Consider the following 53,136-nt stretch of genomic DNA (forward strand, 5'->3'; position numbering starts at 1 on the left):
TCGAGAGGCGAGACTGTCGCATCTCTAACTGGCCCAACTGTCGCATTACTAAATAGCCCTTACAAACAAAAATCGCATAAGACAGATTATGGAACCAAAGATTTTTCCAGCCGCGCCAAAGACTTGCTTGATGGTTTCAGGAAATGGTGAGGCTGACACGCCTCGCCCAATTCCTCTGCGGTATTCAATCATCAGGAGCCCAGCAAGGCGGTGATCTCGGCGCGAGAAGGCATGGCGGGAGCCGTGCCCGGCCGTGTTACCGCGATTGCGGCGGTCGCGCAGCCGAAGCGGACGGCCTCGGTTGGCGCCCGGCCTTCCGAAATCGCCGTCGCGAACCCGCCGACGAAGGCGTCGCCGGCCCCGGTTGTGTCAATGACATTTCCCGCCGAAAATGCGGGCACGAATTCGCTCTGACCGGCGGTGTGATAGAACGCACCGCGGGCGCCGAGCGTGATGACCGCTGCTTTCGCGCCCCGATCGACCAGCGTGTGTGCCGCTGCACGTGCCTGCTCATCGGTTTCGATCGCATGGCCCACCAATTCCGCCGCTTCGACTTCGTTGGGAACGATGAAATCGCACAAGCCGTAGATGCTGTCCGGGATGGCGCCGGCAGGCGCCGGGTTGAAGATCGTAATGCCCCCCGCCCTTTTCGCGATCGACAAGGCATGCAAGGCCGCTTCCAGCGGCTGTTCGAGCTGTGTCATGAAAATAGCGGCGCTTTCGATCGCCGCCCGGTTCGCTTCGACATCTTCGACGCCGATCAGCCCCGCGGCGCCCGGCACCACGATAATGGCGTTGTCGCCGCTCACCTCGTCGACGAAGATGAAGGCGGCGCCCGTGGAAACGCCTTCCATCTTCATCACATTGGCTTTGACGCCCGCCTCCGCATAGGCCGCAAGGGCCATCGCGCCGAACGCGTCGTTGCCCACCCGTGAAATGAAAGTCACCTTGCCGCCTGCCTTTGCCGCGGCAATCGCCTGGTTGGAGCCCTTGCCTCCCGGCCCGAGCGTGAAACCCGACCCCATCAGCGTCTCGGCGATATGGGGCAGGCGCTTTGCCTTGTAGGCGGTGTCGGCGGCAAAAATGCCTAAAATGACGATCCCGCTTTTCTCGCTCATCTGACGGCCTCTTCCGCTGGAATGACGCCCTTGGTCAAAAGGAAGCATCCATAGAACCGCAATTCCCCGGTCGCGATCACGCAATAAGCCTTTTTGGCGATGTCGTAGAACGCCATGCGTTCGACGGGATACATCGGCGACGGCTTGCCTTCGGCCCGGTCGACAATCGACTGTACTTCCTGTTGGATCGGCGGGATTTCATCTGGTTTGCCGATCACTTCCATGCGGCCAACCGACGGCTGAATCGGCGTGTCCAGAGGCAGGACCGAAAGGACCGCGTCGATCGCCTGCGGCGCGGGAATGTTTTCCATGGTCAGCAGTTTACCCAGACGCGTCTGGCGGGCTATCGAATCCGATGGAAAATTCATGTCGGAGATGACGAGATAGTCGCCATGTCCCATGTTGCTAAGTGCCTGAAGAATGTCGCCATTGAGTTCGGCCCGAATTCCCTTGAGCATTGATCTTCCATCCTTTCTCTAGCCGGTACGCCCGGCCGTGCTTCAATTTCTGTGTCCGGCGACATCCGCCCTGGAGTGCCGCGCGCCCTTTCGGACGCACAAAGGACGCTCCCACTGTTTGGATCTACGCATCGGGCTTTCCGAGAATCGATTCCGGTTTTCGGGCCGGTGCGCCGGGTTGCGGGCACGGGCCGCTCGAACCACGCACGATCAGCGATCCGTCCACCATTTCGTCCCCCTTGCCCGGCGGTTCCTCCAGGAGAAGGCTGACCGCGCGCCGCGCCAGCATGTCGGCCGGCTGGCGGATGGTTGTCAGCCGCGGCACCACCAGATTGGCAAGCGAAATGTCGTCGAAACCTGTGACGGACAGTTTTCGCGGCACGTCGATCTTGAGGTCACGGGCGGCGCGTAATGCACCGATCGCCTGCTGGTCGCTGGCGGCAGCGATCGCCGTCGGCCGGCTTTGTGGCGGGCGCGAAAGCAGCTCACGGGCAATTCTTTCGCCGGATTCGTAGTCGAATCTGCCATAGGCGATTTCCAGTTCGACAGGCTCGCCGGTCTTGCCGAAGCCGTCCATGCGGCTGACAAAGGCCTCTTTGCGGATGCGCCCCGCTTCGGTGTCGGTCGGCCCGGCAATATAGGCGATGCGCCGGTGCCCCAGCCCATAGAGATGATCGGCAATCAGTGTGGCCGCCTGCGCATGGTTGGTCGACACCAGGGGAAAGATGCCGAAACGCCGGTCCAGCGATATGACCGGCACCGAGGCTGGCAGATCGAGACCAGAACCGTCGCTCGAAGCCACCACGATGATGCCGCGCACCGATCGGTCGAGAAAAGCCGAAACATGGCTCTGCTCCGCCTCGCTGTCGTTATGCGAGCTTGCCAGCATCAGGCTGTGACCGCATTCGAGCGCCGCGCGCTCGATGCTTGCCGCAAGCTGCGCAAAAAAAGGATTGGTGATGTCGGGAACGACGAGGCCGATGACGTCGGTTCTGCTGGTGCGCAAGGCTCGTGCAGTCACGTTCGGTCGGTAACCGAGCGCCGAAATGGCGTCGTTGACCCTTTCACGCAACATGGGTTTGACCGCGGCTTCGCCCGACAGAACACGCGAAACGGTGCCCACGGAGACGCCCGCATATTCGGCGACATCCTTGACTGTGGGCATCTTTGCCATGTTCAAACGTCCCGCGGCTATTTCACCGCTCCTGCGGTCATCCCGGCGATGATGTGCTTTTCCAACACGACGCCGACGATGACCAGCGGAAGGATACCGGCGGTAGAAAGGGCGGCCATCGACCACCAGTTGATGCCCTGACTGCCTGTCTGGCTGGCAATCATCACCGGCAGGGTGTTGGTGTTGGTGGAGGTCAGCAGCGCGGCGAAGAAATATTCGTTCCAGCACAGGATCAGCGCCAAAAGGAAGGCGGCAACCATGCCCGGCAGAACGAGCGGCACGATGATGCGGGCAAATGCGCCCCAGATCGACAGGCCGTCGACCAGCGCGGCCTCCTCGAGCTCGACCGGTATGGTGGCGAACTGGTCGCGCATGATCCAGACGACGATCGGCAGAACCATCAGCGTATAAACGGCGATCATGCCAGCATAGGTGTCGAGCAGCGCCAGTTCCTTGTAGAGAACCAGGAATGGCAGGGCGAGGACGACGGGCGGCATAATCAGCTGCGACAGGAAGAAGAAGGAAATGTCGGAATTGCGCATATGGCCGAACTTGTAGGAGAAGCGGCTGAGGCCGTAAGCGGCGAGCGATCCGAGCACAACCGCAAGCGCGGATGCCGTGACGGAAATGATGACGCTGTTCCAGAGCCTGCGCATGAACTCGTCACGCACCGTCGAGATCTGGGAAATCGTATCGGGAGAGATCCCGAGCGAACGCCAGCCGAGCCAGTTGGGCGCGAAATTGAACCATGGGATCAGATTGCCGCGCATGACATCTGCGGCTGTTTTGAACGAGGTCGAAACCGTCCAGAATAGCGGAAAGATGCAGACACAGGCCCAGATGACGAGCAGGCCGTAGACGGCCAAACGCATGGCCCACCAGCGAATGCGCTGGCCGCGTCCGTATTTTTCGAAATCGATGCGAACCATCAGAGCCTTCCTGTCATCCGCTTCACGATACGGTCGGAGATCTTCATCAGCACTGTCATGCCGAAGACGATGATCACCAGATAGACGAGCGCGAGCAGGGTCCCATATCCGACATTCGAGCGGTCTCGGTATTCGCGGTAGATGAAGCTGGTGACGGAGTCGGTCGCCCCGCCGGGGCCTCCCGATGTCACCGTGATGATGATGTCGGCGAGCTTGAGCTTGAAGATGATGCGGATCATCACTGCCGTGACCGACACAGGCAGCATCAGCGGGAAAATCACCTGCCAGAAGCGCTGCCATTTGGTGGCGCCGTCGACTTCTGCCGCCTCCAGCACCTCCCTCGACAAGGCCTGCAGTCCGGCGAGCAGCATGATCATCATGAAGGGAATGAAGGTCCAGGCGTCCATGATCATGATCCAAAGGCGCGCCGTCAGCGGATCGCCGAAAAAGGACGGGTTTTCCCAGCCGAGCCAGCGGGCCATGCGCGCGATCGGGCCGAAACGGGTTTCCAGCATCGACTTGCCCACCATCCAGCTCACCGCGACTGGCGACAACATCAAGGGCACGAGGAAAGTAACCCGCCAGAACTTCCGGGCAATGATTTCCTGGTTGAGGAGCAGCGCCAGGCCGAAGGCGATCGCATACTCGACGGCAATCGCAAGGCAATAAAGGATCATGTTGAGCAAGGCATTGGCATAGAACGGATCGGCGATCATCCGGCGCACATTATCAAGCCCGTTGAAGCGCCGCCCGGCCGAAGAGGCGAGGTTCCAGTCGGAGAAGCCGATCCAGAGCGCAAAGAGCAGCGGGAAGACCACCATCGATACGACGAAGAGTGCTGCCGGCAGAACAAATAGCGCCTTCTTGCCGGCCTCGCCGTATATGACGACGCGGGTGACGCAAAGAACCGCGGCCCAGATGAAATAGGCGTAGAGAACCGGCCGCCAATTGGCAAAGCCCCAATCGGTCCAGCCAAGTTCGTGGACAGCTTCCAATACAAAGGATGCGATGAACCATATGGCGCTCAGCCACAGAGCCGCGCGGCCCCAGAAACGGCGGCTCGCGGAAATGGAGCCGGCTTCGACCGTGTGGAGCAGGTCGCCTTCGACTGTCGACATTGATATTCCTCGCCCGGACAGGATGGGCGCCGGCGGAGCCTTTTCAGTCCGCCAGCGCGTTTATGCCAATCGATCAGAGCCCGAGGCTCGTCCGATAGAGCTTCAGCTGGCTATCACGGCCGATCTGGTCGGTGATCTTTTCCCAGGCGGCGGCGATTGCATCCGCCGTTTCCTGTGCCGACTTGTATTGTCCGGCAAAGCCCTTCGCCAATTCGTCCTCCGCAACGGAGTAGTATTGGAAGATGCCGGGGATGCGCGGCTCGATCGCAGCGTTCGGATGGTTGTAGCTGTCGGCGTTCGAACCCAGATAATCCTCGATGTAGGCGCGGTCGTAACCTGCCTTTTCCCATTCGTCGTAGTTGAAGTGCGACTGGCGATAGGGTTGGAAGCCGGACGGATAGGCCGACGTCCAAAGGGAAAGATCCTTGCCGCCGAGATGGGCTGCAGCAGACCAGGCCGCCTTGCGTTTTTTCTCGTCACTGGAGACTCGCTTGGTGACATAGATACCCCAGCCGAGGTAGGCCATGTTGGGCGCCTCGTTATACTTGTCTTCCCACTGCCCGGTCTTGCGGTTGTAGACGCGGTTGGAGCCGCGGTTGATGCCGAAGCCGACCACGTCGCCGACGACCGAGGTATCGGATGTGCGGGCGCCGGAGCCAACATCGCCCCACCACATCAGCATTGCACCGGTGCCTGCCAGAAACTGCGAGAAGGCCGTGGTGCCGGGGTCCGCATTGATCTGATCGGCCGGATAGGCCTTGGCTGCGATCAAATCCAGGACGTCCTGGATTGCCTGGACCCAGGCGGGGTTATTAACCAGCGGCTTCATATTTTCGGGGTCGAACAGCCAGGCCGGATCGCCGGGATATTTGGCATAGGCCGTCGCACGGTTTTCGATGAAATAGAAGCCAAAGCCGCCCCAGCCCTTGAGCGGGTCGAGATAGCCGTAGGCCGGCTGGCTGGTCAAGGGATCGGTCTTGCCGATCAGCGCCTTGGACGCTGCGTTGACCTCCTGCCAGGTCTTCGGCGGCTCGGCCATGCCGCTGATCGAGCCTTCGCCGAAGTAATCCTTGCGATAGGCGAAGGTGTGGCAGTCGCCGTCGATCGTGACACGATAGGTCTTGCCGTCCCAGGTGCCAACCGGTGGCTTCAGGTAGCTCACCAGGTCGTCGGCTTCGACCTGCTTTGCAGCCCAATCAGGCATCTCGTCGAGAAGCCCGCGTCCGGCGGTATCGCCTTCGAAAGGCGCGCCCATTTCAAGGATGTCGAAATCGACCGTGCCGGTTGCGATCGACTGCTGAAGGCGGGCGTTGTAATCGGCCTGAGCAAGGTCGATCCAGTTGATCTTGGCGCCGGTATAGGCTTCCCAAGGCTTCAGGAAGCCGCGGAACAGGAAGTTGTGCAGATTCTGGTTGTTGAGCCCCATAAAGGTCAGCTCGACGCCGGCGAATTCGCCCTGATTGACATTGGCCTTAGTCGGGCCGAGGCAGAGCTCGCCGACCTTCTGCCAGTCCGCGTCCGTCGGCGAACCCTTGCCCACGCCCGGGATCTGCAGGATCTGCGCGCGTAGGTCATCGGCGGCGAATGCGGTGCCGACAATTCCGCCCATCGCGCCGGACAGGCCGAGCAGAGCCGCCGCACTTGCCGTTCCCCGCAAAACGTCGCGGCGGCTTGCCTGACGGCGCATCAATGCATCGTAAATTTCGACTTTCATGTCTTCCTCCTCCACGTTTGGTGCGCTGCCGCCAGCCAGTGTTCCGGATAGGCTCCGGCCCGAATTTGGGACTGGTCTCGTGCAGAACTATCTGGTAAACAAGAAAATGAAACGTTTCATAATTCTTGTTTGAAACCGCTCCTCTCGGTCTCATCATTGAGCATTAGACGGGAAGCGGAAAAAGTCAATAAAAAATGAAACGTTTCATGGAGGAGGTTTTGAAGGTATTTCGGGTTGTGGCAGAGCGCGTTTTCGCTGTGCCTCATACGCTGGATACTGTCGAGAGATTCATCCCCTGGAGTGTGTGCCTGGGGTGACCGGAAAGCGAGTGGGAGGCATATGGCTGAGGTCAATATTTCAGAGGCGCGGAAGGCATACGGCGCCTTAAATATCCTGCATGGGGTCAATATAGACATTCGCGACGGCGAGTTCGTGGTGCTCGTCGGCCCCTCCGGCTGCGGCAAGTCGACCTTGCTGCGCATGGTCGCAGGGCTCGAGAGCATTACCGGCGGTACCATCTCGATCGGCGGAAAGATCGTCAACAATCTGCCGCCGAAGGACCGCGATATTGCGATGGTCTTCCAGAGCTATGCGCTTTATCCGCACAAGACCGTTGCCGAGAACATGGTCTTCGCGCTGCGCCTCCAGAAGCAGCCGGCCGATCTCATCAAGCAGCGCCTGCAGGCGGCGGCCGAAACACTCGACCTCGTGCCCTATCTTGACCGCTATCCGCGCCAGCTTTCGGGCGGCCAGCGGCAGCGCGTGGCGATGGGACGAGCCATTGTCCGATCGCCGCAGGTCTTCCTCTTCGACGAGCCCCTGTCGAATCTCGACGCCAAGCTGCGCGTGCAGATGCGCAAGGAGATCAAGGAACTCCACCAAAGACTGAGAACCACGACGATCTACGTCACCCATGACCAGGTCGAAGCGATGACCATGGCGGACAAGATCGTGGTCATGCAGGGCGGCAAGATCGAACAGACGGGAACGCCGCTGGAACTCTACGACCGTCCGCGCAATACCTTCGTGGCCACCTTCATCGGCTCGCCGTCGATGAACCTGCTGAAAGGTCATTACAAGGCCGATGGAGCCGTCTTCGTCACGGAGACAGGCGATGAGATCGCGCTCGGTTTCACGCCGGAGGCCTCCGATGGCCAGGCTGTGCTTCTGGGCGTGCGGCCCGAACACCTGTCGCTCGCTCCGAGCGGCCTGAAGACGACCGTCAACGTCACCGAGCCCACCGGCCACGAGACGATGGTATTTCTGCGCTACGGATCCGGCGAGCTTGTCGCCGTGCTGTCTGAACGTCACGATTTCGAGCCGGGGCAGGCCGTAACGATCGCTGCCCGGCCGGGCAAGCTTCATCTGTTCGATGCGGAATCCGGTAAGACGCTGCGACGGGATTGAGGAGCCGTCTCCCGATCAATGCAGCATTCCTCGGGGCTAAATACGAAAAGGCTGGCCGCCATGGCAGTCGATTCCTTGACCTCGTCAATGCGTGACCGATTTTCACCCTGTGGGCTGCTTGTTCGCTGACGGCAGCGGCCGCGGAGGGCATGCCGGAGAGCAACGGGACTCTATGGGCTTGGAGGCGATCAATGCTTTCGACAGACCGAGATTTGAAGCGGGGCGGCGAGCGGTTTCCCATTCCTTCGCAAGGTGAAGTCGAAGGCAGGCTTCTGATGTTTGAAGTGATTGCCGTCACCTGCCTGCAGGAGCTTCTCGCCAAGACGGAGTCCCGCCTGGTTTCCAAGCTTCGCCGGAGACTTATCCATAATCTGAAGGCGAGGTGTGCCCCATTGAAGTTATGCACGGATGACGAAAAGGCTGCAGAGGAATTCGCACTCCAACTTTTGAGCGCAGCTCTGGAAGAAGCCGAAGACGAGAGGCGAGCCGACTAGGCCGCGATCACCCCGGCAGGCGGGTCGCCTGCACGCCTTCACCATCCACCAAGGGTCGGCGGCAGAATTCGGATGCGCCCGTCGCGTTCGACGTCGCGGCGATCGAATTTCACGCAGGCGATCTCGCTGAATACGCCGTATTCCCGAAGCCGGCTTTCGTCGCAGCGCGGCGGCGCGGCAGTCTCAGCTTCTCAGCCAAGGCCGCTCAAGAACTCCTCGGTCTCCATGAGTTCGAGCTGCACGGAAAAGCGGTCGTGGAGAAGTTCCAGCGATGCGTCATAGGTGTCGTCGGCGCTGCTGAAGACGGCGTCCTTCAGCATGATGACACGATAGCCGAGATCGATGGCGCCGAGCGTCGCGGCGAGCACGCAGACGTCCGTTTCCCCGCCGGTAATCACAAGGGTGTCGACCCGTTCCGATTGAAGGATCGTATGAAGGCGGCCGTCGATCCAGGGGGAATAGGTGCGTTTGTCGAAATATCTTGCCGGCGGAACATGCGAGGCGAGCGAGGAAGTCAGCTCGACGAGGCCATGCGGAAGATGCTCACCCGTCATCATCCACCATTTCCGGTAATAATCGCGCCATTTTCCCGGCATCGCATCCGCATGCTGAGGCGGCACGAAACGGGTGAAGATCGTTCGGGACGGATAGCGGCCGGCGAGTTCCTCGATCTGAGGGGAGATCCGGGCCATCCATGGAACGTGCCATGGCGTGTCTTCGGCAAACATCCGCTGCATGTCGACGCAAAGATGCCGCCACTCGCCGATCTCGCCCATCACATCCTCCGTTCGTCCTGGGCGTCAACCGCTGCCCGGGACGAAAGTTCCTGATCGCCGAAGATCAAACGGTGCTCAGGCAATGGCTCCTGGAGCGATCGTCCGTGATGCGGCGCCGCTTTCGGATTTGCCGAAGCACTCGAGTTCGCGAAGCGGAACCGGTTTGGAGAAGAAGTAGCCCTGAAGGTCGGTGCAGCCGAGGGCGGCCAAAAAGTCCCTTTGATATTCGGTTTCGACCCCTTCGGCCGTCGTCGAAATGCCGAGGTTGCGGCTGAGAGTGACGATGGCGCCGATGATGGCAGCGCCGTTGGCTTTTGCGCCCAGCTGGGACACGAAGGAACGATCGATCTTAATGCGGTCTATGTCGAAACGGACCAGGTGGCTGAGGCACGAAAAGCCGGTTCCAAAATCATCCAGCGAAATCTGAACTCCGTGGCCACGCAGCGATTTCAGTACCGTGTAGACATCCGAGCTATCCTCGATCAGCGAAGACTCGGTGAGTTCGAGCTCCAGTCGCGACGGCGGCAAGCCGGTCTCTTCAAGCACGGCGAAGACCTCCTCGGCGAAGTTGGGCCTTCTCAACTGGGAGGGAGACACATTCACGGCCACAAAGGTGTCTTTAGGCCACTTGCAGGCAGCTCTGCAGGCTTCGCGCAGCACCCAGAGACCGAGGGCGTCGATGAGGCCGCCTTCCTCGGCCGCAGGGATGAAGCTGGCAGGCATCAACAGTCCGCGCTGACTATGACGCCAGCGCACGAGAGCCTCCGCGCCCGACGCCGAGTATCCGCCCTCGGCGCGATGCACGGTCTGATAGTAGACCTCAAGCGACCCGAAGTCCGGTCTGTGGCCGATCGGACCGGGTTGTGGAACGCCGGCCGACAAGGCCGTGCTCTTCGCCAGAACATCCCGCAATTCGTTCTTGAGGACGTCACGCGCATTCCTGCCACCGTCCATGGATGGCGAATAGACGCGCCACTGGCCTCTTCCGCCCATCTTGGCCTCGTAGAGCGCGACGTCGGCATAACGCATGAGATCGTCGGCATTGCGCCCGGCATCCGGCACGACGGTGACGCCGATCGAGCCGCCGACCCGGGCGACCGCTTCGCCCCTCAACAGCGGGAAGGGTTTGCCGAGTTCGGCAACGATCGCTTCGCAGATGGACGGCAGGATTTGATCATCTTTGACGTTCCGGAGAAGCACGGCAAATTCGTCCCCGCCAAGCCGGGCAAGCGTGTCGCCCGGACGAAGCAACGCGTGGATCCGCTCCGCAGCCATTCTGATGAGTTCGTCGCCGGCAGCATGCCCGAAAGTGTCGTTCACCGCCTTGAAGCGGTCGAGGTCAAGAAGCGCCACTGCCGACCGCTCGGCGGAATTGCGTGTATCGGTCAGGCACGCCTCGAACCGCATCGCGAACAAGGCGCGATTGGGAAGGCCAGTCAGCACATCATGCAAGGCGAGCTGCCTTGCGTGCAGCTCGCTTTTCTTCAGTTCGCCGAGACTGCTTCGCAGGCGCACCAGCAGAACCGAAAACAGGACCGCGATCACCAGGGCGGCAATCGAAAGCGCCGGCATCAAGCGGCCGATCACTCTCGAACCAGGAAGATCAGGCCGCCATACGATAAAGCCGATCGGTTCGCCGTTTGCCGTTGCGTCGATCTGGAACGCAACCTCGTTTTCATCAGCGTCGGCCGTTCGCGCGAAGCGGGCGCCGTTGAGGCCTTGCTGCCGGCTCAACTCGTCGAGCGCCGCGCCGTCGAGAAACCGCACGACGATCAGGAATTGCCGCATCGGCTGTGGTTGCCCTTCGGCGGTTTCGTTGACGGCAACGACGCCCACGATCGTCGGCCGGCCTTCGAGCCGCATCAGATTGGCGAGTGCATGGTTCGAGCGGGCGGTGTTGGCCGCTCGGCTCTCCAATGATGATGGGGTCCGTTCGCTGGAAGCGGTGCCGTGGTTCGCCATCAGGCGAGCGTCTTTCAGGAGAGGCAGAAAGAGCGGTCTCATCCAGCGATAGCGCCTTTCGGTTTCGGCATCGGTCAACATGGTCAGCTGCGCCTTGCTATCGACAACGAAGGCCTGGTCATAGCCGAAGGCCGACATCGCAGTGTGGCTGATCGCACTCCCGGCCGCCGCCGTCAGAACCGTGTCGAGGCTGGAGGAAACTCCGGCTGCCCGGGAGGCCGGATAAACGCCGGAGAGGTAGCCATTGCCGAATTGACCGATGACATGCGCGACTTGATCGACCTGTTCCCTGAGCCGCGCATTGACGAGCTGGCGTTGTCGATCGAGGGCTGCCGCATCGCTCTCGGTTCCCGCCCAGAGTGCGGAAAGCACGACCAGTCCGATTGCTCCGAGCCCGCTAACAGCGATCAGGAATAGAATTCTCCCCGAAGCGATCCAGGATTGCTGAAACGTATTGGAGCTGGAAGGAACAACGATGTGCAAGCCTAGACCCCTGAACCCATCACGACACGGGCGCATACGTGGACACTAACAAAGAAGCGTTCACGTAGAATTAAAGGCTGGAGCGCACTATTGGACGATATTTCGCCACAAGGAGTTTCCAACGATGTTGCGTCTATCCTTTCAGACTATATTGCGCGGAGCGTTGATGGTGGGCGGTTTGGGCCTCCTTCTTGCCGCCACCACGCCGCTGCAGCTGGCTGCGCAAGATCGCACGCCTCTGAGAGTTGCCGTCGAAGGTGCATTTCCGCCCTTCAACTACCTTGACGCAAATAACCAGCTGCAAGGCTTTGACATCGATATCGCCAACGCCCTTTGCGACGCGGGCAGGTTCGAATGTCAGTTCATCATCGAAAAGTGGGACGACATGATCCCCGATCTCGTCGCCGGCAAATACGATGCGATCATCTCGTCCATGTCGATGAGCCTGGAGCGCCGCCAGAAAGTTGCTTTTACCGAGAAATATTACACCAGCCCGTCGGTGTTCATTGCCCGCAAGGACTCGCCGATCAACGACGTCAGTCCGGCCGCCCTCAGCGGCAAAAAGCTGGGGGTGACATCGTCCACGGCGCAGGAATCCTATGCCAACCACCTCTATCCGGAGATGAAGAAGACGGTTTTCCGCTCTTCGCCGGAATTATACAAAGGTCTGTCGGACGGGCGCGTCGACATTATCCTCGAGGATAAGCTTGCCATTTATGACTGGATCGCCAACACGAAGGCGGGAACCTGCTGCGAGTTCAAGGGACCGGATCTGGTCGACGTCACCTATTTCGGCGAAGGTGCCGGCATCGCGTTGCGCCTGGATGACAAGGAGCGTCTTGCACGCCTGAACGAGGCCTTGAAGGCTATCAAGGCCGACGGGACCTACGACATGATCAACGCCAAGTATTTCCCGTTCAGCATCCAGTAGTTTTGCCGTAAACCTCTGGTGATCGATCGGTTCAAACTGTTACGGAGCCGCGCCTGCGAAAACAGGCGCGGCTCCGTAAATCTTGTCTTCAGTCCCTGGCGTCAGGCGGCTTTCGCGACCTCTCCGTGCGGATCGAGGACATATTTCGTTGCCGCGCCATGGTCGAAACTTTCATAGCCAGCGGCGGCATCGTCGAGCGGGATGACCTTGGCGTTGACGATATCGGCGATCGGCAACCGGTCGTGGAGGATCGCCTGCATGAGCTGGCGATTATATTTGAGCACCGGCGTTTGGCCGGTGTGGAAGGACTGTGCCTTTGCCCAGCCGAGACCGAAGCGAAGCGAGAGATTGCCGTGCTTGGCGGCATTGTCGACGGCGCCCGGATCCTCGGTCACGTAAAGGCCGGGGATGCCGATCGAGCCTGCGGCGCGGGTGATCTCCATCATCTGGTTGAGCACGATCGCCGGCTGTTCCCCGCCGGAATGGCCGCGCGCCTCGAAGCCGACTGCGTCGATGGCGCTGTCAACCTCGTTGCTGCCGACGACCTCGGCAATCATGTCGCCGAGACGATCGCTCTTGGAGAGATCGATGGGTTCGAAACCGACCTTCGCGGCATGCGCCAGGCGATCCTTGTTGAAATCGCCGATCATGACGACGGCGGCACCGAGGATGCGAGCCGAAGCCGCAGCCGCTAACCCGACAGGACCGGCGCCGGCGACATAGACGGTCGAGCCGACCCCGACGCCTGCGCGCACTGCACCGTGAAAGCCGGTGGGCAGAATGTCGGAAAGCATGGTGAGATCGCGGATCTTCGCCATCGCCTTATCCCGATCCGGAATTTTCAGCAGGTTGAAATCGGCATAGGGAATGGTGACGTAGCGTGCCTGCCCGCCGATCCAGCCGCCCATGTCGACATAGCCGTAAGCGCCGCCGGCGCGGGCCGGGTTTACCGTCAGGCAGACGCCGGTATCCTGAGATTTGCAGCAGCGGCAGCGGCCGCAGGCGACGTTGAAGGGTACCGAGACGATGTCGCCGATGTCGAGCATCTCGACGTCAACGCCTTTCTCGATGATCTCGCCGGTGATCTCATGACCGAGAACCAGGCCCGGCATCGCCGTCGTCCGGCCGCGGACCATGTGCTGGTCGGAGCCGCAGATATTGGTGGAGATAACCTTCAGGATCACTCCGTGCTCGATACGGCGGCCATCGGGCGCTTCCAGCTTCGGGTCGTCGATGTCGCGAACTTCGACCTTGCCCGGCCTCAAATAAACGACGCCTCTATTCTTGCTCATGGATTCCTCCCATGTGTTGAATGCCTCGAGCTGCAACCGATGCAGTCGACGACAACTATTCCTCCGGCCTACCTCCTCTGCAGTCCGGCATTCAGATCGCCGCACGGGCGATATTTCGAAATTTCGCAGATCGGCGGGGACAGGCTGAATCGAGGAGAGAGTGAACACGAAAGGTCTGGCCTGTCGTTCCGCTCGTCATCGCCCGCCGCAATCCGGAGATCTGCTGCGCACAGAGCTGGTTTCGGGCTCCAGAACCTCCTTTCGATCCGTCTCGAGGTCTCCGGATGTCAATCCGAGGACCGCTTTCAGGACTTCAGTTCTTCTACCGCTGCGGGGCAGCGCGCCGGCGGCGGCCGACTTCGCATCGTTCATGTCGCCAGCTTACGAGGCAGCGCCGTGAACATGACCAGCAAACCACGCCTGACCGAAAACGGCGCACAAAAAAACGACATAGGTGCACCTCCAGGCGACAGGGCGGCAAAGCCGTAATCACTTTCGGCGGGGGACGACAGATTGATCTCGCGAATGCGGCAGTTTTCCGGATCGCTCCGGATGATGTTATCGCAGCTGTCGGGCTTCCCCCCGTTAAACTCGTGGCACTTGCGATCACATCTATTGGCCAGCGGCAGATGTCGTTTTCAATCGTGATTGGACTTCGGCTGTGACCTGAGCGAGGCTGTTCTTGGGAGCGGACCATCTATTTTTCCGGGGATAGGAGGCCGAAATGGAACAGCATGCACTCGAGCAGTTGAAAACGATCGCGAAGGTCAGCACGACCTATAATCGCCTTGAAATGACGAGGCGCGAACGGCTTGAACGGTGGGCAGACAGTCTGGAACACAGTCCCAGGCCGTTTCTCAAGACGCTTCACGAAACCGAATATCAGCCGATTGCAGATCGGCTTGCCTTGCGGGATGACGACACGCCGATCTCTGTTGCGTTCGCTGATCCCATTCTGCGGGCGGCAGGAATGGAAAACGACAGCTATGGAGAAGCCAGGCGGTTCTTCGAACTCAGCGATGAGCAATTGCACGACCTGGTCTGCTTTTGTCATTTCGGGGAACGCGTCAGCGCTGCAACACTAGCTCGCCGCGTAAGAAAGATGGCGGCTCACAAACCAGGCGGGTTTTTCGCTCAGCTTCGTGCGTTCTTTGTCTGATCGAGGCTGAGGCCGCCATCTGGAGCTATCAAAGGGGTGGCCCGCGCCGCCGTGGGAAACGGCCGCCCGGCAATTGCTTGGTCGCTCATCGGCGCATGAGCGAACACGGCTGGATCCGTCGCGTCAGTGGACCGGAGGATAGGCGGCAGCCAGCCGGCCTACCGCCGGCCACGGTTGAAGTCGACCGCCGTATGCCAGAACACGGCGCCGATGATGATCGCGCCGCCGAAATAGGTGGCGATCGGCGGCTGCTCGGAAAACAACAGCCACACCCAGAAGGGCGTCAGCACGATTTCGATCGTGCCGATCAATGCTGCTTCGGCCGGCGGCATCCGCTTCGCGCCGGCGAGGAAGAGCACCAGCGCCAGCGAGAAATTCGTCGCCCCGAAGGCGGCAAGGACGATCCAATTGTGCAGATCGAGAGAGCCGACCGAACCGAAAGGCGCGAAGATGGCGAGCGTCAGAAAAGCGCTGACGACGGTCGGCGGCAGGCTCGGCACGCCGGGGTCGATGCGCGGAATGATGATGACGAGCGTGAAGGAGGCGGTCATGCCGAGCGCTAAGAGGTCGCCCCAGCCGGTGCCGCCGCCGATCGAGGAGGCGACGATGATGCCGACGCCGAAGAGGGAAACGGCGCCGGCAATCATCGTTCGCCCGGCCACTCTCTCCTTGAGGATGAGCCAGCCGAATAGCGCCGCAATGAAGGGCGTCGTCGCATAGATCATCGTCACATTGGCGACGGTGGTCATGTAAAGCGCCCCGATGAAGCAGCCCTGACTGAAGGTCTGGCATGCGATCATCGCAAGTCCCGATGGATGGAAGACGGAGCGCCATTGCCGCCGCGAGATGCCCCCTTCGAGGAAAAGGCAGGGGATCAGCAGAAACAGGCCTCCGAACAACGACCGCCAGGCGATCGCCGTCCACACGTCGGTGGTCAGGAGCCGCGAGTAAACACCGCTCGCGCTCCAGGCAAGGGTCGCGGCAATGATGAGAAGCACACCCTTCTCATGCTCGCTGCCTGCGAGGTCTCTGGCCGGATTTTCAATGGTCACGCGGATATTCTCAAAGAAGGAAGTCGAACGCCGCCCATTTCTGCGCCAGCAATTGACATTAGACAAACGAATAGTAGTGATGGCTATCATCGAATTTTTCTATGGCTTGCCAATGCACGAGGTTATCGAAAGCGACCTTCTCAGAACCTTTTTGGTCGTCGCCGAGACGTCGAATTTCTCCGCGGCCGCGCAGCGCATCGGGCGCACGCAATCGGCCGTCAGCACACAGATCAAGAGGCTCGAGGCGGCGATTGGCGAGCCCCTTTTCGAGCGCGGCGCCCGCGGCGTGCAACTCACGCGCCAGGGCATACAGCTCGTTCCCTATGCCCGTAGGGTCATCGATCTCCTGAACGAGGCCGCCGCGACGATCCGCAGCAAACCGCTGGATGGGCCGGTGCGCATCGGAATTCCCGAAGAATACAGTCAGACGGTGCTGCCGGCAGCGCTTGCGGCTTTCGCCGTGCGCCATCCGGCGGTCGAGGTCACCGTCTCCTGTGATTATACATCACGCAACCTTGCCGCCCTGGAGCGGGACGAACTCGATCTGGCCGTCGTTTTCGACTGGAGCGACCAGAGGAATGGCGAGGTCATCTGCATCGATCCCACAGTCTGGGTCACCTCGATGGTCCACCGGCTGCACGATCTCGACCCCCTCCCCGTTGCGACCTATCGCAACTCCACCTGGTCGCGTGATTTTGCGCTCCGGTCGCTGGAGCAGATCGGCCGCAACTATCGCATTGCTTTCATCGCCGATACGGGTTCGGGACTGAAGAATGCGCTGACCGCGGGCCTTGCCGTGACAACGCTTTCGCGCAGCAGCATCCCGCCCGGCTGCCGGGAGCTGACCGCCGAAGACGGTTTCCCGCCGGTCGATTCCTCGAAGGTCGTGCTCCGCTGCAGCACCTACCGTTCCACCGAAGCCATCCGCGAGCTCGCCGAGATGATACGGGACGCGTTCCAGCCTACGTCGCCGCCGCCAGTGGCGTGATGCGGCGGCGCAAGCGGCGCCGGGTCTCGGACGGGCTTTCGGAAAAACTCGCCCGGTAGCTTCTCGCAAAGGCCGAAGCCGAATTGAAGCCGGTCGCTGCCGCGATGTCGGCGAAAGAGGCATTCGTCTCGATCACCTTGCGGCGCGCCGCATTCAAGCGCAGCGCGAGATAATGCACATGCGGCGGTGCGCCGATGTTCTGCTGGAAGAGGTCCTGCAGATGCCGGGCGCTGATACCCACCCGGCGGGCGAGCCGCGCCAAAATGAGCGGCTGCTCGATATGTTCCTCCATCAGCCGCACCGCCTGCGCCACGCGGGGATCGTGCATTCTCAGCCCCGCCGAGGCGGCCGAAAGCGGCTCGTCGGCATGAAAGGAAGGCTGCTCGTAGCGGAACAGTCGGCTGACCTCGAGCGCCAGCGAATAACCCTGCCGCTGCCTGATGACCTCGAGCATCAGGTCGACGGTCGGAAGCGAGCCTGATGTCGTCAATCGCTTGCCGTCGATGACGAAGCGGTCCTTCACGGCCCGCACCTCTGGATAGGCGAGCGCAAAATCCTCGTAATCCTCCCAGTGGACAGTCGCCGGCTGTCCGTCGAGCAGGCTTGCCTCGGCGAGCAGCCATGTGCCGGACTCGATGCCGGCAATCATCGTGCGGTAGCGGGCGGCCTGGGAGAGCTGCATCTTCAGCGCCGGCGTGGCGCTTCGGCGCCAGTTGTAGCTCGCGAGCACGAACAGCGGATTATCCTCTGCCGTCGCCTGGAAGATTCCTTCAGCAGGCACCGCGATATGGCTGGTGGTCGGGACCGGCGCCCCGTCCGGCGTCAGCAGCCGCCAGCGATAGAGCTCGCTGCCGGAGATGCGATTGGCGCCGCGCAGCGGCTCGATGACCGACGCGATCAGGATCAGGTTCGTTTCCGGCAGGACGAGAAGGTCGATATCGAGCCGGTCCGTTGATCGCTGCAGCAAGCTCCCCTCCTTTTGTTCCGATAATGTATCAACGCGTTCCAAAAATGCAAAGCATCTCTGCCGATCCTGCCGCGTAATGCTTGGTAAGACGGGGAGAACAAAAACATGCCTCTAGCGATGAACCGCGATGTCTTCATCACCTGCGCCGTGACCGGCGCCGGCGATACGGTTTCCAGATCCAGCCACGTTCCCATCACTCCCAAGCAGATCGCGGAGTCCGCGATCGACGCCGCCAAGGCTGGGGCGGCCGTTGTTCACTGCCATGTCCGCGATCCGGAAACGGGGGCTGCCAGCCGCCGCAACGATCTCTACAGGGAGGTCACCGACCGCATCCGTTCGGCCGATATCGACGTCGTGCTCAATCTCACCGCCGGCATGGGCGGGGACCTGATCTTTGGCGATGTCGAAAGCCCACTGCCCCTCAATGCGAAGGGCACCGACATGGCGGGCGCCAGCGAGCGCGTCAGCCATGTCGCCGAGTGCCTGCCGGAGATCTGCACGCTCGACTGCGGCACGATGAACTTCAATCTTGGTGACTATGTGATGACCAATACGCCGGCCATGCTGCGGGCGATGGCGAGCAAGATGACGGCTCTCGGCGTGCGGCCGGAGATCGAGGCCTTCGACACCGGCCACCTCTGGTTTGCCAAGCAGCTCGCCGAGGAGGGCCTCATCGAAGACCCGGTGCTGATCCAGCTCTGCATGGGCATTCCATGGGGTGCGCCCGACGATCTCAACACCTTCATGGCGATGGTCAACAACGTGCCTGCGAGCTGGACCTTCTCGGCCTTTTCGATCGGCCGCAACGCCATGGCCTATCCGGCAGCGGCGGTTCTGGCCGGCGGCAATGTCCGTGTCGGCCTGGAGGACAACCTCTTTATCGGCAAGGGGCAGCTCGCCACCAATGCGCAGCTCGTCGAAAAGGCCGTGCAGGTGGTCGAAGGCATGGGCGGGCGCATCATCGGACCGGAAGACGTCCGCAAGAAACTCAAATTGACGAAGCGCTGAGGGCGGCATGACAGGGATCAGCAAGGCAGCTTGTATCGGCGGCGGCGTCATCGGCGGCGGATGGATCGCCCGTTTCCTGCTCGCCGGCATCGACGTCGATGTGTTCGACCCGCATCCGGAGGCAGGCCGGATCGTCGGCGAAGTGATCGCCAATGCCGAAAAAGCCTATGCCATGCTGACGGGCGCGCCGTTACCGCCGCGCGGCAGGCTAACCTTTTGCAGAACGCTCGAGGAAGCCGTTGCCGACGCCGACTGGATCCAGGAAAGCGTGCCGGAACGGCTCGACCTCAAGCGCGGCGTGCTGACGCAAATCGATGCCGCGGCCCGTCCCGATGCATTGATCGGCTCTTCTACCTCTGGACTGTTGCCGACCGATCTGCAGCACGACATGAAACATCCCGAGCGCCTCTTCGTCGCCCATCCCTACAATCCGGTCTATCTGCTGCCGCTGGTCGAAATCGTCGGCGGCGCAAAGACCTCGGCTGCGACCATCCAGGCGGCGATGGAAAGACTGCCGCCGATCGGCATGAAGGGCGTCCACATCGCCAAGGAGATCGAGGCCTTCGTCGGCGACCGGCTGCTCGAAGCGCTCTGGCGCGAGGCCTTGTGGCTCATCCACGACGACATCTGCACCGTCGAGACGCTCGACGACGTCATCCGCTATTCCTTCGGCCTGCGCTGGGCGCAGATGGGCCTGTTCCAGACTTACCGCATCGCCGGCGGCGAGGCCGGCATGCGCCATTTCCTCGCCCAGTTCGGGCCCTGTCTCGCCTGGCCCTGGACCAAGCTCACCGATGTCGTCGATCTCGACGATGCGCTGATCGAAAAGATCGGCCGGCAATCCGACGAGCAGGCGGCCGGCCTTTCGATCCGGGAGCTCGAACGCATCCGTGACGAAAATCTCGTCGGTATTCTCCAGGCGCTGAAGGGCGGCGATAGCGGCAAGGGCTGGGGTGCCGGCAAGCTGCTGAAAGATTTCGAACAATCGCTCTGGGGGCAGGGCGGCGAAGCGGCGGCTTCCGCCGATCCGTCGAAGCCGCTGAGGCTTGTCGAAACCAAGGTAAACCCTGCCTGGGTCGACTATAATGGCCACATGACCGAGCACCGCTACCTGCAGGTTTTCGGCGATACGTCAGACGCGCTGCTGCGCCTCGTCGGCGTCGATCTTGCCTATGTCGAGGCGGGCCACAGCTACTATACGGTCGAAAGCCATATCCGCCATCTCGGCGAAGCCAAGCTCGGGCAGGCGATCCATTCGACCTGCCAGGTGCTCGCCGCCGACGACAAGCGGCTGCATGTCTTCCACACTCTGCAGGATACGGCGACGGGCGAGACTCTCGCGACCGCCGAGCACATGCTGCTGCATGTCGACAGCAAGGCAGGCAAGTCCGTGCCGGCGCCGGCCGCTGTGCTCGACAAGATCAAGGCGATCGCCGCTGCTCATTCGGAATTGGCGCTGCCCGAAGGTGCCGGCCGTTCCGTCGGTCAGAGGCGGTAGGAGGAGCGACATGGATTTCGGTCTCAGCCAGGAACAGGAAATGATCGTTGAGACGGTTCGCGGCTTCGTCGAAACCGAAATCTATCCGTATGAGAACGAGGTCGAGCGCAGTGGCATCGTCCCGCCGGAGCTCGGCCGCGAGATCCAGCGCAAATGCATCGAGCTCGGCTTCTACGCCTGCAATTTTCCCGAGGAGATCGGCGGCGCCGGCCTCGATCAACTCACCTTCACGCTGGTCGAGCGGGAGCTCGGACGCGGTTCGCTGGGGCTGACGGTTTTCTTCGGTCGGCCCTCCGGCATCCTGATGGCCTGCGAGGGCGAGCAGCGTGAGCGTTATCTGCTGCCGGCGGTGCGCGGCGAGAAGATCGACGCGCTCGCCATTACCGAGCCCGACGCCGGTTCCGATATGCGCGGCATGAAATGTGCGGCCCGCCGCGATGGCGGTGATTTCGTGCTGAACGGCACGAAGCATTTCATCTCGCATGCCGACGTCGCCGATTTCGTCATCGTCTTTGCCGCGACCGGCGAGGAGGAAACGCCGAAAGGCATCAAGAAGAAGATCACTGCCTTCCTGGTGGATCGAGGCACGCCGGGGTTCGAGATCCTCAAAGGCTACGATTCCGTTTCGCATCGCGGCTATCACAACTCAACGCTGAGCTTCGAAGATTGCCGCATTCCTGAAGCCCAGGTGCTGGGCGAGGTGCATCGCGGCTTCGATATCGCCAATCAATGGCTTTACGGCACGCGGCTGACGGTTGCCGCCACCTGCGTCGGCCGGGCGCGCCGCGTCTTCGAAATGGCCCTGCCCTATGCCGCCGAGCGCAAGCAGTTCGGCAAGCCGATCGGTGCCAATCAGGGTGTGTCGTTCAAGCTTGCCGATATGATCACCGAGATTGACGCGGCCGACTGGCTGACGCTTGCCGCCGCCTGGCAGGTCGACGCCGGCCGTCCCGCTGACCGCCAGATCGCCTCGGCCAAGCTCTACGCCTCCGAGATGCTGGCTCGCGTCACCGACGAGGCGATTCAGATCTACGGCGGCATGGGTCTGATGGACGACCTGCCGCTTGCCCGCTTCTGGCGCGACGCACGCGTCGAGCGGATCTGGGACGGCACCTCCGAGATCCAGCGGCATATCATCAGCCGCGATCTGCTTCGGCCTTTGGGAGCGTGAACCGATGACCTCTCGCCCGCTCGACCGCCTGCTCAGACCGCAAACGATCGCCGTCTTTGGCGGCCGTGAGGCCCGCAGGGTGATCGAGCAGTGCGACCGCATGGGCTTTTCAGGCGAGATCTGGCCGGTTCATCCCAAACTCGACGAGGTGCTCGGTCGGCGGTGTTATCGCTCCGCATCCGATCTGCCATTGGCTCCGGACGCCGCCTTCGTCGGCGTCAACAGGACGCTCACCGTCGACATCGTGCGCAGCCTTTCTGCTGCCGGCGCCGGCGGAGCGGTCTGTTATGCCTCAGGCTTCAGCGAGGCGACGGCGGAACTCGGCGACGGCGCAGATCTGCAGCAGGCCCTGCTGGCGGCGGCGGGCGACATGCCGATCCTCGGCCCCAACTGTTACGGGCTGATCAATGGTCTCGACGGCGCACTGCTCTGGCCCGACCAGCACGGGATGAAGCGCATCGAATATGGTGTCGCGATCCTCACACAATCTTCCAATATCGCCATCAACCTGACCATGCAGGCACGCGGGTTGCCGATCGCCTATGTGGTGACGGCAGGCAACCAGGCGCAGACATCACTTGCCGATGTCGCCTGCGCATTGATCGACGATCCGCGCATCACGTCGGTCGGCCTTCATGTCGAAGGTTTCGGCGATCTCTCCGGCCTCGAACGCCTTGCCGCCACTGCCCGCCAGTTGAAGAAGCCGGTCGTCGTGCTGAAGGTCGGCAGGTCGGAACAGGCAAGACATGCGGCGGTGTCGCACACCGCCTCGCTCGCCGGCAGCGATGCGGTGGCCGATGCCGTGCTTGCCCGGCTCGGCATAGGCCGTGTCCAAAGCCTGCCGGCCTTGCTGGAAACCCTGAAGCTGCTGCATGTCGCCGGCCCTCTGCCAAGCCATTCGATCTCATCGATGAGTTGTTCCGGCGGCGAGGCTTCGCTGATGGCCGATGCCGCCGTCGGCCGCGATGTCGAATTCCCGGCGCTGGAGCCGCAACAATTGCCGCGTCTGCGGCGGGTCCTCGGCGAGATGGTGGCGCTTTCCAATCCGCTCGACTACCACACCTTCGTCTGGGGCGATTTCGAACGCCAGACCGAAGCCTTCAGCGCCATGTTCGAAGGCGGCTGTGCCCTCAATCTCGTCGTCCTCGATTTTCCGCGCGGGGATCGCTGCGATGCGGCCGAATGGGCGACGACGGCGGACGCGGTGATCGCCGCGGCCTCCGCCACCGGTGCGTTAGCCGGCCTTCTCTCAACCCTTCCGGAGAATATGCCGGAGCCGGTCGCCGATCGGCTGATGGCGAATGGCATCGTCGCCTTCTCGGGCATCGACGAAGCCATCATTGCGGCGGAAGTCGCCGCCCGTATTGCCAAGGTCTGGGATCGCCCGCCTCCCCTGCCGCTGCTCGACGTGCCGTCCGTGGACGGCGAAATCGAGACGCTGACGGAAGCCGACGCGAAAACGGAACTTGCTGCCTGCGGCCTCCCTGTTCCCTGGGGGCTGCAGGCTTTTTCTCCCGGTGAAGCCGCCGAGCAGGCCGAGCGGCTCGGTTTTCCCGTCGTGCTGAAGGGGCTCGGCATTGCGCACAAGACCGAGGCCGGCGCTGTCGCGCTCAACCTCAAGGATAGTGAGGCCGTGTTGAACGCGGCGGCGAAAATGCCGTCGAATGGCGGATACCTCGTCGAGAAGATGATCGATCCGCCGGTCGCCGAGCTCATTGTCGGCGCCAGCCGCGACCCGATCTTCGGATTGTCGCTGACATTGGGAGCGGGCGGAATCTTCGTCGAACTGATCGAAGATTCCGTCGTCCTGCCGCTTCCGGCGACGAAAGCCGATATTCGTGCGGCGATTTCGCGTCTCAAAATTGCGAAATTGATGCATGGCTATCGCGGGCGACCGAAAGGCGATTTCGAAGCCACTATAGACGCCGTCGCAGCTACGGCAGAATATGTCGTAAAGAATGCGGTGCGCCTGGAGGAACTGGACCTTAATCCCTTGATGGTTCTTCCCGAAGGGCGCGGTGTTGTTGCAGTCGATGCTCTCATACGGCGAAGGAGGTAGCATAGGTTTGAGCGACCACATTCGTACACGACGTGACGGCGGAGTACTGGAAGTCGTCATCGACCGGCCGAAGGCGAACGCCATCGACCTTGCGACCAGCCGCGTCATGGGATCGATCTTCCAAGATTTTCGCGACGACCCGGAATTGCGCGTCGCCATCGTCACGGGCGCGGGCGAAAAGTTTTTCTGTGCCGGCTGGGATCTGAAGGCTGCCGCCGCTGGCGATGCGGTCGACGGCGATTACGGCGTCGGCGGTTTCGGCGGTCTGCAGGAACTGCGCGACCTCAATAAGCCGGTCATCTCAGCGGTTAATGGCATCTGTTGCGGCGGCGGGCTGGAGATCGCGCTTTCGACCGATCTGATCATCGCCTCTGAGCATGCCACCTTCGCCCTGCCGGAAATCCGCTCGGGCACGGTCGCCGATGCCGCTTCGATCAAGCTGCCGAAGCGCATCCCCTACCACATTGCTATGGATATGCTTCTAACGGGCCGCTGGCTCGACGTTCATGAGGCGCATCGCTGGGGTTTCGTCAATGAGATCCTGCCGGCCGAGCGGGTGATGGAGAGGGCCTGGGAGCTTGCCCGGCTGCTCGAAAGCGGGCCGCCGCTCGTCTATGCGGCCATCAAGGAAATCGTGCGCGAAGCGGAGGGTTCGACGTTCCAGACTGCGATGAACAAGATCACCAAAAGGCAGTTTGCGACCGTCGATCGGCTCTATTCGAGCGAAGACCAATTGGAAGGCGCGCGGGCTTTCGCGGAGAAGCGAAGCCCCATTTGGAAAGGACGATAAGGAGGCGGCGGCAACCGCGCATTTTCCCGCATGATGCGGGCACCGGAGGTGGAGAGGAAACCGCCTGCGATCCTGCCCGGAAGTTCTGTCAACGCACCAAAGAAGGAACTGGGGAATGAACGACTATACGAAATATCTCGCAAGCCGCGTCACCGCCGGCGGGCTCAGCCGCCGCGAATTCATGGGACGCGCCATGGCGGCGGGCATCACACTTGCCGTTGCCGACAAACTCTTCACCGAAAGCGCGCAAGCCGCCGAACCGAAGCACGGTGGTCACCTGAAGCTCGGCCTCGAAGGCGGTGCCGCCACCGATTCCAAGGATCCGGCGAAATTTCTGTCGCAGTTCATGTTCTGCGTCGGCCGCTGCTGGGGCGATATGCTGGTCGAATCCGATCCGCTGACTGGGGCTGCCGTGCCGGCGCTCGCCGAATCCTGGGAGCCGTCAAAGGATGCGGTCACCTGGACCTTCAAGATCCGCAAGGGCGTCAAGTTCCACAACGGCAAGGAACTGACGATCGACGACGTCGTTGCAACGCTGAAGCGCCACACCGACAAAAGCTCGGAATCAGGCGCGCTGGGCGTTCTCGGCTCGATCAAGGAGATCAAGGCCGATGGCGGCAATCTCGTCCTGACGCTCAGTGAAGGCAATGCCGATATGCCGCTGCTGCTGTCGGATTACCATCTGGTGATCCAGCCGAATGGCGGCGTCGACGATCCGCTGGCCTCGATCGGTACCGGACCCTACAAGCTGACGAGCTTCGAGCCCGGTGTGCGCGCCACTTTCGAGAAGAACAAGGACGACTGGCGCAGCGACCGCGGCTACGTCGATTCGATCGAGATCATCGGCATGAACGACGCCACCGCCCGCATCGCGGCCCTGTCGTCGGGCCAGGTGCACTACATCAACCGTGTCGACCCGAAGACCGTCAGCCTGTTGAAGCGCGCACCCAACGTCGAGATTCTCTCGACAGCCGGCCGCGGCCATTATGTCTTCATCATGCATTGCGATAAGGCGCCGTTCGACAATAACGACCTGCGCCTGGCGCTCAAATACGCCATGGATCGCGAGACCATGGTGCAGAAGATCCTCGGCGGCTACGGCAAGGTCGGCAACGACTTCCCGATCAACAGCACCTATGCGCTCTTCCCCGAAGGCATCGAGCAGCGCACCTACGATCCCGACAAGGCTGCCTTCCACTATAAGAAATCGGGCCATAGCGGCTCGGTTCTCCTGCGCACCTCCGAAGTCGCCTTCCCCGGCGCCGTCGATGCGGCTGTCCTCTACCAGGAAAGCTGCAAAAAGGCCGGCATCGACATCGAGGTCAAACGCGAACCGGGTGATGGCTACTGGACCAACGTCTGGAACGTCCAGCCTTTCTCGACCTCCTATTGGGGCGGGCGGCCGACACAGGATCAGATGTATTCCACCGCCTATCTCTCGACGGCGGACTGGAACGACACCAAGTTCAAGCGCCCTGACTTCGACAAGCTGCTGCTGCAGGCGCGCGCCGAGCTTAATGAAGCCAAACGCAAGGATATGTATCGCACCATGGCGATGATGGTGCGCGACGAGGGCGGCGTGATCCTGCCGATGTTCAACGACTTCGTGAACGCCTCCACCAAACAGGTGAAGGGTTATGTCCATGACATCGGCAACGATATGTCGAACGGTTACGTCGCAACCCGTGTCTGGCTGGACGCCTAGCGGCGAAGGGCGCACGCCCTTCCGATCCCCAACGAAGCCGGGACCGTGGGACAAAACCCGCGGTCCTCCCGACGTTTCAGCGCTAGGTCTTCGCCATGACCAATCCTGCCCCAAGCAATGTCCTGCCCGGTCTCCGGTTCCGGCAGCGTTTTCCGCTGTTGGCCCTCATTCTCGAGCGCTTCGTGCTCAGCATTGTCCTGCTCTTTGCGGTGTCCATCCTGATCTTCGGCGGGCTGGAAGCCCTGCCCGGCGATTTTGCCACCACCTATCTTGGCCAGTCGGCGACGCCGCAGGCGGTCGCCAATATCCGTCGGGACCTTGGGCTCGATCGCCCGGTGACGACGCGTTATGTCGAATGGCTCGGCAGTGCCGTTCAGGGTGACTTCGGCACCTCCTGGGCCAGCAAGAACTCGGTGAGCGAGCAGATTGGCAAGCGACTCGGCAATTCGCTCTTCCTGGCGGGTTTCGCGGCTGTCATTTCAGTGCCGCTCGCCGTCGGCCTCGGCATGCTGTCGGTGCATTTTCGCAACCGCATGCCCGACAAGATCATCAACGTAATCTCGCTGGCGGCGATCTCGCTGCCGGAATTCTTCATCGGCTATCTGCTGATCCTGTTTTTCGCTGTGAAGTTCGGTATGGCGACCTTTCCGGCGACGGTCTATGACAGCATGGGCTTGGTCGAGCGCTTGAAGGCGATCGCCCTGCCGACGGCGACCCTGGTTCTCGTCGTGCTCGCGCACATGATGCGCATGACGCGGGCAGCGATCCTCTCCGTCATGTCCTCGGCCTATATGGAGACCGCCGAACTGAAGGGTTTGAGCGCCTTCCGCGCCATCGTCAAACACGCCGCCCCGAATGCGCTCGCGCCGATCATCAATGTCGTCGCGTTGAACCTTGCCTATCTCGTGGTCGGCGTCGTCGTCGTCGAGGTGGTCTTCGTTTATCCCGGCATGGGGCAATATATGGTCGATGCGGTCACCGTACGCGACATGCCAGTCGTGCAGGCCTGTGGCCTGATCTTCGCGGCCGTCTACATCTTCCTCAACATGACGGCCGATATTCTGGCGATCATCGCCAATCCCAGGCTGAGGCATCCGAGATGAGAGCAAGAGACATCCCCATCACCGCCTGGATCGGCATGGCCGGCATCGCCCTCGCCTTCATCTTTGCGCTCTTTGCGCCCTGGATTGCTCCCTATGGCGAAACGCAGGTCGTCGGCGACGTCTGGCAGCTGCCTGACGATAAGTATCTCTTCGGCCTCGACAATCTCGGTCGCGACATCCTCTCGCGGCTGATCTATGGCGCGCGCACGACGCTGCTGGTCGCCTCCGCCGCCACGATCATCTCCTTCTCGCTCGGTGTCATCCTGAGTTTTACGGCAGCGGTGTCGCGCGGGCTGATCGACACGGTCTTTTCGCGGTTCAACGACCTGATGATGTCGATCCCGACGCTGATCTTCGCGCTGGTGGTGCTGGCGGTCCTGCCGCAGAATATCGTCGTCCTGATCCTCGTCATGGCCGTTCTGGATTCCACCCGCGTCTATCGTCTCGGCCGCGCCGTGGCGCTCGATGTCGCGGTGATGGAATTCGTTGAGGCGGCGAAGCTGCGTGGCGAAGGCAAGCTCTGGATCATCTTCCGCGAGATCCTGCCGAACACGCTGTCGCCGCTTTTGGCCGAGTTCGGGCTGCGCTTCGCCTTCTCGATCCTGTTCCTCTCGACGCTTTCCTTCCTCGGCCTCGGCATTCAGCCGCCCGCCGCCGATTGGGGCGGCATGGTCAAGGACAATAAGGATGGCATCATCTTCGGCATATCTGCCGCCCTCGTACCGGGTACGGCGATCGCCGTGCTCGCCATCTGCGTCAATCTGGTCGTCGACTGGCTCCTGAAACGCACATCCAGCCTCAAGGGAGGGCGCGGCGATGCCTGAGCTTCTTTCCGTCCGCAATCTGAAGATCGAGGCGACCAGTTATCCGCCGGGCGAACCGCCGAAGCGCGTGACGATCGTCGACGGCGTTTCCTTCGATCTTCAGAAGGGCAAGGTTCTCGGCCTGATCGGAGAATCCGGCGCCGGCAAGTCGACCATCGGCCTCTCGGCACTGGCCTATGGCCGCGGCGGCGCCGAGATCACCGGCGGCGAGGTGCGGCTCGGCGGTACCGACATTCTGGCGCTCGGCAAGAACGGCATCCAGAAAATCCGCGGCGCCCGGGTCTGCTACGTCGCGCAATCGGCCGCGGCCGCCTTCAATCCGGCGCACAGGCTCGGCGATCAGGTGATCGAGGCGTCGGTCAAACATGGGCTGATGAGCAAGGACGAGGCGCGCAAGCGCGCGCTCTACCTGTTCCGCGTCCTCGGCCTGCCCAATCCGGAGACCTTCGGCGAGCGTTTTGCCCACCAGGTTTCCGGCGGTCAGCTGCAGCGGGCGATGACGGCGATGGCGCTCTGCCCTAACCCTGAACTTATCGTATTCGACGAACCGACCACGGCACTTGACGTCACGACGCAAATCGACGTGCTGGCGGCGATCAAACATGCGATCGAAGAAACCCATACGGCCGCCCTCTATATCACCCACGATCTTGCCGTCGTCGCTCAGATCTCCGACGACATCATGGTCCTGCGCCATGGCCAACAGGTGGAATACGGCAGTGTCCAGCAGATCATCGAGGCGCCGCGGGAAGATTATACGCGCGCCCTTGTCAATGTCAGGCAAGCCTATCGCGAGGAGGCGGCCGACCAGTCCGCGGCGCTTCTCAGGATAGAGAACGTCAGCGCCGAATATTCCAATGGCTTCAAGGTTCTCCACGATCTGTCGCTGCACGTGCCGAAGGGACAGACACTTGCGGTCGTCGGCGAATCCGGCTCGGGAAAATCGAGCCTGGCGCGCGTCATCACCGGACTTTTGCCGCCGAGCAGCGGCCGCATTGTCTTTGGCGGCACGGTGCTGATGCCGGCTCTCAAGAGCCGGACGAACGATGATCTCCGGCGCATTCAGCTGATCTATCAGATGGCCGATACGGCGATGAACCCGCGCCAGACGGTGCGCGACATCATTGGCCGGCCATTGACCTTCTACTACGGCCTGAGAGGTGCGGAAAAGACCGCCCGGGTGAAGGAATTGCTCGACCAGATCGAAATGGGCAAAGGCTTCGTCGATCGCTACCCGGCCGAACTCTCCGGCGGCCAGAAGCAGCGCGTGGCGATCGCCAGAGCCCTTGCAGCAAAGCCTGAGCTCATCCTTTGCGACGAGCCGACCTCTGCGCTCGATCCGCTGGTGGCGGAAGGTATTTTGAAGCTGCTGCTGCGCCTGCAGAAAGAGGAGCAACTATCCTATATCTTCATCACCCATGACATCGCGATCGTCCGGGCGATTGCCGACAGCGTGGCGGTCATGCATCGCGGCAAGCTCGTCCGCTTCGGTCCCAAATCCCAAGCGCTATCGCCGCCCTTCGACGATTACACCGACCTGTTGCTGAAATCCGTACCGGAGATGGAGATCGGCTGGCTGGAGCGGGTGCTGACGACGCGGAAGATGGCAAGCGCCGGGAATTGAAGGCTCGAAATCCTCCGGCACTCATCCGGATTTGATGGCTTGGTTGTCTTCAATACTCTGCCGGCACCGCATAGACTTCCGCGGATGGATCTGCGAGGAACGAGCGCACCGTCGGTGGCAGATGGCGTGAAGACAGCGGCAGAGGTCCGCAGCGCGACAGAAGCTCGCGCAGGTTGGGCTCGGCGCCGACATGCCGCCAGATCATCCGCGACGCATAGGGGAGATTTTCCCGTCGCCACGAAACTCCCATTGTCGTCCCGCGCAGATAGACGCGCTGGTACTCGTCGAATGGCAGGAGGATCGTCTGTGACAGTACCGGATTCGGGCCGACGACCCGCTCCGTAATGAAGATCCGGTTTCGATAGAAGGCCGCAAGACCGACATATTTCGAAAACTGCTGGATGCCGTTTCCAGCGTCCCGCAGACGCTCCATTGATTTGACATGCACAAGCCCACCCTTCTCCACAAAGCGGCTGCACGAACAGACAACCATTCCCGGCCAGGACGGGGAGCGATGATAGGTCTGGAAATAGCCGATATGGCGCCGGAGTGCGGTCAGATCGCCTGGGAACGCCTTTAACAGTTCGGAACTTTGATTGAGGTCTAGAGTCGGTTTGCGAAGCCGCTCGCGAAAGAGCCTGGGAGCGAGACCAAAGTCGGCTGCGTCGAGATCGAAATACTTGGCTATGCGCGCGAGATTATGGGCAGACGGCCTCGTCTGGCCGTTGATATATCGATTGAATTGCTGCCGGTTGATATCGATCGCGCGGCACAGATGCGAAATGGAACGCTGCGTGGCACAGGCGATCTTGAGGTTCTCGACCAGGTGAGGCATCGGCGATTCCGTTTTATTTATAGTAGCGTAAACTCGCTCAAAGATGCGTCAAGTCGCGAAATTGCGTGAAGCAGCCTGATCTCTACGTTCCCTTCTAATAAAGTTGAAAAAGGGAACTGCAATGACACGTGAAAAGGATCAATCTTCGCCTCTGAGTATCGGCCGCCGTCACTTCCTTGGCGGTGCCGTCGCGCTGAGCGCTTTGCCAGTCCTCACCTCCGGCCTGCCGATGCCGCGCGATGCCCGCGCGCAGGAAGCCAAGCGCGGTGGTCATCTGAAACTCGGTCTCAAGGGCGGCGCCACCAGTGATGCGCTCGACCCCGCGACCTATAGCGCCTCCGTGTTGTTCGTCATTGGCCGTCTCTGGGGTGACACACTTGTCGAATCCGACCCTAAGACCGGTACGCCCTTGCCGTCGCTGGCGACTTCCTGGACACCATCGGCGGATGCATCCGTCTGGACTTTCAAAATCAGGAACGACGTGCAGTTTCACGACGGCAGCAAGGTGACCGTCGCGGACATCGTCGCGACACTGAAGCGACATGCGGACAAGAATTCGCAGTCGGGTGCTCTGGGGCTCATGGCCTCGATCACGGGTATCGAAGAAAAAGCCGGCGACCTTGTCCTCACACTTTCGGAAGGCAATGCGGACCTGCCTTTGCTTTTGACCGACTATCACCTGATCATCCAGCCGAAGGGCGGCGTCGATAAGCCTGCGGCGGCCATCGGTACAGGTCCTTACATTCTGAAAAGCTTCGAACCGGGCGTTCGCGCAACCTTCGAGAAAAATCCGAAGGATTGGCGCTCCGACCGCGGTTTTGTTGACAGTGTCGAGATCCTCGTCATCAACGACAACACCGCCCGCGTTGCCGCACTTGCCTCCGGCCAAGTCCATTTCGTCAACAATGTCGACCCCAAGACAGTCCCGATGCTGCAGCGAGCACCGACCATCGAAATCCTCCGGAATGCAGGCAAGGGCTTCTATTGTTTCCTGATGCATTGCGACACGACTCCCTTCGACAACACCGATCTTCGGCTTGCGCTGAAATATGCCATCGATCGTCAGGCGATCCTCGACAAGGTTCTGGGCGGCTACGGAACAATCGGCAACGACTATCCGGTCAATTCCAACTACGCTCTCGCCCCGACCGATATCGAGCAGCGCCCTTATGATCCAGACAAGGCCGCCTTCCACTTCAAGAAATCGGGTCTCGACCGCTCCATTCAGCTGCTCACGTCAGACGCAGCCTTTCCTGGCGCCGTGGATGCGGCGATCCTGTTCCAGCAAAGCGCGCGCAAGGCCGGCATCACGATCGACGTCAAGCGCGAACCGGAAGACGGCTACTGGACCAATGTCTGGAACAAGCAGCCCTTCTGCGCCTCGTTCTGGGGCGGTCGTCCGACCCAGGATTCGCGCTATTCCGCCTCTTACCTGTCGACCGCAGAATGGAACGACACGCGTTTCAAGCGCCCTGACTTCGACAAATTGGTTCTGCAAGCAAGGTCAGAACTCGATGAGGCCAAGCGCAAAGTGCTTTATCGACAATTGGCCCTCATGGTGCGAGACGATGGCGGTCTAATCCTGCCCGTCTTCAACGACTACATCATGGCCTCTTCGAAAATGCTGAAGGGATATGTCGACGATATCGGCAACGATATGTCCAACGGCTACATCGGCAGCCGCGTGTGGCTTAATGCCTAACGCTCTTCTGGATATATGACCATGTCAGACCGCAGCTTCACAACCATCGAAAATCAGTGGATCACCTTGAAGGATGGGACGCGGCTGGCGGCACGCATCTGGATGCCCGATGGCGCGGAAGAAGATCCCGTGCCGGCGGTCTTCGAGTTCCTGCCCTATCGCAAGCGCGACGGTACGAGCCTCAGGGACGAATCGACCTATCCGGTCTTTGCGGCCGCCGGCATTGCCGGCGTGCGCGTCGATATCCGCGGATCCGGGGAATCGGACGGCGTCATCGACGGCGAATATACCGAGCGCGAGCTTGCCGATGCGTGTGAGCTGATCGCCTGGATTGCCGCGCAGCCGTGGTCGAACGGCTCGGTCGGCATGATGGGCATCTCCTGGGGCGGCTTCAACAGCCTGCAGGTCGCAGCACTACGCCCGCCAGCGCTCAAAGCCGTGATATCGATCGCTTCGACCGTCGACCGCTACAATGACGACATCCATTACAAGAACGGCTGCCATCTCTCCGCCCAGCTCTCCTGGGCTGCGACGATGCTCGGCTATCAGTCGCGCCCGCCAGATCCTGCCCTGGTCGGCGAGCGCTGGAAGGAGATGTGGCTGGAGCGCCTCGCAGGCGAGCCCTTCCTCATGGAGGAGTGGCTGAGCCACCAGCGGCGCGACCATTTCTGGCGTCACGGCTCGATCTCGGAGGATTTTTCCAGTGTGGAGATCCCGACGCTCATTATTGCCGGCTGGGCGGACGGCTATCGCAACACGCCACTGATGGCGGTCGAAGGCCTCGGTGAAAAAGCCAAGGCGCTGATCGGCCCCTGGGTCCACAAATATCCGCACTTCGCCTGGCCGAAACCGCGCGCGGATTTCCATGGCGAAGCGATCGCCTGGTGGAACAAATGGCTGCGCGGCGAGGACAACGGGATCGACGGGCTGCCGCAGACCCGCGCCTATATTCTCGATGCGATCCGTCCTGCCCCGCGGCGCGACAGCGATCCCGGCTTCTGGATCGCCAAGGACATGTGGACGCCGCCGCGCATGCAATGCTTCTATGTCGAGCAATTCGGGCGATTGACGGAAGGCATGCCGATCCCGCATGCGCCCGAGCATCCCGTCTATCTCCAATCTCCCCTCGACACCGGCACGGCGTCGGGAGAGTATTTTACGCTGAAGCCCGACGCCGAAATGGCGATCGATCAACGCTCGGACGATGCCGGCTCACTGGTCTTCGATACGATGCCGCTTGCAGAGGATCATGATTATCTCGGCCGACCCGTCGTAACGCTTGCGTTGCGCCCCCACGCGACAGGCGGCAATCTCTGCGCCCGGTTGGTCGACGTCCATCCGGACGGCACGGCCATGCGTGTCGCCTTCGGTGTCGTCAATCTCACCCATCGCGACGGCAATGCCGATCCGAAACCGCTGGTGCCGGGCGAGACGGTGTCGATCCGGCTGGTGCTCGACGCCTGCGGTTATCGCTTCCGCAAGGACCATCGCATCCGCCTTTCACTCTCCACCGCCTATTGGCCGATGATCCTGCCGCCGCCTGAAGACGAAGGGGTCGAGATCGATATCGCTTCGCTCGGCCTGGGTTTGCCGATGCTGGGCGAGCACCAGAGGATCGACATCGAGGAACCGGCCAATCCTGATCCCCTGCCGAAATATATCGAGCACGTGGCCGCAGCGACGAAGCGACAGGTCGTTCGCGACCTCTCGGCCAACCGGACAGACTATCATATCCACGAGGATACGGGGCTCACCGAACATCCTGAGACCGGCCTGTCGACCCGGCAACTGCGGGAGGAGGTGTGGTCGATTTCACCGGATGATCCGCTGTCGATGACCGGCACGTCGACCTGGACCTGCGACATGCACCGGCCCGGCTGGTTCGTGCGCACCGTCGCGACCGCGCGGATGGCGTGCACGCGGACCGATTGGGTCGTCAGCGCCGTCGTCACCGCTTTCGAGGACGATGTGCAGATCTTCGAGAAGATCTTTGCCGAAAAGCGGATCGTGCGTGACCTGACGTAACCGTCAGGCCAGCGCAAAATGTCTGACGGCCTCGCAAACCGCGCGGAAGCCGTCTTGCGCGCCATCGCTCATGTGGCGGGCGCGCAGCCATGCATGCACCATCTGCGGCTCCTCCCGGAACCAGACTTCGACGCCTTCCGCGGTGAGCCGGGCCGCATATTGCCGTCCGTCGTCCCGGAGCGGATCGAAATGGGCGACCGTGATGAAGGCCGGCGGGAGCCCGGCAAGCGAGGATGCGTGCAACGGCTCGGCGATCGTATTTCCCGCGGGTGCCTGCAGGATTTCGCGATAATAGGCGACATCCGCAGTCGTCAGTCCAGGGGCCTCGGCCATTTCGACGTAGGACCCCGCGGCAAGGTCGCCGCCGAGCACGGGATAGATCAGGACCTGGCCGACGATGCCGGACAGGTCCTCGTCGCGGGCACGCAAGGCAAGGCCCGCCGCAAGATTGCCGCCGGCGCTATCGCCGATCAGCACGACCTTGTTGTTGGCGGCAAGCAGATGTTTGAGCACGGCGAAACCGTCATCCGTCTGTGCCGGCCAGCGATATTCGGGCGCGAGGCGATAATCGACGGAAACCAGTTCCGCGCCGGCAAAATCGGCAATCTCAGCACAGATGGCGTGATGGCTTTCGAGCGAACCGACGACGAAGCCGCCGCCGTGAAGATAGAGCAGGATGGTGCGCGTGCTGATTTTCCGCGGACGATAGCGCCTGATCGGGATACGCTGGAACATGCCGTCCGCAAAGATCATATCCGGGGGAGCCGAGCGGTCGAAGCGTGCGCAAAGCGCGTCGTACCAATGCCGCTGCTGCTCGACCGATGCCTGGATGGCGTCCGGCGGATAGAAACTATCGCAAATATCGAGAAACTGCAGAATGCCCTTTTCGGTGGGGACAGGCGATGGAGCGGACATGCAGGGTCCTTTCGATTTGGGACATACAGATCATGTCCCTGGCCGACTCTGACCCCATCATGCGCCTTTGCCTCGAGGGTAATCTGTCTGGCCGCGACCCAAGGATGTCGCGATGCTTCCTTATTTTGCCCTGCGTTGCCACGCTTTGCCGCTTTTTTCAAAAAATCCGATAGTTTTTTATGGTCGACCCAAGGAAAGCCATTGGAGAAACGTCTCAATCCCGAAATAGCATCTTGGCTGATAGCTTGGGGGTAGGTGCGCATTGGATGCGGAGCTCATAGAACGAGCGCAGGGGGGCGACCGGGAGGCCTTCGGGCAACTGGTCTCGCGCCATTATGATTTCGTCCACGCGACGGCGTGGCGATGGTCGGGCAGTTCCACCGACGCCGACGACATCGCCCAGGAGGTCTGCGTCAAGCTCGGCGCGGCCATCCGCGGCTTTCGCGGCGCCAGCCGCTTCAGGACATGGCTCTATGCGCTGACGCTCAACGCTGCCCGCGACCACAGACGCAAGCTTGCGCGGGAAGAGCAGACATTCCGCGCTTATGCCGCCGAACCGCAGCCGGACGCGCCGGGCAGAAATGATGACGAGCTATCGAGCGAATTATGGGCGGCCGTGCGTGCTTTGCCGGAACGGCAATGCGACGCCGTGCTGCTCGTCTATGGCGAAGGCCTCAGCCATTCGGCTGCCGCCGATGTCATGGGCTGTTCGGAGGCAACCGTGTCCTGGCAGGTGCACGAGGCGCGCAAGAGGCTGAAGGCCATGCTCGGCAAGGAAGAGGTATGATGGACAAGGAACTCGAAAAGCTCTCCCGTCTCACAGCCCCGGCAGCCAATTCGGAAGCGCGCGCGCGCGCCCTTGCCGCGGCGATGCAGGCGTTCGACAGCGCGGAAAATAATGCGGCGGCGGCCCAAGGAAATACGAAAGGTTGGCGTCCAAGGTCCATCATCAACTGGATATGGAGCCCTGCCATGAACAAGAAATTCCTCGCCGGTTCAGCCCTCGCGACGCTGCTCGTCATTCCCGCCGCCGGTTACCTTACGATCGAGCTGAGCCGCGACGGATCGCCGATCGTCGACCAGACCGAGATCGCCGGTAACCTTGTGCAAAACAACGCGCCGAAACCGGCCGAACCCGTCACGGCCGCGCCTCAGCTTTCCGAAGCCCCGACCGAAGAAAGCCGGCCGGCTCAATCGTCTGCCGTCAGCGGCGTCCAAGCCTTGCAGGACAAGGAACTACAGACTGCAAAACCCGCTGCGGAGCGGCTCTCTGAATTCGATGCCGGCGACATTGCTGCTCTCAAGAATAAGTCGGAAGATTCCGCCGCGTCACTCGGGATGGCCAAACGTGTTGCGCCGGCGGCTCCTGGCATGGCCGCTCAGGGGCAGCTATTGGCCGAACCGATGGGCGCTGTTGCCCCCTCGCCTGCCCCACCGGCGGAAGGGCAGGCCCAGATCCAGCTCGACCCCAGCCGCGAACGGTTTGCCAATGCCGCGTCAAATCCGATCAAGAGCGTGGTGACCGATCCGGTCTCGACCTTCTCCGCCGATGTCGACAGCGCCTCTTATTCCTTCGTCCGCCGATCGTTGACGGGCGGGGCGATGCCCGATCCGCAATCGGTTCGCGTCGAGGAGATGATCAATTATTTCCCCTATGACTGGCCGAGTCCCGATCGCGCAGAGCAACCGTTCAAGGCGACCGTAACGGTGATGCCGACACCGTGGAACCACGACACGCAATTGATGCATGTGGCGATCAAGGGTTATGACATCGCGCCGGCGACCGCGCCGCACGCCAATCTTGTTTTCCTGATCGATGTCTCCGGCTCGATGGACGAGCCGGACAAGCTGCCGCTCCTGAAGAGCGCCTTCCGGCTGCTGGTCAACAGGCTGAAGGCTGACGACACCGTCTCGATCGTCACCTATGCCGGCAATGCCGGTACGGTGCTGGAACCGACACGGGTGGCGGAGAAATCGAAGATCCTCTCGGCGATCGACAGGCTGGAGGCTGGAGGCTCGACCGGCGGCGCCGAGGGCATCGAGGCGGCCTACGATCTTGCCAAGCAGGCTTTCGTCAAGGACGGCGTCAACCGGGTGATGCTGGCAACGGACGGCGATTTCAATGTCGGCCCGTCGAGCGACGAGGATCTGAAGCGCATCATCGAAGAAAAGCGCAAGGATGGCATCTTCCTCACCGTTCTCGGCTTCGGACGCGGCAATCTCAACGATTCCCTGATGCAGACGCTGGCGCAGAACGGCAATGGCAGCGCCGCCTATATCGACACTTTGGCGGAAGCGCAGAAGACGCTGGTCGAGGAAGCCGGCTCGACACTGTTTCCGATCGCCAAGGACGTCAAGTTCCAGGTCGAATTCAATCCGGAACGGATCGCCGAATATCGGCTGATCGGCTACGAGACGCGCGCCCTCAACCGCGAGGATTTCAACAATGACCGCGTCGATGCCGGCGATATCGGTTCCGGTCATAGCGTCACGGCGATCTACGAGATTACGCCCAAGGGAAGCCCCGCGGTCATGAACGACGACCTGCGGTATGGCGCAGCCGACAAGGCGCCGGCCGAGGCAGCGGGCAGCGGGCACGAGGGTGAGCTTGCCTTCGTCAAGATGCGTTACAAGCGCCCGGGCGAGGACAAGAGTGCGCTGATCACCACGCCTGTCGGCGCCGGCAACGCGGTCGCCACCATCGACGCGGCGCCGCAGGATGTCCGCTTCTCGGTGGCCGTCGCCGCCTTCGGCCAGAAACTGAGCCGCATCGCCGCTGTCGATGCCTATTCCTACCAGGCGATTGCCGACCTCGCTGCGGCGTCGCGGGGGACGGATCCCTTCGGCTACCGGTCGGATTTCCTCGGTCTCGTTCGTTTGGCGGACAGTCTCAGCCAACGATGAGAAAGGAAGCACCAAAAAGTAAGGCCGCTTGGTAGGGCGGCCTTATCTGCATGAGGGCTACCCCGGTCTTGACCCGTTGGCTGTGAGATAAACAGCATAGAGGGACGTGGTGCCGGTGATAAAGAGACGGTTCAGTTTATCGCCGCCAAAGGCGACGTTGGAGACGAGCTCGGGAATATGGATCTTGCCCAGCAAGGTGCCATCCGGGTCATAGCAATGCACGCCGTCGGCGGCGCTCGTCCAGATCCTGCCTTTCCTGTCCACACGGAAGCCGTCGAACATGCCGGCGGTACATTCTGCGAAAACGCCGAGGTCGCTCAGCGCCCCGTCGCCTGACACCGCGAGCTTTCGTATGTGGCGCGGACCGCCCGACAAATGCGAGGCGCCAGTGTCGGCAACGTAGAGCATCGTCTCGTCAGGGGAAAATGCCAGACCGTTCGGCTTGACAAAGTCAGAGGTCATCTGTTCGGTTGTGCCTGTTGCCGGATCATGGCGATAGACATGGCATCCGCCGATTTCCTCTTCGCCGTAGTCGCCCTCATAATCATGGAGGATGCCGTAGCTCGGGTCGGTGAACCAGATGGTCCCGTCCGATTTGACGGTGACGTCGTTCGGGGAGTTGAGTCGCCTGCCGGCGATCCGGTTGACCAGGACGCTGATCTTGCCGTCGAATTCCGTGCGGGTGATGCGGCGTGTCAGGTGCTCACAGGTGATGAGCCGGCCCTGATTGTCGACGGTGTTGCCGTTGCAATTGTTGCTTGGCGAGCGGAATACCGATGTGTGCCCGCTGGTCTCGTCGTAGCGCATCATGCGATTGTTGGGGATATCCGAGAAAACCAGATAACGGCCCGCGGCAAACCAGGCCGGTCCCTCCAGCCAGCGGCCGCCCGTCCAAAGCCGTTCGACCCGAGCATGGCCGACGAAGCAGTTTTCAAAGCGCGGGTCGAGAACCTCGAACCCCGTACCTTCGATTTCTCCGAACATGACAGCTCCTTCCTGATTGTTATCGATATCATTCCTGCCCGGTTTTTCAGGCCTCGTACAGACATTCAAGTGATGACGCCGGCGAAAATACCGCGAGTATTTGGCTTTTCCGGCTGTGGAACCGTGCGTCCCTGCAATAATATCGATTGTGCGATGATAGCGATAACTTTATTCTGTGCTGAATTACCCAACTCGGAAGCTGTTTTGAAAGCGAGCCCGGTGAAAAACGAGGATGAGCCAAAAGACAAGCGTCTCAAGGGAGGAGACGCTCAAAAGCTGACGATGGCAGAAGTTGCCAAATATGTCGGCGTGTCGGCCATGACCGTTTCGCGCGCCTTTCGGCAGGATGCGAGTGTTTCCGAAGAGACCCGCAAGCGCATCATGGAAGCCGTCGACGCGCTGGGCTATGTGCTCGACCTGTCGGCCGGCAGTCTTTCTTCGCGGCGCAGCGGTTTCATCGCAGCGCTGGTGCCTTCCATCAACAATTCGAATTTCTCCGACACCGCGCGCGGCATAACCGATGCGCTGGAGAATACCGGGCTTCAGCTTCTTCTCGGCTATACCGACTATTCCGCCGAGAAAGAAGAAAAGCTGATCGAGGCGATGCTGCGGCGGCGCCCCGAGGGCATCATCCTGACGGGCGGATCGCACACCGACCGCGCGCGGCGCATGCTTGATAAGGCCGGCATTCCGGTGGTGGAAACCTGGGAGCTTCCGGAAGAACCGATCAACCATGTCGTCGGCTTTTCCAACAGCGAAGCGATGTCCCTGCTGGTGCGGACGCTCGCCAGCCAGGGCTACCGGAGGTTCGGCTATATCGGCGGTACGACGGCGCGCGATACGCGCGGCAGCCAGCGGCGAAGCGGTTTCCTGAAGACCGTCGAAGAGTTGGGCCTGGGACCGGGCCGGGCGATTTCCTTCGGCGTGCCGCCGATCACCATGGAACAGGGCGGCCAGGCGATCGTGAGCCTGCTGGAGCGCTGGCCGGATACGGAAGTGGTTCTCTGCGTCTCCGACCTTTCCGCCTTCGGCGCGATCATGGAATGCAAGCGCAGAGGAATGAGCGTGCCGGGTGATATCGCCATTGCCGGCTTCGGCGATTACGAGATCTCGTCGATCTGTCACCCCAGCATCACCACCATCAATGTCGACTGTTACGGTATCGGCCGCCAGGCCGCCGCCCGCCTGCTCGATGCCCTGCAGGGCAGCGGCGAGGCGACCGGCGATGAAATCACATTGACGGGCTACCGGGTCGTCCTGCGTGAAAGCACGGACCGCAGCGCCCAATAGGAGCGCCGCTTCAGAAAGTGATCTGTACCTTCATCGATTTGCTGCGGTCGCTTGCCAGTTCGAAGGCGGCGACGGCCTCGTCGATCCCGAAGACGCCCGTCAGCAGCGGTTTCAGATCGACGCGACGCGCGTTGATCAGCTCGACGGCGAGCCCGAACTCCTCGTGGAAGCGGAATGTGCCGCGCATCTCGATTTCCTTGGCAACGATCATGTTCTGCGGAATGGAGACATCACCGCCAAGGCCGAGCTGCACGAGCACGGCACGGGGCTTCAGCACCTCCAGGCCGGCGCGCACGGCCCGCTCATTGCCCGACGCCTCGAACATGACGTCGAAATATCCCTTGTCGGCGCTGTAAGCCGCAAGGTCGGCGGCATGGGTGGCAACATTGATCGTTCGATCCGCGCCGCTGGTGCGGGCGATGGCGAGAACGCTGTCGGTGACGTCGGTTGCGACGATCTCGCGGGCGCCGAGAACGCGGGCGGCAACGATCGCCAGCATGCCGATGGGGCCGCAGCCTGTGACCAGCACCCGTTTGCCCAGCAGCGATCCGGCGCGGCTTGCCGCATGCAGCGTCACGGCAAAGGGTTCGGCAAAGGCGGCCTCGTGAATGGAAATGCCGTCGGCGACCCTGTGGCATTGCCAGCGCTCCGCCACCAGCCGCTGGCGGAAGCCGCCCTGAATATGCGGCATGGGCATGGCGCTGCCGTAAAACCGCATGTTGAGGCAGTGGTTCTGCTGGCCCTTCAGGCAATATTGGCAATGGCTGCACGGCCGGCTCGGGGAAACCGCAACGCGGTCTCCGACGGTAAGGTCGCTGACGCCGGCACCCAGCGCCTTGACCGTGCCGGCGATCTCGTGGCCGAGGATCATCGGCTCGCGCAGGCGAACGGTGCCGAAGCCGCCATGATTGTAATAATGCAGATCGGAGCCGCAGATGCCGCCGGCTTCGATTGATATCTCCACCTGCCCCGCGCCCGCAACCTCCGGCTCGCGCTCTTCGACCCGGAGATCCTTGGCGCCGTGAATGACGATGGCTTTCATATCGGGATCCTCACACGACGGGAGTCGGAAGCGCGCGATCGGCAAAATGCGCGGCGAGATTGTCTCTGACCAGTTTGCCCATGGCCTTGCGGGTTTCGATCGTGCCGGAGCCGTGGTGGGGCTGCAGCACGACGTTTGGCAGCGTCAGGAAGCGCGCATCGATTTTCGGCTCGTTGAGGAAAACGTCAAGGCCGGCGGCTTGGATGGTGCGGTTCTGAAGCGCTGCGATCAGCGCCTCCTCGTCGACGGTCGTTCCGCGCGAAACGTTGATCAGCATGCCTTCCGGACCGAGCGCTTCAAGCACCTCGGCGTTGATGATCTTCATGGTCGCGGCCCCTCCGGGGACGATGACGATCAGGAAGTCGGCCCAATTGGCCAGCGCGACCAGATTGGCTTCATAACCATAGGCGACGTCCTGGTCCCTGTTGCGGGCGAAATAAGAGATGTCGCAGCCGAAAGCGGCAGTTCGCTTGGCGATCGCCTTGCCGATCCGCCCCATGCCGACGATCCCGACCTTCTTGCCCGAAACTCGCGTCACCAGCGGCATGGGAACGTTGCCCCACTGGCCGGTGCGGACGAAAACGTCGGCCTGCGGAATCTGGCGCGCCGTGGAAAGCAGCAGTCCGATCGCGATATCGGCGACGTCTTCGGTCAGCACGTCAGGGGTATTCGTCACGCGAATGCCTTTGGCGCGGGCGTAGGACAGGTCGATGGCGTCGGTGCCGACGCCGTAGCAGGAGACGATCTCCAGCTTCGGCAACTGCTTCATCAGGTCGGCGGAAGCGCCGAGTTCGCCGCGTGTCGCGATGGCGCGGATATTGCTTCCGACTTTCGAAATCAGTGCCTGCCGATCCGCGGCTTCCCACAGACGGTGGACGCGGTAGGTCGCCTCCAGATCCACCATGTCCCACTCCGGATAGGCCCCGGCCATCAAGATTTCTACGTCAGGCATTTCGTCCCATCCCGCATTTTGGCTGTTGATTATGTTATCGATAACATATAATCCGAGAAAGGGATGTCAAGTGAGTTTCACCGCGAGTGGGGGTATAAGCCGTCATTCGCAGCGACACCGGAGGAGTTATTTGCATGAAGAACCTGTTTGATCTGACCGGGCAGCTTGCCCTGATCACCGGCTCGAGCCAGGGGATCGGTTATGCGCTGGCCGAGGGCCTGGCGCAGCATGGCGCCGAGGTCGTCATCAACGGCCGCACGCCCGAAAGTGTCAAACGCGCAGTCGAAAGCCTCAAGGCTCAAGGTCTGTCTGCCCATGCGGCCATCTTCGACGTAACCAGCAAGGACGCTGCCACGCAGGGGATCGCCGCGATCGAGGCCGATATCGGTCCGCTGGACATACTGATCAACAATGCCGGCATGCAGTTCCGCACGCCGCTGGAAGATTTCCCGGCGGACAAATGGGAGCTGCTGCTGACCACCAATATTTCGAGCGTCTTTTACGTCGGCCAGGCGGCGGCCAAGGCGATGATCGCCCGCGGGCATGGCAAGATCATCAACATCGCCTCGGTTCAGAGCGAGCTCGCCCGTCCCGGCATTGCCCCTTACACGGCGACCAAAGGCGCGGTGCGCAACCTGACGCGCGGCATGTGCGCCGACTGGGCCAAGCACGGCCTGCAGATCAACGCGATTGCGCCGGGCTATTTCAAGACGCCGCTCAACCAGGCGCTGGTCGACAATCCCGAATTTTCCTCGTGGCTCGAGAAACGGACGCCGGCCGGACGCTGGGGCAATGTCGAGGAACTGGTGGGTGCCGCCGTCTTCCTGTCGGGCCGCGGCTCGTCCTTCATCAACGGCCACACGCTTTATGTCGACGGCGGCATCACGACCTGCCTCTAAGAGAGGTGAGATGATGAATCTGGAGAAAAAGGTACTGCCCTTGGCCGTGATCGTCATGGGCGTCAGCGGCTGCGGCAAATCCTCGGTTGGAGAGCGCATCGCGGCCCGAAACGGCATGCCGTTTGTGGAAGGCGACCAGCTCCATCCGGCTGCCAATGTCGAGAAGATGGCGCAGGGCATACCGCTCACCGATGAAGATCGCCTGCCCTGGCTCGACCGGATCGGTGAGGAAATAAAGACCGCGCTAAACGCATCGCGAGGGCTGGTCGTTTCCTGCTCCGCGTTGAAAAGAAGCTATCGGGACAGGCTGAGGCAGGCGGCAGGCGGGCGCCTTGCCTTTGTTTTCCTCGAAGGATCGCGCGAGCTTCTGCTGTCGCGGATGCAGGCACGTCAGGGCCATTTCATGCCGGCCTCGCTGCTCGACAGCCAGCTGCAGACGCTGGAGCCGCCGACCGGGGAGACCGGTGTCGTGACGGTCGCGATCGACATGGCTTTGGATGATATGGTGGCGCTGGCTTGTGAGGGGCTGAGAGGCGTGGCCGTCAAGGGAGGAGATTATCATGCAGGATGACCACAGAGCAAATGTCGCCGTCATCGGCGCCGGCATCATGGGGGCGGCGATCGTCACCCGATTGATCGAAACTGGACACAAGGTGTCAGTCTTCGATCTCGACGCCGAAAAGGTCGCGGCATTGGCAGCCAAGGGCGCCCACGCGGCCGCTTCGGTGGAGGATGCGGTCTCGCGGTCGGAATTCTGCGTGCTCAGCCTCAATCACGCAAACATCGTCCGCTCCGTCGTCTTCGGCGAGAAGGGCGTTGCGGCGGCGGCAAACCCCGACAAACTGCTGATCGACATGTCCTCGATCGACCCGGCCGAGACCGCCGACATGGCGAAGCGGCTGCGTGGGGAAACGGGCATGGCATGGGTGGATTGCCCGCTTTCCGGCGGCGTGCCCGGCGCGCTCGCCGGCAAGCTGACGATCATGGCCGGCGGCAGCCCCGAGGATTTCGAGCGGGCGCGGGTGGTGATGCGGCATCTTGCCGTCAACTACACGCTGATGGGCGCTTCCGGCGCCGGGCAGACCACCAAGCTGATCAACCAGCTGTTCTGCGCCGTGCTGTTCCAGTCGGTCGCTGAAGCCGTCAAACTGGCGGAAGCCGGCGGCGTCGATCCCGCCGCCATTCCGGCCGCCCTTGCCGGCGGCAGGGCAGACAGCCGGATATTGCAGGAATTCATGGCAAAATTCGCCGCCCGGGATTTCTCGCCGACAGGCAGGATCGACAATATGCTGAAGGATCTCAACTCGCTTCAGGCCTTTGCGCTGAAGACGAAAACGCCGCTGCCGATGACGGGCGCAGTGGTGGAGATTCACCGCCTGCTTTGCGCTGCCGGTCTTGGGCCGAAGGACTCTGCCGAGATGATGCGTCTGCTCGACGGATTTGCCGCCGACTGACCTCATTTCAGGCGTGGGAGATTGTCACTTTCCGCTTGACTAATCCGGAATGTTATCGATAACATCTATCCATAACGACAGCTGCAGCTTTGGGAGGAGCCACAGTGGAAGCCAAGAGACTGCTGGAGTTCCAATCGATCACCAAAAGCTTCGGCGGCACGCAGGCGCTGCGTGACGTCTCGATCGATCTGCGCGAGGGCGAGATCCTGGCGCTGCTTGGCGAAAACGGCGCCGGAAAATCGACGCTGATCAAGACGCTTGCCGGCATCTACAAGCCCGATAATGGCGACATCCTTTTTCGCGGCCAGAGTTACCATCATCGCCCGCCGAAGCCGAACGAGCGGCAACCGGTCGCCTTCATCCATCAGGATCTCGGCTTGATCGAGTGGATGACGGTCGGCGAGAATATGGGTCTGTCGCAGGGCTTCTCGATGCGCCGGGGTCTGATCGACTGGAACAGGACGCAGGCGCGCGCCAAAGAAGCCTTGAAGCTGGTCGGCTGCGATTTCGATCCGACGACGCGGGTCTCGGCCTTGTCGCGCACCGAAAAATCGCTCGTCGCCATTGCCCGCGCGCTTGCCGTCGAAGCCGACGTCCTCGTGCTCGACGAGCCGACGGCGAGCCTGCCCGCCGACGAAGTCGATCGGCTGTTCAATGCGATCCGCCCGCTGAAGGAGCGCGGCGTCGGCATGATCTACGTCTCCCACAGGCTGGACGAGATTTTCCGCATCGCCGATCGCGTCGCCGTGCTGCGCGACGGATGCATGGTCGGGCAGAAGCCGGTCAGCGAGACCACTCCCGACGAACTGGTGACGATGATCATCGGCCGCAGCGGCGACAGTCTCTTTTCGAGGACCGAGATCAAGCCCGGCAAGGCGATCGTCAAAGTCCGCAACCTCGTCTGCGCCGGCACCAGCCCGATATCCTTCGATATAAGAGAGGGCGAGCTGCTCGGCCTTGCCGGATTGCGCGGCGCCGGTCAGGAACGCATCGGCCGGGCGCTGTTCGGCTGCGAGCCCTTCAACGGCTCGGTTCTGCTGCATGACCAGGCGCCGGATCTTTCCAGCCCGCGACAGGCCATGGCGTCTGGCATCGGTCTGATTGCCCGTGACCGTACGGAGGAATCCGTCGCGCTCTCGCTGTCCATTCGGGAAAACACCTACCTCAATCCGGGCGCTGTCGGGCGCGGGCTGTTGTCCTTCCTGTCTCCGCGCGGTGAAGCCGATCTTGCGCATGCGATCGGCCATACCGTCGGCCTCAGGCCGAACGATCCGGATCTGCCGGTCGAGGCCCTGTCGGGCGGCAATCAGCAGAAAGTGGTCGTCGGCCGCTGGCTGGCAACCGGCCGCAAGCTGCTGATTGCGGAAGATCCGACCGCCGGCGTCGATATCGGCGCGCGTGCGGAGATCTACCGTCTGATCACCCAGGCGCTGGAAGCCGGTCTCGCGGTCGTCGTGGTGTCGACGGACTTCGAGGAAATCGCCCATATCTGCCACCGCGCGCTGGTTTTCTCGCGCGGCAAAATCGTCAGCGAACTGACTGGAAGCGCCCTGACCACGGAGGCGGTCATAACAGCCGCATCCGCATCGGAAGCGGCTTGAGCCATCGGGAGAACAGCCATGCAATCCATTGAATCCACCGCGCTGGAGCCGACCAAGAGCGAAATGGCCGGCCTGTCCACCGGACAGAAGATCGGCCGCCTGATCCCGGTTTATGGGCTGGTGATCCTTACCCTTGGGCTGATCGTGCTCTTCTCGATCCTGCTGCCCGATACGTTTCCGACCGTGTTGAATGTCCGCTCGATCGTCTCCGACAAGGCGATCATCGCGCTGCTGTCGCTGGCCGCGATGATCCCGATGGCGTCGGGCCGCATCGACCTGACGGTCGGCTACGGCATCGTGCTCTGGCATATTCTCGCGATCAGCCTGCAGACGGTCTACGGCCTGCCCTGGCCGGTCGCGGTCCTGATCGTTCTCGCGCTCGGCGTTCTCACCGGCTTCATCAACGGCCTTTTGGTCGAGGTCGCCAAGATCGACAGTTTCATTGCGACGCTCGGCACGGGCACGGTCCTCTATGCGCTTGCCCTCTGGCATACCGGCGGCCGGCAGGTGGTCGGTGTCCTGCCTGAGGGCTTCTATGCGCTGAACGGCACCATGCTGTTCGGCCTGCCGATCACTGGCTTTTACGTGCTGCTGATCGCAATCTGCATGTGGATCGTGCTCGAATACCTGCCGATCGGCCGGTATCTCTATGCCATCGGCGCCAATCCCAAGGCGGCTGCCCTCAATGGCATTCCCGTCCGCAAATTCGTGATCGGCGCCTTCGTCACCTCAGGCCTGCTGGCGGCCCTGACCGGGATCCTGCTCGCCTCGAAGCTGCGCATCGGCCAGGCGAGCGTCGGCCTCGAATATCTGCTGCCGGCGCTTGTCGGCGCCTTTCTCGGATCGACGACGATCAAGCCCGGACGGGTGAACGTCTGGGGCACCTTGATCGGCGTCATCATCCTGGCCGTCGGCATTTCAGGAATTCAGCAATTCGGCGGGTCGTTCTTCGTCGAACCGCTGTTCAACGGTGTGACCCTGCTGATTGCCATCGGTATAGCAGGTTACGCCCAGCGCAAACGCGGAGCCGTGAGGAGGATCACACCCGCATCCAAATGAGGATGCCGGCTCACCGGTATCTCACAACAAACAAAATGGAGGAGTGAACATGAAGCGCAGAACTTTATTGCAGGCAACGGTCGCAACCGTCGCCGTTATGCTCAGCGTGCCGGCATTGGCCGATTCCATGGCCGACGCCAAGGCCGTGGTCGACAAATATGCTTCCAAGGTCAGCGCATGGGATGGCCCGACCAGCGGACCCAAGGGTGCGACCGGCAAGAACATCGTCATTCTTGCCGCCGATATGAAAAACGGCGGCATCCTCGGTGTGGTCAATGGCGTCCAGGAAGCGGCGGGCGCGCTCGGCTGGACGGTGAAGGCGCTTGACGGCGCCGGCTCGATCGGCGGCCGCACCGCGGCCTTCGGCCAGGCCATGGCGCTGAAGCCGGATGGCATCATCATCAACGGCTTCGATGCGGTCGAGCAGAAGCCGGCGATGGAAGCGGCTAAGGCGGCCGGTATTCCGATGGTTTCCTGGCACGCCGCCTCGGCCGTCGGCCCGGTTGCCGACGTCGGCGTTTTCGCCAACGTCACCACCGATGCGATGGAAGTATCGAAGTCCGCGGCGGATTGGGCCTTCGCCGATGCCGGCGGCAAGCCTGGTGTCATCATCTTCACCGACTCCACCTATGCGATCGCGATCGCCAAGGCCGACCGTATGAAAAAGGAGATCGAGGATCTCGGCGGCACGGTGCTCGAATATGTCGACACGCCGATCGCCGAAACCTCGCAGCGCATGCCGCAGCTGACCACGTCGCTGCTGCAGAAATACGGCGCCAAGTGGACGCATTCGCTGGCGATCAACGACCTCTACTACGACTTCATGGGACCGTCCCTCGCCTCGGCCGGCATTGCCGGCGACGGAAAGCCGGTTAATGTTGCCGCCGGCGACGGTTCGGAGAGCGCCTATCAGCGCATTCGCGCCAAGCAGTATCAGGCCGTCACAGTCGCCGAGCCGCTCAACCTCCAGGGCTGGCAGCTCGTCGATGAACTGAACCGCGCCTTCGCGGGCGCTCCGTGGTCGGGCTATGTGTCGCCGCTCCACGTGGTGACCAGCGCGAACGTCGAATTTGACGGCGGGCCGAAGAACAGCTTCGATCCCGATAACGGCTATCGCGATCAATACAAGAAAATCTGGGGCAAATAAGCTTTTTCGATCAGAGGGCGTATCGGCTGGTACGCCCTCCCCTCACTGCATCACCTCTATGTCGATCCAGCTCCGGCGAGTTTTGGAAAAGAGAACCCATGATCATTCGTTATGCTTTGTTTGAAGGCGAAATCCATCCCGGCAGAGAAGAGGAGTTCCGGGATTTTGTCAGACAGCGGCTCGTCCCTCTCTGGACGAAATTTCCCGGCGCCGAGGAAGTGCGGGTGCTGGATGGCATGGAGCGCGACGAAGGCGCCCCGGTCTATGCCATGGCGCTTGCCATTCGTTATCCCGATATGGATGCGGTCAACGCAGCGCTTCGCTCCGATGTGCGCTTCGAGAGCCGCGAGGTCACCGGCGAACTCCTGCAGCTCTTCACCGGCAAGGTGCATCACCACGTCTTCCAGGCCAACGAATACCCGCCGGCCATTGACTGACCGCCGGGCATTTTCCGCGCCGACTGGAGCGACGGACGCTGCCCGGCCGTAAGATCGAGGACAGGGATCGAACAATCTTAAAGCGCCTGCGAACAAGCGTTCCAGGCGCTTTTCCTATTGGGACGCTGCCAAGCCCGCGGGCACCGACCTTTGGCACAATTTTTCATCAGCGCCGCCATTATTAAATTAAATAGTCTACTGATTTAGTGGGCAATGCTCCATTTTACCCCGCATGGGCGCCCGGCGAAGCAGGTAACCGCATGATCTCCCAGGAGGCCTTCTTCTTCCAATCACGTAGATCCGCAGCATCGCATGAGCAATAATTCCGAATTTCTCTGGTATATTCCAAACGACGTCAGGCCTGGTCATCGTGGCGATTCCGCCGTCGACAATCACAACAGCCTGGATACGCTGACCAGCCATGCGAAGGCGCTGGAGGAGCATGGCTGGAAAGGCGCGCTGATCGGCACCGGCTGGGGCCGCCCCGACACGTTTACCGTCGCGGCCTCGCTTGCCGCGCGGACCACCAGTTTCGAACCGCTGATCGCGATCCGCCCGGGCTACTGGCGGCCGGCAAACTTCGCCTCCGCAGCCGCGACGCTCGATCATCTCAGCGGCTGCCGCGTGCGGATCAACATCGTCTCGGGCAAGGATAACCTGCCGGCCTATGGCGATAGCGAGGGCGATCAGGCGCATCGTTATGCCCGCACGAAGGAATTCATGCGGCTGGTCCGAAGACTATGGACCGAGGAAAACGTCACCTCGGCGGGCGATCACTTCAGGGTCGCCGAATCCACCGTGGTCCCCCGCATCCAGGTTCGCGGCGGCCGCCGCCATCCCAAATTCTATTTCGGCGGCGCCTCCGAGGCGGCCGAGCGGGTGGCGGCCACCGAAGCAGACGTCCAGCTTTTCTGGGGCGAGCCACTGGAGGGTGTCCGGGAGCGGATCGGCCGGCTCAAGACGTTGAGCAGGGAACTCGACCGCGACCTTCCCCCGCTGGAGTTCGGATTGCGGATAACGACGCTGGTCCGGGATACGACGGAACAGGCCTGGGCCGACGCCGAGGCGAAGGTTGCCGAGATGGCAAAAAACAAAGGCGCCGGGTGGCACGATCACCAGCGCGTGCTTGCTGTCGGCCAGCAGCGGCTGCTCGCTCTCTATGAGCGCGGCGATGTCCTCGACGACAATCTCTATACCGCGCCCGGCAAATTCGGCGGCGGTGGCGCCGGCACAACATGGCTGGTCGGTTCGGCGGCGGACGTCGCCCGCTCGCTGCGCAAATATCAGGATCTCGGCATCACGCATTTCGTGCTTTCCGACACGCCCTACCTTTCCGAGATCAAGCGCCAGGGCGACCAGCTTCTGCCGCTGCTGCGCGGTTGACGTCGGAGGAAGGTGTCAGCGCACCGCCATAGTGCATCCAAGATATCGGCGATCGTCCTGCTTCGTTACGGAAGACCATTATTCGAACGTGACGTGCAGGGAGACTTGAATAGTCCGGTTTGCAACAAGAGATATAGCCCGATTCTGCCGGACAACTTGACATACGCTTGCCGGTGCGAAGATCGGGGTATTTTGCGAAAAAAATGTTCGCAAAATATTCCAAAATCGCAACGCAGCGATAGCCTACCGCCTCCGTTTACATTCTCTAAAATATATTCCCCTAAATTTTTAAGGATATCGGAACGACGTTCTCAGGATCGTCATCTACGCCATGATGGCGGCCCAGCATCCGAAATCGCGCATGAAATCGACGTGAACCTTGGTGCGTGCCTCCCATATCGGGCGCGCAGAAGTTTCGTCGGTGCATTGGGAGATAGGTTGACGCTCTGCATTTGAACGAGATGCGACGAGCGATCCTGGCGGCCAAGACAGATTTGACAAACCTCGCCGACACGATGGAGAGTGACAATGAAGAGCATTAAGAATTTCGGGATCGCGGTGCGCCTCACCCTCGGTTTCAGTTTCCTGCTTCTGCTGATGGCCGCCTTGACCATCTATTCGGCGGAGAAGGTTGCCGAGATCGACGGCAACCTTGAAACGATCAACGACGTCAACAGCGTGAAGCAGCGGTTTGCCATCAATTATCGCGGCAGCGTGCACGACCGGGCGATCGCCATTCGCGACGTGACCCTGGTGACATCGGCCGATGAACGCAAGAGCGCCGAGGCATTGATCGAAAAACTTGCGGCGACCTACGCCGAAAACGAAAAGCGCATGGCCGATATGGTCTCATCTCCGGCAGGCGCGACGGATCAGGAAAAATCCATCCTCAAGGAGATCGCCGACATACAGGGGAAAACCAATCCTCTGGTAGCGGAGATCATCGCGCTGCAGGAGAAGGGCGACGGCGAGCACGCCCGCAAGATCCTGCTCGAACAGGCGCGGCCGGCCTTCGTCGCCTGGCTCGGCGCCATCAACAAATTCATCGATTATCAGGAGGCGCTGAACAAATCGGTCGGCGGCGAAGTTCGCAGTGCGGCAAGCAGCTTCAAGCCGGTCGCGCTGACGGCGCTCGCCATTGCGGCTCTTCTTTCCATCATTGCCGCGACCATCACATCTCGCACGATCGTCGGCCCGCTGGCAAAACTTCAGCTTTCGCTGAAGGCGATGGCTGAGGGCAATCTCGAGGGCGACCGTCATCTCGAAGCGCGGGGCGATGAGATCGGCAAGCTCGCGCGAGCCGTGGCGGGTCTGCGTGATGCGATTTCGACAAAGGCGGAACGGGAAGCCGATGCAGAAGCCAAACGGGCCGTCGTGGAACGGCACCGGCTGGAGCAGGATGCCGATGAACGCCGCACCCTTGCCGAGCAGACGGACAAGGCTGTCGGCCAGCTTGGCGACGCCTTGCAGGCGCTTGCTGACGGCGACCTCACGCAGCAGATCGATACCCCGTTCATTCCGTCGCTGGAAAAGCTCCGGGCAGACTTCAACGCCGCGGTCGAAAAGCTACGCGCCGCCATGCAGAAGGTTTCTCAGAACGCCAGCGCAATTGCGGCCGGCGCGCAGGAAATCCGTTCCGCTTCGGACGATCTCGCCAAGCGGACCGAACAGCAGGCCGCCTCTGTCGAGGAAACCGCTGCTGCCCTGGAAGAGATCACGACCACTGTCGCCGACTCGAGCAACAGGGCTGTGGAGGCCGGGCAGCTTGTTCGCAAGACCAAGGACAATGCGGAACGCTCGGGCAGCGTCGTTCGCGACGCGGTCGACGCCATGGGCAAGATCGAATCCTCGGCCACCGAAATCGGCAGCATCATCGGCGTCATCGATGAGATCGCGTTCCAGACCAACCTGCTGGCATTGAATGCCGGCGTCGAAGCGGCGCGTGCCGGTGAAGCAGGCAAGGGCTTTGCCGTCGTCGCCCAGGAAGTGCGTGAATTGGCGCAGCGTTCCGCCAAGGCGGCAAAGGAAATCAAAGAACTGATCAACGCCTCGAACGGCCACGTCAAAAACGGCGTCGCCTTGGTTGGCGAGACCGGAAAAGCCCTGCAGGAGATCGCAACGCAGGTGCAACAGGTCGACGGCAATGTCGGCGCTATCGTCGGTGCTTCGCAGGAGCAGGCGACGGGGCTGAAGGAGATCAACACCGCCGTCAACAGAATGGACCAGGGCACGCAGCAAAACGCCGCCATGGTGGAGGAAGCCACAGCCGCAGCTCATAAGCTCGCCAGGGAAGCCGACGCGCTGTTCCAGCTTCTGGGCCAGTTCAACATCGGCGGAACGGTGGCGCCGAAACGAATATCGCAGCCGGCGGCCGCGGCACAGCATGCTCAACCCGTGGCCTCGCCGGCCCGCCAGATGGTTGCCAGAGTGAGCAAGTCGTTCCAGGCGAATGCGACCCAAGGGAACGCAGCATTGGCCGGCGATTGGGAAGAGTTCTGATCGTCAGACCTCTCCTCAGCCTCCGCTGAAAAGCGAAGCGACGAAGGGCAGCATGTGCTGCCCTTCGCATTGTGCGCCCAGCATGGGCGCACTCTTGTGGGTGCAAGTCCCACCGTAAGCTGGTCATGGCGAGCGAAGAGAAGCGCAACTTTGCAAGGGCGACCGAGCGTGGGGAGGAAGCGTGGATCGAACCTGCGGGCCGAT

At 61.6% G+C, this 53,136-nt stretch carries 44 protein-coding genes; 28 read left to right on the forward strand and 16 right to left on the reverse strand.

Annotated features, from left to right (window positions below):
* Positions 1-191 precede the first annotated feature (191 nt).
* The 6 genes from GGD53_RS28120 to GGD53_RS28145 all read right to left on the reverse strand — a co-directional run bounded on the left by GGD53_RS28120 (position 192) and on the right by GGD53_RS28145 (position 6,511).
* Positions 192-1,118, reverse strand: a complete 927-nt coding sequence (locus GGD53_RS28120; protein ID WP_184459995.1) for a ribokinase — start codon at positions 1,116-1,118, stop codon at positions 192-194.
* The gene (locus GGD53_RS28125; protein ID WP_184459996.1) at positions 1,115-1,576 is read right to left on the reverse strand and encodes an RbsD/FucU family protein; all 462 of its coding nucleotides are present in this window, start codon (positions 1,574-1,576) and stop codon (positions 1,115-1,117) included. The genes GGD53_RS28120 and GGD53_RS28125 overlap by 4 nt, the downstream gene beginning before the upstream one ends.
* A gap of 124 nt (positions 1,577-1,700) precedes the next feature.
* Entirely contained in the window at positions 1,701-2,750 is a 1,050-nt protein-coding gene (locus tag GGD53_RS28130) for a LacI family DNA-binding transcriptional regulator (RefSeq protein WP_184459997.1), read from the reverse strand.
* Positions 2,751-2,767: 17 nt separating this feature from the next.
* Positions 2,768-3,679 (reverse strand): carbohydrate ABC transporter permease, encoded by a 912-nt coding sequence (locus GGD53_RS28135; protein ID WP_184459998.1) that lies wholly within the window; start codon positions 3,677-3,679, stop codon positions 2,768-2,770.
* Positions 3,679-4,797, reverse strand: a complete 1,119-nt coding sequence (locus GGD53_RS28140; protein ID WP_184459999.1) for a carbohydrate ABC transporter permease — start codon at positions 4,795-4,797, stop codon at positions 3,679-3,681. The genes GGD53_RS28135 and GGD53_RS28140 overlap by 1 nt, the downstream gene beginning before the upstream one ends.
* Before the next feature lie 73 nt (positions 4,798-4,870).
* Complete coding sequence (locus GGD53_RS28145) at positions 4,871-6,511, reverse strand: extracellular solute-binding protein (protein ID WP_184460000.1); 1,641 nt, start codon at positions 6,509-6,511, stop codon at positions 4,871-4,873.
* Between the two features lie 339 nt (positions 6,512-6,850).
* On the opposite strand from GGD53_RS28145, the gene GGD53_RS28150 reads away from it, so the two are divergent.
* Both GGD53_RS28150 and GGD53_RS28155 read left to right on the forward strand, forming a co-directional pair.
* A complete protein-coding gene (locus GGD53_RS28150) occupies positions 6,851-7,918 on the forward strand; it encodes an ABC transporter ATP-binding protein (RefSeq protein ID WP_184460001.1) in 1,068 nt (355 codons plus the stop codon).
* Positions 7,919-8,109: 191 nt separating this feature from the next.
* Positions 8,110-8,412 carry a hypothetical protein gene (locus GGD53_RS28155; protein ID WP_184460002.1) on the forward strand — a complete coding sequence of 101 codons (303 nt, stop codon included), beginning with the start codon at positions 8,110-8,112 and terminating at the stop codon, positions 8,410-8,412.
* A 191-nt stretch (positions 8,413-8,603) separates the two neighbouring features.
* Here the strand turns inward: GGD53_RS28155 and GGD53_RS28160 are convergent, their stop codons facing one another.
* Together GGD53_RS28160 and GGD53_RS28165 are read right to left on the reverse strand one after the other, a co-directional pair.
* Positions 8,604-9,188 carry a cysteine hydrolase family protein gene (locus GGD53_RS28160; RefSeq protein ID WP_184460003.1) on the reverse strand — a complete coding sequence of 195 codons (585 nt, stop codon included), beginning with the start codon at positions 9,186-9,188 and terminating at the stop codon, positions 8,604-8,606.
* A 75-nt stretch (positions 9,189-9,263) separates the two neighbouring features.
* Entirely contained in the window at positions 9,264-11,669 is a 2,406-nt protein-coding gene (locus GGD53_RS28165) for a putative bifunctional diguanylate cyclase/phosphodiesterase (RefSeq protein ID WP_184460004.1), read from the reverse strand.
* Between the two features lie 88 nt (positions 11,670-11,757).
* On the opposite strand from GGD53_RS28165, the gene GGD53_RS28170 reads away from it, so the two are divergent.
* Positions 11,758-12,564 (forward strand): transporter substrate-binding domain-containing protein, encoded by an 807-nt coding sequence (locus GGD53_RS28170; protein WP_184460005.1) that lies wholly within the window; start codon positions 11,758-11,760, stop codon positions 12,562-12,564.
* Between the two features lie 101 nt (positions 12,565-12,665).
* Here the strand turns inward: GGD53_RS28170 and fdhA are convergent, their stop codons facing one another.
* The gene (gene fdhA, locus GGD53_RS28175) at positions 12,666-13,856 is read right to left on the reverse strand and encodes a formaldehyde dehydrogenase, glutathione-independent (RefSeq protein WP_064695160.1); all 1,191 of its coding nucleotides are present in this window, start codon (positions 13,854-13,856) and stop codon (positions 12,666-12,668) included.
* 724 nt (positions 13,857-14,580) lie between these two features.
* Between fdhA and GGD53_RS28180 the strand changes: the two genes are divergently transcribed.
* The gene (locus GGD53_RS28180) at positions 14,581-15,015 is read left to right on the forward strand and encodes a hypothetical protein (RefSeq protein WP_184460006.1); all 435 of its coding nucleotides are present in this window, start codon (positions 14,581-14,583) and stop codon (positions 15,013-15,015) included.
* A 158-nt stretch (positions 15,016-15,173) separates the two neighbouring features.
* On the opposite strand, the gene GGD53_RS28185 is transcribed toward GGD53_RS28180, so the two are convergent.
* On the reverse strand, positions 15,174-16,067 hold the full coding sequence (locus tag GGD53_RS28185) for an EamA family transporter (protein WP_184460007.1): 894 nt from the start codon (positions 16,065-16,067) through the stop codon (positions 15,174-15,176).
* A gap of 112 nt (positions 16,068-16,179) precedes the next feature.
* On the opposite strand from GGD53_RS28185, the gene GGD53_RS28190 reads away from it, so the two are divergent.
* Positions 16,180-17,055 carry a LysR substrate-binding domain-containing protein gene (locus GGD53_RS28190; RefSeq protein WP_184460035.1) on the forward strand — a complete coding sequence of 292 codons (876 nt, stop codon included), beginning with the start codon at positions 16,180-16,182 and terminating at the stop codon, positions 17,053-17,055.
* On the opposite strand, the gene GGD53_RS28195 is transcribed toward GGD53_RS28190, so the two are convergent.
* Positions 17,030-18,022, reverse strand: a complete 993-nt coding sequence (locus GGD53_RS28195) for a GlxA family transcriptional regulator (protein ID WP_184460008.1) — start codon at positions 18,020-18,022, stop codon at positions 17,030-17,032. The genes GGD53_RS28190 and GGD53_RS28195 overlap by 26 nt on opposite strands.
* Positions 18,023-18,127: 105 nt before the next feature.
* Between GGD53_RS28195 and GGD53_RS28200 the strand changes: the two genes are divergently transcribed.
* The 9 genes from GGD53_RS28200 (at position 18,128) to GGD53_RS28240 (ending at position 29,804) form a co-directional block, all read left to right on the forward strand.
* Entirely contained in the window at positions 18,128-19,030 is a 903-nt protein-coding gene (locus GGD53_RS28200; RefSeq protein ID WP_184460009.1) for a 3-keto-5-aminohexanoate cleavage protein, read from the forward strand.
* A 7-nt stretch (positions 19,031-19,037) separates the two neighbouring features.
* A complete protein-coding gene (locus GGD53_RS28205) occupies positions 19,038-20,528 on the forward strand; it encodes a carnitine 3-dehydrogenase (protein WP_184460010.1) in 1,491 nt (496 codons plus the stop codon).
* 10 nt (positions 20,529-20,538) lie between these two features.
* On the forward strand, positions 20,539-21,699 hold the full coding sequence (locus GGD53_RS28210) for an acyl-CoA dehydrogenase family protein (RefSeq protein WP_184460011.1): 1,161 nt from the start codon (positions 20,539-20,541) through the stop codon (positions 21,697-21,699).
* 4 nt (positions 21,700-21,703) lie between these two features.
* Positions 21,704-23,758, forward strand: coding sequence for an acetate--CoA ligase family protein (locus tag GGD53_RS28215; RefSeq protein ID WP_184460012.1), 2,055 nt, complete (start codon positions 21,704-21,706; stop codon positions 23,756-23,758).
* A 7-nt stretch (positions 23,759-23,765) separates the two neighbouring features.
* Positions 23,766-24,548, forward strand: a complete 783-nt coding sequence (locus tag GGD53_RS28220) for a carnitinyl-CoA dehydratase (protein WP_184460013.1) — start codon at positions 23,766-23,768, stop codon at positions 24,546-24,548.
* A 115-nt stretch (positions 24,549-24,663) separates the two neighbouring features.
* Positions 24,664-26,253 carry an ABC transporter substrate-binding protein gene (locus GGD53_RS28225; RefSeq protein ID WP_184460014.1) on the forward strand — a complete coding sequence of 530 codons (1,590 nt, stop codon included), beginning with the start codon at positions 24,664-24,666 and terminating at the stop codon, positions 26,251-26,253.
* Between the two features lie 95 nt (positions 26,254-26,348).
* On the forward strand, positions 26,349-27,356 hold the full coding sequence (locus tag GGD53_RS28230) for an ABC transporter permease (protein WP_184460015.1): 1,008 nt from the start codon (positions 26,349-26,351) through the stop codon (positions 27,354-27,356).
* Positions 27,353-28,180 carry an ABC transporter permease gene (locus GGD53_RS28235; protein WP_085780699.1) on the forward strand — a complete coding sequence of 276 codons (828 nt, stop codon included), beginning with the start codon at positions 27,353-27,355 and terminating at the stop codon, positions 28,178-28,180. The genes GGD53_RS28230 and GGD53_RS28235 overlap by 4 nt, the downstream gene beginning before the upstream one ends.
* Complete coding sequence (locus GGD53_RS28240) at positions 28,173-29,804, forward strand: ABC transporter ATP-binding protein (RefSeq protein WP_184460016.1); 1,632 nt, start codon at positions 28,173-28,175, stop codon at positions 29,802-29,804. The genes GGD53_RS28235 and GGD53_RS28240 overlap by 8 nt, the downstream gene beginning before the upstream one ends.
* 49 nt (positions 29,805-29,853) lie before the next feature.
* On the opposite strand, the gene GGD53_RS28245 is transcribed toward GGD53_RS28240, so the two are convergent.
* Complete coding sequence (locus tag GGD53_RS28245) at positions 29,854-30,639, reverse strand: helix-turn-helix domain-containing protein (RefSeq protein WP_184460017.1); 786 nt, start codon at positions 30,637-30,639, stop codon at positions 29,854-29,856.
* 121 nt (positions 30,640-30,760) lie between these two features.
* On the opposite strand from GGD53_RS28245, the gene GGD53_RS28250 reads away from it, so the two are divergent.
* Together GGD53_RS28250 and GGD53_RS28255 are read left to right on the forward strand one after the other, a co-directional pair.
* A complete protein-coding gene (locus GGD53_RS28250) occupies positions 30,761-32,341 on the forward strand; it encodes an ABC transporter substrate-binding protein (protein ID WP_184460018.1) in 1,581 nt (526 codons plus the stop codon).
* Between the two features lie 21 nt (positions 32,342-32,362).
* The gene (locus GGD53_RS28255) at positions 32,363-34,366 is read left to right on the forward strand and encodes a CocE/NonD family hydrolase (protein ID WP_184460019.1); all 2,004 of its coding nucleotides are present in this window, start codon (positions 32,363-32,365) and stop codon (positions 34,364-34,366) included.
* Between the two features lie 3 nt (positions 34,367-34,369).
* Here the strand turns inward: GGD53_RS28255 and GGD53_RS28260 are convergent, their stop codons facing one another.
* Positions 34,370-35,281, reverse strand: a complete 912-nt coding sequence (locus tag GGD53_RS28260) for an alpha/beta hydrolase (RefSeq protein WP_184460020.1) — start codon at positions 35,279-35,281, stop codon at positions 34,370-34,372.
* Positions 35,282-35,543: 262 nt separating this feature from the next.
* Here GGD53_RS28260 and GGD53_RS28265 point away from each other — a divergent pair, with 262 nt between their 5' ends.
* Together GGD53_RS28265 and GGD53_RS28270 are read left to right on the forward strand one after the other, a co-directional pair.
* The gene (locus tag GGD53_RS28265; RefSeq protein ID WP_184460021.1) at positions 35,544-36,068 is read left to right on the forward strand and encodes an RNA polymerase sigma factor; all 525 of its coding nucleotides are present in this window, start codon (positions 35,544-35,546) and stop codon (positions 36,066-36,068) included.
* Complete coding sequence (locus GGD53_RS28270) at positions 36,065-38,185, forward strand: vWA domain-containing protein (protein WP_184460022.1); 2,121 nt, start codon at positions 36,065-36,067, stop codon at positions 38,183-38,185. Before GGD53_RS28265 ends, GGD53_RS28270 begins: the two co-directional genes overlap by 4 nt.
* A 57-nt stretch (positions 38,186-38,242) precedes the next feature.
* Here the strand turns inward: GGD53_RS28270 and GGD53_RS28275 are convergent, their stop codons facing one another.
* Positions 38,243-39,169, reverse strand: coding sequence for an SMP-30/gluconolactonase/LRE family protein (locus GGD53_RS28275; protein WP_184460023.1), 927 nt, complete (start codon positions 39,167-39,169; stop codon positions 38,243-38,245).
* A 219-nt stretch (positions 39,170-39,388) separates the two neighbouring features.
* Here GGD53_RS28275 and GGD53_RS28280 point away from each other — a divergent pair, with 219 nt between their 5' ends.
* Positions 39,389-40,459, forward strand: coding sequence for a substrate-binding domain-containing protein (locus GGD53_RS28280; RefSeq protein ID WP_184460024.1), 1,071 nt, complete (start codon positions 39,389-39,391; stop codon positions 40,457-40,459).
* Between the two features lie 10 nt (positions 40,460-40,469).
* Here GGD53_RS28280 and GGD53_RS28285 read toward each other — a convergent pair whose 3' ends face one another.
* The gene (locus tag GGD53_RS28285; RefSeq protein ID WP_184460025.1) at positions 40,470-41,501 is read right to left on the reverse strand and encodes an L-idonate 5-dehydrogenase; all 1,032 of its coding nucleotides are present in this window, start codon (positions 41,499-41,501) and stop codon (positions 40,470-40,472) included.
* 10 nt (positions 41,502-41,511) lie between these two features.
* Positions 41,512-42,453 (reverse strand): 2-hydroxyacid dehydrogenase, encoded by a 942-nt coding sequence (locus GGD53_RS28290; protein ID WP_184460026.1) that lies wholly within the window; start codon positions 42,451-42,453, stop codon positions 41,512-41,514.
* A 134-nt stretch (positions 42,454-42,587) separates the two neighbouring features.
* Between GGD53_RS28290 and GGD53_RS28295 the strand changes: the two genes are divergently transcribed.
* From GGD53_RS28295 to GGD53_RS28335, 9 genes are all read left to right on the forward strand, one after another.
* On the forward strand, positions 42,588-43,352 hold the full coding sequence (locus GGD53_RS28295; RefSeq protein ID WP_184460027.1) for an SDR family oxidoreductase: 765 nt from the start codon (positions 42,588-42,590) through the stop codon (positions 43,350-43,352).
* 13 nt (positions 43,353-43,365) lie between these two features.
* Positions 43,366-43,923 carry a gluconokinase gene (locus tag GGD53_RS28300; protein WP_184460036.1) on the forward strand — a complete coding sequence of 186 codons (558 nt, stop codon included), beginning with the start codon at positions 43,366-43,368 and terminating at the stop codon, positions 43,921-43,923.
* Positions 43,913-44,806, forward strand: a complete 894-nt coding sequence (locus tag GGD53_RS28305) for an NAD(P)-dependent oxidoreductase (protein ID WP_184460028.1) — start codon at positions 43,913-43,915, stop codon at positions 44,804-44,806. Before GGD53_RS28300 ends, GGD53_RS28305 begins: the two co-directional genes overlap by 11 nt.
* Positions 44,807-44,910: 104 nt before the next feature.
* Complete coding sequence (locus GGD53_RS28310) at positions 44,911-46,407, forward strand: ATP-binding cassette domain-containing protein (RefSeq protein ID WP_184460029.1); 1,497 nt, start codon at positions 44,911-44,913, stop codon at positions 46,405-46,407.
* 18 nt (positions 46,408-46,425) lie between these two features.
* Positions 46,426-47,466 (forward strand): ABC transporter permease, encoded by a 1,041-nt coding sequence (locus GGD53_RS28315; protein ID WP_184460030.1) that lies wholly within the window; start codon positions 46,426-46,428, stop codon positions 47,464-47,466.
* 49 nt (positions 47,467-47,515) lie between these two features.
* Complete coding sequence (locus GGD53_RS28320) at positions 47,516-48,613, forward strand: ABC transporter substrate-binding protein (protein WP_184460031.1); 1,098 nt, start codon at positions 47,516-47,518, stop codon at positions 48,611-48,613.
* 98 nt (positions 48,614-48,711) lie between these two features.
* A complete protein-coding gene (locus GGD53_RS28325) occupies positions 48,712-49,050 on the forward strand; it encodes a hypothetical protein (RefSeq protein ID WP_184460032.1) in 339 nt (112 codons plus the stop codon).
* Positions 49,051-49,362: 312 nt separating this feature from the next.
* A complete protein-coding gene (locus GGD53_RS28330; RefSeq protein ID WP_184460033.1) occupies positions 49,363-50,433 on the forward strand; it encodes an LLM class flavin-dependent oxidoreductase in 1,071 nt (356 codons plus the stop codon).
* Positions 50,434-50,961: 528 nt separating this feature from the next.
* Positions 50,962-52,932: a HAMP domain-containing methyl-accepting chemotaxis protein gene (locus GGD53_RS28335; protein ID WP_184460034.1), complete on the forward strand. Its 1,971-nt coding sequence runs from the start codon at positions 50,962-50,964 to the stop codon at positions 52,930-52,932.
* The last annotated feature ends 204 nt before the right edge of the window (positions 52,933-53,136 follow it).

This window comes from Rhizobium aethiopicum (assembly GCF_014197535.1).
In the GTDB taxonomy this organism is placed as follows: domain Bacteria; phylum Pseudomonadota; class Alphaproteobacteria; order Rhizobiales; family Rhizobiaceae; genus Rhizobium; species Rhizobium aethiopicum_A.

Bases quoted from the DNA above. Each gene is read 5' to 3' on its own strand.
- GGD53_RS28335 (WP_184460034.1), top strand. From the start codon at position 50,962: ATGAAGAGCATTAAGAATTTCGGGATCGCGGTGCGCCTCACCCTCGGT.
- GGD53_RS28230 (WP_184460015.1), top strand. From the start codon at position 26,349: ATGACCAATCCTGCCCCAAGCAATGTCCTGCCCGGTCTCCGGTTCCGG.
- GGD53_RS28190 (WP_184460035.1), top strand. From the start codon at position 16,180: ATGCACGAGGTTATCGAAAGCGACCTTCTCAGAACCTTTTTGGTCGTC.
- GGD53_RS28180 (WP_184460006.1), top strand. From the start codon at position 14,581: ATGGAACAGCATGCACTCGAGCAGTTGAAAACGATCGCGAAGGTCAGC.
- GGD53_RS28260 (WP_184460020.1), bottom strand. From the start codon at position 35,281: ATGTCCGCTCCATCGCCTGTCCCCACCGAAAAGGGCATTCTGCAGTTT.
- GGD53_RS28155 (WP_184460002.1), top strand. From the start codon at position 8,110: ATGCTTTCGACAGACCGAGATTTGAAGCGGGGCGGCGAGCGGTTTCCC.
- GGD53_RS28330 (WP_184460033.1), top strand. From the start codon at position 49,363: ATGAGCAATAATTCCGAATTTCTCTGGTATATTCCAAACGACGTCAGG.
- GGD53_RS28300 (WP_184460036.1), top strand. From the start codon at position 43,366: ATGAATCTGGAGAAAAAGGTACTGCCCTTGGCCGTGATCGTCATGGGC.
- GGD53_RS28315 (WP_184460030.1), top strand. From the start codon at position 46,426: ATGCAATCCATTGAATCCACCGCGCTGGAGCCGACCAAGAGCGAAATG.
- GGD53_RS28305 (WP_184460028.1), top strand. From the start codon at position 43,913: ATGCAGGATGACCACAGAGCAAATGTCGCCGTCATCGGCGCCGGCATC.
- GGD53_RS28140 (WP_184459999.1), bottom strand. From the start codon at position 4,797: ATGTCGACAGTCGAAGGCGACCTGCTCCACACGGTCGAAGCCGGCTCC.
- GGD53_RS28285 (WP_184460025.1), bottom strand. From the start codon at position 41,501: ATGAAAGCCATCGTCATTCACGGCGCCAAGGATCTCCGGGTCGAAGAG.
- GGD53_RS28250 (WP_184460018.1), top strand. From the start codon at position 30,761: ATGACACGTGAAAAGGATCAATCTTCGCCTCTGAGTATCGGCCGCCGT.
- GGD53_RS28325 (WP_184460032.1), top strand. From the start codon at position 48,712: ATGATCATTCGTTATGCTTTGTTTGAAGGCGAAATCCATCCCGGCAGA.
- GGD53_RS28210 (WP_184460011.1), top strand. From the start codon at position 20,539: ATGGATTTCGGTCTCAGCCAGGAACAGGAAATGATCGTTGAGACGGTT.
- GGD53_RS28205 (WP_184460010.1), top strand. From the start codon at position 19,038: ATGACAGGGATCAGCAAGGCAGCTTGTATCGGCGGCGGCGTCATCGGC.
- GGD53_RS28165 (WP_184460004.1), bottom strand. From the start codon at position 11,669: ATGCGCCCGTGTCGTGATGGGTTCAGGGGTCTAGGCTTGCACATCGTT.
- GGD53_RS28275 (WP_184460023.1), bottom strand. From the start codon at position 39,169: ATGTTCGGAGAAATCGAAGGTACGGGGTTCGAGGTTCTCGACCCGCGC.
- GGD53_RS28255 (WP_184460019.1), top strand. From the start codon at position 32,363: ATGTCAGACCGCAGCTTCACAACCATCGAAAATCAGTGGATCACCTTG.
- GGD53_RS28270 (WP_184460022.1), top strand. From the start codon at position 36,065: ATGATGGACAAGGAACTCGAAAAGCTCTCCCGTCTCACAGCCCCGGCA.
- GGD53_RS28320 (WP_184460031.1), top strand. From the start codon at position 47,516: ATGAAGCGCAGAACTTTATTGCAGGCAACGGTCGCAACCGTCGCCGTT.
- GGD53_RS28200 (WP_184460009.1), top strand. From the start codon at position 18,128: ATGCCTCTAGCGATGAACCGCGATGTCTTCATCACCTGCGCCGTGACC.
- GGD53_RS28290 (WP_184460026.1), bottom strand. From the start codon at position 42,453: ATGCCTGACGTAGAAATCTTGATGGCCGGGGCCTATCCGGAGTGGGAC.
- GGD53_RS28125 (WP_184459996.1), bottom strand. From the start codon at position 1,576: ATGCTCAAGGGAATTCGGGCCGAACTCAATGGCGACATTCTTCAGGCA.
- GGD53_RS28225 (WP_184460014.1), top strand. From the start codon at position 24,664: ATGAACGACTATACGAAATATCTCGCAAGCCGCGTCACCGCCGGCGGG.
- GGD53_RS28145 (WP_184460000.1), bottom strand. From the start codon at position 6,511: ATGAAAGTCGAAATTTACGATGCATTGATGCGCCGTCAGGCAAGCCGC.
- GGD53_RS28245 (WP_184460017.1), bottom strand. From the start codon at position 30,639: ATGCCTCACCTGGTCGAGAACCTCAAGATCGCCTGTGCCACGCAGCGT.
- GGD53_RS28150 (WP_184460001.1), top strand. From the start codon at position 6,851: ATGGCTGAGGTCAATATTTCAGAGGCGCGGAAGGCATACGGCGCCTTA.
- GGD53_RS28215 (WP_184460012.1), top strand. From the start codon at position 21,704: ATGACCTCTCGCCCGCTCGACCGCCTGCTCAGACCGCAAACGATCGCC.
- GGD53_RS28135 (WP_184459998.1), bottom strand. From the start codon at position 3,679: ATGGTTCGCATCGATTTCGAAAAATACGGACGCGGCCAGCGCATTCGC.
- GGD53_RS28120 (WP_184459995.1), bottom strand. From the start codon at position 1,118: ATGAGCGAGAAAAGCGGGATCGTCATTTTAGGCATTTTTGCCGCCGAC.
- GGD53_RS28130 (WP_184459997.1), bottom strand. From the start codon at position 2,750: ATGGCAAAGATGCCCACAGTCAAGGATGTCGCCGAATATGCGGGCGTC.
- GGD53_RS28160 (WP_184460003.1), bottom strand. From the start codon at position 9,188: ATGGGCGAGATCGGCGAGTGGCGGCATCTTTGCGTCGACATGCAGCGG.
- GGD53_RS28240 (WP_184460016.1), top strand. From the start codon at position 28,173: ATGCCTGAGCTTCTTTCCGTCCGCAATCTGAAGATCGAGGCGACCAGT.
- GGD53_RS28170 (WP_184460005.1), top strand. From the start codon at position 11,758: ATGTTGCGTCTATCCTTTCAGACTATATTGCGCGGAGCGTTGATGGTG.
- GGD53_RS28235 (WP_085780699.1), top strand. From the start codon at position 27,353: ATGAGAGCAAGAGACATCCCCATCACCGCCTGGATCGGCATGGCCGGC.
- GGD53_RS28295 (WP_184460027.1), top strand. From the start codon at position 42,588: ATGAAGAACCTGTTTGATCTGACCGGGCAGCTTGCCCTGATCACCGGC.
- fdhA (WP_064695160.1), bottom strand. From the start codon at position 13,856: ATGAGCAAGAATAGAGGCGTCGTTTATTTGAGGCCGGGCAAGGTCGAA.